The organism is Sorangium sp. So ce296 (assembly GCF_051529605.1).
GTDB classification, from domain to species: Bacteria; Myxococcota_A; Polyangia; order Polyangiales; family Polyangiaceae; genus Sorangium; species Sorangium cellulosum_D.
Genome location: NZ_CP150325.1, coordinates 3,747,501 through 3,805,171 on the forward strand (window position 1 = coordinate 3,747,501; position 57,671 = coordinate 3,805,171).

Here is a 57,671-nt window from a genome sequence, read left to right on the forward strand (position 1 = left end):
TTCGCCTGGAGCCCGCGATCGGGCTCGGGATCCACGCGCGCTGGGAGATCGTCGAGCACCTGCGCTTCTCCGCCTTCGTCGTGCTCGCCCGGCACGAGCTCGCCATGCAGCAAGGCGCGCTCGGGCAGCCCGGCGCGATCACCGCAGAGCCGCGCGAGGACGGCGCGCCCGCCGCGCGCGCCCTCGCGCTCGGCGCGCGCCTCGCGCCGACGCTGCCGCTCGGCGAGCGCGCCCGCTCGTGGATCTCGGTCGGCGTCGGCTACGACCGGTTCGACTTCGGCCGCATGCGGGTCTCCGATCCCGAGGGCGAGTTCACGATCCGCGAGCGCGGCGGCTCGTACGTCGCCATCCCGCTGGGGCTCGGGGTGTCGTTCGACCTCATCCGCAATTGGCTCACGATCGAGCTGGAGAGCTCGGGGGCCTTCCTCCTCGGTCGGGGCGGCGACGCCACGCGCGAGGCCCAGGCCATCGACGGCCTGGGGCGGCGGCGCGCCATCGGCGGGCTGCCGCAGGCGCGAGGCTCGTTCATCCATACCCTCGGCCTCTCCCTGGTGCTGTGATCGCCGCGGTGAGCGAGCGCGCGAGGCGCCTCCTGCTCACCGCCGCGCTCGCCCTCGCGGCGTGCGGCGCTCCGGCCCCGGGGCGCCCGCCGGCGCCGCCGCGCTCGCTCGCGTCCGCGCCGGCGGCGCGCTCGCCTGCGCCGGCGCCGCGCTCGCAGCACGACGGCGTCCGGACGACGCGCGCCGCGAGCGCGGGCGGCCAGGACGACCCGGCGGCCACGGCGGGCGACGACGCCGCGCTGCCCCGGGGGCAGGCGTTCCCGACCGCGTGCGCGATCGACGCGGAGTGCGGCTACGATCCCGCGGGCGAGCGCTGCGGCGCCGATCCGCGGCTGAACCGGCAGCCGCCCGTCACGGACCAGGGGATCGTCTGCTACTGCGACGCCGGCGCGTGCGCGCTGCTCCGCGTGCTGCCCGTGCCGTGCGAGGGGGACCACGACTGCGCCGTGGCCCACGAGCCGCGCCCGCACCCGGTCCGCGCGACGCGGGAGCGGCCCCACGAGGAGGGGCGCCCCTGCCGCGATCTCACGATGTCGACGACGTGCGAGCGGACCAACATCTGCACGCTGCGCCGCCACGCGTGCCCGAGGCGGTGAGCCGCGCGGCGGGCTCAGCTGAGGGCCAGCATGCGATCGATCGGGATGCGCGCGCGCTCGCGCAGCTCGGGCGCCATCTCGAGGCGCGGCGCGAGGTCGCGCAGCGCGAGGTAGACCTTCTCGAGCGTGTTGAGCCGCATGAAGGGGCACTCGTTGCAGGCGCAGTTGCCCTCGGGCGGCCCCTCGATGAACTCCTTCTGCGGCGACGCCTTGCGCATCTGGTGCACGATGCCGCTCTCGGTCGCGACGATGTACTTCGCGGCGTCGTCCGCGATCGTGTACTTGAGCAGCGCGGTCGTCGATCCGATGTAGTCGGCCATCCGCAGGATCGGCTCCTCGCACTCCGGGTGCGCGATGAGCTTCGCGTCCGGGTGGCGCTCGCGCAGCGCGACGATCTTGCGCAGGCTGAACGTCTCGTGCACGAGGCAGCTGCCCTGCCACAGGCGCATCGGGCGGCCCGTCCGCTCGATGAGCCAGCGCCCGAGGTTCTTGTCGGGCGCGAAGAGGATCTCCTGCCCCTCGGGGATCGCGCGGACGATCTTCTCGGCGTTCGACGACGTGCAGATGTAGTCGCTCTCCGCCTTCACCTCGGCGGAGCAGTTGATGTACGAGATCGCGACCGCGCCGGGGTACCGAGCGCGCCAGGCGCGGAAGCGGTCGACGGGGCAGCCGTCGGCGAGCGAGCAGCCGGCCTGCAGGTCGGGCACCACGACGATGCGCTCGGGGTTCAGGATCTTCGCCGTCTCGGCCATGAAGTGCACGCCGGCGAACAGGATGACGTCCGCGGTGGTCTTCTTCGCCTGCTGGGCCAGCTGGAGCGAGTCGCCGAGGAAGTCTGCGAGGTCCTGGATCTCGCCGTCCTGGTAGTAGTGGGCCAGGAGGACGGCGTTCCTGTCCCGCTTCAGGCGGCTGATCTCGTCGTGGAGATCCAGGCGCGGGTCGATGGCGGCAGGCTGGGGCGCGGCGCTCGTCATGAGGTCCTAAGGTAGGCACCGCGCGCCCCCCTGACCAGGGCCCCCGGCCCGGACGGCGCGCGCGGGCGCCGGGAGCCCGCCGCGGTCAGCGTTGACAACGGCCGGCGCGGGCTCACGATCGGGACGCCGCGGGTGAGCCTGGGGGAGGCGCTCTCGTCGTGGGCGGCCCGCCATGTCCTTCCTGATCCCCCTCGCCCTGCTCGCCGTCGTCGTTCCGCTCGCCGTGGCCCTCCTCCGCGCGAACGAGCTATTTTACGTGCGCGTCGAGGGGCGCAACGTCCGGCTGCTCCGGGGCCGGCTGCCCCAGCGCCTGCTCGACGACATCACGGACGTCCTCCGCGCGGCGCCGGTCGGACGGGGCGCGGTGCGGGTCGTGGTCGAGGACCGGAAGGCCCGGGTCCACGTGGAGGGGGACATCTCCCCGGAGCAGGCTCAGCAGCTGAGGAACACCGTGTCCCTGTGGCCGGTTCCGAAGATCCGCGCCGCCCCGAGGCGCCGCGTCGGCGCATGACCGCTCCGCGCCGACCAACGCTACCCTAACGAGTCAGTCCGCATGGCCGACGACAAGCCCAGAGACAAACCGCCGACCTCCAAGCTCGGGCGCCTCGCGCGCCTCGCCGGCCTCGCGCCCCGCACCCTCCCGTTCGCCATCGAGGGCGCGAAGCGCGCCCTCGGCGCGCCGCGGACCGACGAGGAAGAGGCCGAGGCGCGGCGGAAGATGACCCAGGAGGTGAAGAAGACCGCCGAGGCGATGCTGAAGACGCTCGGCGAGATGAAGGGCCTGCCGCTCAAGTTCGGGCAGATGGCGAGCTACATCGACGGGCTCGCGCCGCCGGGGTACGAGGAGAAGTTCCAGGCCACGCTGAAGAAGCTGCTCGACAAGGCGCCGCCCCTGTCGCCCGAGGCCGCGGAGCAGATGGTCATCCAGGAGCTCGGCACGCCGCCCCACGAGGTGTTCGCGGCCTGGGAGCGCGAGCCGTTCGCCGCGGCGAGCATCGGGCAGGTGCACCGGGCGACGACGAAGGCGGGCGAGCGGGTCGCCGTCAAGGTGCAGTACCCGGGCATGGACAGGGCCATCGAGAACGACCTGAAGAGCGTCTCGATGCTCGAGGCGATGATGGCGCCCATCGCCAAGAAGCTGAACGCCCGGCAGACCGTCGACGAGCTCCGCAAGGTCTTCCTGTCCGAGCTCGACTACGCGCGCGAGGCCGAGATGGCGGACCTGTTCCGCCGCATGAACGCCGGGGACGAGGACGTCTACATTCCCCGGATTCACCACAGCCTCACCACGCGGCGGATCATCACGCTCGAGTTCGTCGACGGCATGAGCTACGCCGAGTTCTGCGAGCGCGGCAGCCAGGAGGCGAAGAACCGCGCGGGCCTCTCGATCTGGCGCTTCACCTTCCGCTCGATGCTGCGGTACGGCTGGCTCTACGCCGATCCGCACCCCGGCAACTACCGCTTCTACGAGGACGGCCGGGTCGCGATCCTCGATTTCGGCTGCGTCAAGCAGCTCCCGCCCGACCTCGTGGCGGGCATGAAGCGCTACATGCGCGCCGCCATGGACGCGGACTGGAAGGAGTTCGATCGCGCCTGCGTGGAGGTGCTCGGCTACGATCCGAACGACGAGAGCTGGGATCTCTACCGGAGCTATACGATGGAGCTCATGGTCCCGCTGTGCACGCACGGGACCTGGAAGTGCTCCCCGGAGAAGGCGCGCGAGACCGTGGCCTACCTGACCCGCGGGATCCGGGGGCTCACCTTCAAGGAGGGAGAGAAGATGCCCACCATCCCCCACGTGCCGAAGATGCCGCAGGACTTCACGTTCGTGAATCGGCTGCAGTGGGGGCTCGCGTCCGTGCTGGCGGGGCTCCGGACCGAGGCGGCGTTCCGGCCGACCATCGATCCCTGGGTGCGCGACGGCATGCACCCGATCCCCGATTGAGCCCGGGCCGGTGGCAGGCTCGTCGGCGCCGGGAAGGCACGGGAAGCGAGACGATGTCGCCCCCGCCGCGGCTCTCACCTTGACCTCGATCCCGCGCGCTGTGACATTCGATCGGGGCATGGACGACGAGCGGGCGGCCTGCGAGAGGCGCGTAGGGACGACCCTGCGGGGCAAATGGACGATCGATCGCCTCCTCGGGATCGGCGGGATGGCCGCCGTCTACGCCGCGACCCACAAGATCGGGCGCCGCGAGGCGATCAAGATCCTCCACCCCGAGGTGGCGCGCTCGAAGGACCTGCGCGCCCGGTTCGAGCGGGAGGCGCAGGCGGTCAATCGCTTCCGGCACCCCGGCGTGGTCGAGATCCGCGACATCGACATGACCGAGGACGGCGCGCCGTTCCTCGTGATGGAGCTCCTCGACGGCGAGTCGCTCGCCGACAGGCTCCAGCGGCTCGGCCACATCGAGACGGGCGAGATGCTGCGCCTCATGGACGAGCTGCTCGACGTGCTCGGGGCGGCGCACGATCAGGGGATCATCCACCGCGACATCAAGCTCGACAACCTCTTCGTCGAGCGGACCGGGCGCCTCAAGGTGCTCGATTTCGGCATCGCCCGCATGCGCGACGGCGTGAAGACGGCGATGCGGACCCGGACGGGCGCGACGCTCGGGACCGTGTCGTACATGGCCCCGGAGCAGGTGCGCGGCATCTCGGTCGACCACCGGGCGGACCTCTTCGCCGCGGGCGCGACGATGTTCCGGCTGATCGCGAAGCGGCGCATCCACGAGGCGCGCACGGAGTCCGAGCTGCTCGTGAAGATGGCGACCATGGCGGCGCCGCCGCTCGCGAGCGTCGCGCCGGAGGCGCCGCCGGGGCTGTGCGCCCTCGTGGACAGGGCGCTCGCGTTCGATCGCGACCGGCGCTACCCGGACGCCCGCACGATGCAGGCGGACATGCGGGCGCTCCTGCGCGGAGAGCCGCCGCCGTTCGCGTCGGCGCGGCTCGCGGCGGGGGACACGCCGTCGGCGGGCGCGCCGCAGCCCTCGCCGATGCTCGCGGCGCCCGCCTCGGTGGAGGCGCCGGCCGAGCCGCCGCCGCGGCCGGCGGCCCCCTCGGGGGCGAGGTGGAACGAGATGGGCTCGGCGCCCGCGATCGGGCCGGATCCCGGCCCCGGCGGAGCGACCTCGTGGGAGGCCGCCACGGTGGCGGCGCCCGGGGCCCAGGGCGCGAGCGTCATGGATGCCGCCCAGGCGCGCGGAGGCCATCCGAGCCTCGCGCAGATCGGCCCCGGCGCTCCGAACGGGCCGCCGTCGGCCCTGCACAACACCGGAGCAGGCCACGCCGGGATGCACGGCGCGCCCGCCTCGCTCCACGGCGGCAGCGCGCCCCACAGCGCGCCCGCCGCGCTCCACAACACCGGCGCGTCCTACGGCGCGCCCGCCGCGCTCCACAACACCGGCGCGTCCTACGGCGCGCCCGCCGCGCTCCACAACACCGGCGCTTCTTACGGCGCCCCCGCCGCGCTCCACAACACCGGCGCTTCTTACGGCGCCCCCGCCGCGCTCCACAACACCGGCGCTTCTTACGGCGCCCCCGCCGCGCTCCACAACACCGGCGCTTCTTACGGCGCCCCCGCCGCGCTGCACGCCGCCAGCATGCCCCACAGCGCGCCGGCCTCGCTCCACAACACCGGCGCGTCCTACGGCGCCCCCGCCGCGTCGCACGCCGCCAGCATGCCCCACAGCGCGCCGGCCTCGCTCCACAACACCGGCGCGTCCTACGGCGCCCCCGCGTCGCAGCACGCCCCGAGCGCCCCCTACGGCGAGCAGCCGGCCGCCGGCTGGGCGCCGCGCCGCGCTCCGCCGAAGCAGCCGCCGAAGCTCGTGATCCTGCTCGCGATCGGCGGCGTGGCGCTCGTGATCGCGAGCGTGGTCGCGGTGTGGATGGCGCTCCGCGACGAGCCCAAGAGCGACGCGGTCCAGCAGCACGACCTGCTCCCCGCGCAGAGCGCGAGCGAGAGGCCCACCCAGCTCTCCCCGTCCGAGATCGCCGACGAGCCGCCGCGCGCCCTGGAGGCGCCGGAGACGATGCGCCCGGACCCGCCCGGCGCCTCATCGAGCGCGCCGCCGCCCGTCAGCACGATCATCATCGACTTGAAGAAGAAGCGCCAGACGAGAAAGCCACATCAGGACTGAAGTCAACATCGCCGAACATGGAGCTCCATCCCCTGATGGTCACGAGGACAACCCTGCGCGCTCGATCGATGCTCGTCGGGTCTGCGCTCGTTCTCATGCTCCCTGGCGCGTGCTCGGACCCGGTGCCCTTCAACCCGAGGCCCGACGCCGGGGGCGGCGGCGGCGGCGGCAGCGGAGGTGGCACCGGAGGCGCGCCGCTCTGCAGCGCCGGCGAGGAGCAGGCTTGCTATCCCGGCCCCGCGGACACCGAGGGCGTCGGCGTGTGCGCGGCCGGCGTGCGGAGGTGCCTGCCGGACGGCCAGGGCTTCGGCGACTGCGAGGGCGCCGTGGTCCCGAAGCTCGAGGACTGCAGCACCACCCTGGACGACGACTGCGACGGCGAGACGAACGAGGCCGACGCGGGGTGCGTGTGCACCCCGGGCCAGATCGAGACCTGCTACAGCGGCTCCGACGACACGAAGGGCGTCGGGCTCTGCGCGCCGGGGCTCCGGATGTGCGACATCACGGGGACGTCGTGGCGGCCGTGCGTCGGCGAGGTCACCCCGGCGACCGAGACGTGCGCGGACGACACCGACGAGGACTGCGACGGCTTCGCCTGCAGCGCGCCGCTCTGGTCGGCCCTCTACGGCGACCCGAACATCCAGAGCGCGACGGGCGTCGGCGTCGACGCGGACGGGAACATCTATATCGGCGGCACCTTCTCGGGGACCCTCAAGTTCGGCGACGAGACGCTGGTGAGCATCGGCACCGCCGACGTGTACGTCGCGAGCTTCGACGCGACCGGAGCCCACCGCTGGAGCGCGAGGTTCGGCGGCAGCGGCGCCGAGACGCTCAACGGGCTCGCGGTGACGCCCGACGGCAAGCTCGTCATCGGCGGGACGTTCTACGGGTCGTTCACGTTCGGCAGCGCGACGTTGAGCAGCGTCAACGCGCTCGACAGCTTCGTGGCCACGCTGGACAGAGACGGCACCCCCGGCTGGGCACGCCAGATCGGGGACAGCGCGGATCAGACGCTGCGCTCCATCGCGGTGGACGCGGCCGGCAACATCGTGATCGCCGGCTACTTCAGCGGAGCGCTGCTCTGCTCGGCGCCGCCCCTCCCGGTCTGCGCCAGCAGCGAGGGCGGCACCGACATCTTCGTGCGGAAGTACGATCCGCTCGGCGCCGTCCTGTGGACCAGGATCTACGGGGACACCTCGAACCAGTTCGCCACCAGCGTGGCCGTCGACGCCGCGGGCAGCGTGTTCCTCACCGGCCGGTACAACGGCACGCTGACCGTCGGGAGCCGGCAGGTGCGGAACACCGGGCTCGGGCCGAACCTGTTCGTCCTCAAGCTCGACAGCAACGGGAACGGCGTCTGGCTCTCGGACTACGGCGACACGGCCTCGCAGGCGGGCACCGGGATCACCGTCACCCCGTCCGGCGCGGTGGTCGTGACGGGGACGTACCTGGGCAAGCTCGACTTCGGCCCTGAGCTGAGCCTCCAGGCCAACGACGCACAGACGGCGTTCGTGGTGTCGCTCGCCCCCGACGGCACGCCCGCGTGGGCGCGGTCGTTCGCCGGCGACGGCTCGCAGGAGAGCATGGCGATCGCCGCGGATGCAGCCGGCAACGTGGTGGTGACCGGCGCGGCGCAGGGCGTGATCGCCCTCGGCGACGAGCCGCTCCGGAGCGGCGGCGGCTTCGACGCCTTCGTCGCGAAGCTCGACCCGCAGGGCAAGACCCTCTGGGGGAAGGTGCTCGGCGCCGCCGGCAACCAGAAGTCGAACGCGACGGCCATCTCGCCCGTGAACGGCGCCATCGTGCTCTGCGGTACGGCCGAGGGGCGGATCGACTTCGGGCTCGGCGAGCACACGGCGAACGGCACCGACGCGTTCGTCGTGAGCCTGTCGCCGTAGCCGCCAGGCGCCGCAGGAGCGGCTGCGCCAGGTGCTCACGAGCGGCGGCCGCGCGCGCGCCGTGAGCCGCCGCCGCGGCCGCGGGCGCGCGCCGCGGCCCGGGTCACGCGGCGCCGCGGGCGCCCGCGGGGACGAGATCGACGCGGCCGAGCTCCTCGTTCGTCGACGCGATGGCGGCGCGGATCGGCTCGCCGACGCCGTAGCGGCGGCTCGCGCCGACGAGCGCCTGGGCGGCGGCGTCGATCCGGTACGGGCCCTCCGGCAGCGCCTCCAGCGCGATCGTGCCCGTCGCGCCGGACTCGACCATCTGGACGACGAGGCCGAACGGCTTGATGGACACGATGTTGCCCTCGATCTCCTCGCCGATCCGGGAGGCGAACAGGCGCGCCACGAGCATGCGGTGCCGCTCCGTCTCGGCCTTGCCGGCGCTGCGCGCCCGCGCGTTCAGGTGGTGGGCGAGCGACGCCAGCGCCTCGGCGTCCACGCGCTGATCGCGCCGGCCCTGGAGGTAGCCCTTGATGACGCGGTGCACGGCGAGGTCGGCATAGCGGCGGATCGGGGACGTGAAGTGCAGGTACAGCGGGGCGCCGAGGCCGAAATGCAGGCCCCCGGCGGCCGTGTAGCGGGCCGGGCCGAGCGCCTTGCCGAGCACGGTGCGGATGGCGGGCGCGAGCTCCGAGCCGCGGTACTGCGCCTCGAACGCCGCGAGGCCGAGGGGGCTCAGGCGCGGGCCGAACCCGGCCTCGACGCCGAAGTTGTGCGCGAAGCGCTCGAGCGCCTGGACGCGCTCCTCGGTGGGCTCGTCGTGGACGCGAAAGACGCACGGGAGCCCGCGCGCCACGAGCCAGCTGGCCACGGCCTCGTTCGCCGCCACCATCAGCCGCTCGACGAGGCGGTGCGCGCCGGTGTCCGAGCGCGGCGAGACGCCGGTCGGCTCGCGCGTCTCGGCGTCCAGCGTCACGTAGGCCTCGTCGCGGTCGAGCTCGACGCCGCCGCGCGCGGCGCGGACCGTCGACAGCCGCGCGGCCGCGGTGCGGAGCCAGCGCACGACCGGCCACGCCGCCTCGGGGATGCCGGCGGACCGGCCCGTCGTGAGGAACTCCTCGACGGCGTCGTACGAGAGGCGGGCGTGCGAGCGGATCACGCTCTCGTGGAGATCGACCGCGGTGACGCCGCCCTCGGGATCGACGCGCAGCTCGGCCGTGACCGCGAGCCGATCGACCCCCGGGAGCAGGCTCGCCGCCTCGCTGGAGATCGACTCGGGGAGCATCGGGATGACGCGGCCGGCGAGGTAGACGCTCGTGCCGCGGGCGCGGGCCTCGAGATCGTGCGGCGAGCCCTCCTGGACGAACGCGTCCACGTCGGCGATCGACACGAACACGCGGAGCGCGCCGTCGGGCCCGGCCGGCATCACGGCGAGGGCGTCGTCGATGTCGGTGGTGACGGGCGCGTCGATGGTGACCGTGGTGAGCTCGCGCAGGTCGCGGCGGCCCCGCGCGAGCTCGCGCTCGATCGACACCGCCGCCGCCGCCGCGCGCGACGCCTCGACGACCTCGCCCGGGAACACGGCGCGCACGCCGTTGCGGGCGAGGCAGCGCTCGATGCCGAGATCGGCGCCCGGCGCGACGACCCGCGCCGGGACGACGACCGCGCCCTCGATGACGGCGACCACCGCGGTGCCCTCGGCGAGGTCGTCGGCGGCGCCCGGCTTGAACGGCCAGTCCGTGTTGGAGACGAGGCGATCGACCCGGAGGTGCGGCCGCTTCGCGTGCGACACGACCGTCCCGAAGAGCTCGGCGCGATCGCGATGGACGAGGGCGAGCTGCGACGCGCTGTAGCGGCCCGGCTCCGCCTCGACGACCACCGCGTCCACGACGTCGCCGTCGAGGAACGGGTTCAGATCGGGCGGCGTGATGAAGGCGGTCGCCGGGACCAGAGGCGGCCTGCCCGGCGCCCCTCCTTTCTCCGGAGAGGCCTCGATGTTCAGGAACCCGAAGCCGCGCGGGTTGACCGAGATGCGTCCACGAACCAGTGCGTGCATGGGCGCGGAAGGTACGCCAGGTCGCGGCGTTTTTGAGCGCAGTCTGCCCGGCGAGCCGCCGCATCGATGCCGAGGCGCGACCGCGCGGCGAGAAACAGGGGTGATGCGCCCCCAGGGCACCACGTGCGCTTACATCGGAACACCGATTCTGACTCGAGGCGCGCCGCGCGGCGCCTTGGAGACGCAATGTGCGCCAGCGCAATGGCGGCCGCGAGACCGCGCTGCTGAGACGTGGGCGTGTCGCTACGGCAAAGTACGCTCACCCACGTTCCGCTCCTCGGGATCGGCTTATACTCGGCGCATCGTGGAAGAATCAGGGGACATCATCGAGCTAGCGCGTCTGATGCCTCGGGACCGCTTCGTCCGCAGGGTGACGAACCTGCTCCTCGTGGTGTCCGAGGCTGGTGCGGACAACCAGCAATTTGCCTTCCGGACGGTCGCCGCCTCGCCCGCGGCGCACCGCAAGCCGCCGCCTCCGCCCGGTCCGACCAGCGAGGTGCTCGAGGTCGTCAAGGCGAAGGGCAATCCGTATCCCGATCAGATCTCGGTGGGCCGCACGCGCAACTGCGATGTGGTGCTGCGCCACCCGTCGGTCTCGAAGCTGCACGCGCACTTCCGGCAGAGCGCGCAGGGGCAGCTCGTGCTCATCGACAACGGCTCACAGAACGGGACCCGCGTGAACGGCAAGCTGCTCTCCGAGAACGAGCCGGCGGAGGTCGCGGTCGGCGATGTAATCCAGTTCGGCCGGCTCACGGCCTCGCTGCTCGACGCGGCGCGCCTCTTCGACGTCGTGCGGGAGCAGGCGCGCCACGAGAGGGACCAGGCGAGCCGATGAGCGCCGCGGCCGCCGGCGCTCAGAACCGGTATCCCACGGCGACGTTCGGAAGGAACATCGTGAACGTGCCGTGGGCCAGCTCCTCGAACACGACCTTCTTGCCCGGCGCGCAGTCGACCGTCGGGTCCGCCTCGTTGCAGTCGGCGCCGACGACGTAGGTGCTGCCCGTCTCGAGCGGCGGGCCGTCGACGAGGAAGAAGGCGACGCCGAGGCCGGCGCTGGCGGTGATTCGCCCGAGCTTCAGCCGCAGCCTGAGCTCCGGCATCGCGAACGGGGCGGCGGCGCGGACGCCGTTGCCCGCGTTCTGCACGGCCACGGCGACGGTCCTCCGCGCGTCGGACGCCGCGCCGGTCACCGCGTCGCGCATCTCGGCCAGCACCACGCCGAGCCCGAGCGCGCCGCCGACGTCGAACCAGGACGACAGCGCATAATGGTAGCTGCCGCCGACCATCACGGTCACGCCGGCAAGGTCGATGTCGTCCTGGAACGTGTACCGGATGGGGAGCCGCGCCGTGCCCCCGCCCGGCGCGAGGTACGTCGTGTCGAGGGAGCGCTCGAGCGCCGTGTGGAGGCTCAGGTACCCGGCCGTGAGCTCGATGGCGGCGCCGATCGGGAATTCGTAGCTGCCGCGCAGGCCGGCGAGGAAGCCGGAGGGGCGCGAGACGTTGGAGCAGCGGAAGCTGCCGCAGCTCCGCTCGGCGTCGCTCTCGAGCGACGAGGCGAAGGCGTAGCCGGAGGCCGCCTCCAGCCGGAAGACACCGATCCTCCGCCCCCAGCGCGGGTGGGCCTCGTCGACGGCGAGCGGCAGGACGATATCGCCCGTCGTCGTCCGATCGACGGTCGTGCGGAGCGTGCGCGCGAAATAGCCCGGCTCGTGCGCCTCGAAGGTGTGGCGCCCGAGCGGCAGCGCCCCCCGCCACTGCCCCTTGCCGACCGGGACGCCGTTGATGGCCAGATCCGCGCTGAGCGGCTGGGCGACGACGCGGACCTCCTCGCCGAGCGGGCCCGCCTCGACCGTGGCGACCGCGAGCTGCCCCGCGACGACGTTCGCCTCGCGCGGCGCGGAGCCGAGGTTGCCCTTGCGCACCGAATAGAAATGCGGACCGGGCGCGAGCGCGCCCTCCCACGGCAGCTGCCCGATGAGCGTGCCGTCGATGAAGAGATCCGCGCCGACGAGCCGCTCGTCCTCGATCTTCAGCCGCCCCGTGTTGGCGAGCGGCTCGAGCTTCGCGTCCACCGCGGCGGTCTCGGCGACCCGGACGGTCACGATCGCCTCGAACGTGCGCCAGCCGTCCTTGACGACGCGGAGCGTGTGCCCCCCGGGGAGCAGCCGGATCGGGCCGGAGACGGGGATGCGGCCGCGCGGCCTGCCGTCGATGAGCACCAGGCCATCGACGTTCGACGAGACGAGGACGCTGCCGATCCGCGCCCTCAGCGCGGCGATCGTGGACGCGACGCTCCTGCGCTCCGGCTCGCCGAGCTCGGCGCGAAAATCGGTGAGCAGCGCCTCGTAGAGCTCGAGCGCCTCGTCGTAACGACCGAGCTGATCGAGGCAGAACGCGGCGTTGAGGGTGTTGGGCACCGACGCGACGAGCCGGCGCGATCGCAGGTAGAGCTCGAGCGCGCGCTGGCAGTCGCCGATCTTGCGCAGCTCGTTGCCCTCCTGAAAGAGCGCCTTGGCCCGGGCGAGCGCCTCGTCGGCCGACGCGGTGGGCGCGGGCGCCGCGGAGGGCGTCGGCGGCGCTGCGGACGGCGAGGGCGCGGGCGCCGCGGCAGGCGGCGCCGGCTCGGGCTGCGCGAGGGCCGGCGGCGCAAGCGCCGCGAGCGCCGCGAGCGCCGCGGCGGACACCGCGACGGAGCGCCGCGCGGCGCGAGGGGCGCGCGGCGTCCGGATCACCACCGATCGACCGGCATCACCGCGGTCGGGGCCGGCGGGGCCGCGGGCGCCCCCGTGGAGGACGTGGACCCATCGGCCGGCGCGGAGGAGCCGCGCGGCGCGCGGCGCGGCCGGTCGCGGCGCGGGGCCGGCGCGGACGCCGCGGCCGAGGCAGAGGCCGTCGCGGGCGGCTCGAGCTCGATGCGATCGGGCAGGAGCCGGCCGTCGCTCAGCATGAACACCGTCTCCTTCGTGGTCGCGCCGCCGCGGCTCACCTCGACCTCGAACGTGTCGCCGGCCTGGCCGGTCAGGTCGAGCCGGCCATCGCTCACCGGGCGCTCCGCGCCGTTGACCCGCACCGTCGCCTCCTTCGGGAGCGTCACGACCGCGGTGAAGGACGCGGGCGTCGGCGCGGGCGCGGGCGTCGGCGGGGGCGCTGCGGGCGGCGCGGGCTCGCTCTGCGCGGCGGGCGGCGCGCGCACCTCGCCGCCGGTCGAGGCGCGCAGGGCGAGGCCGCCGCCGACCGCGGCGAGGGCCACCGCCGTGACCGCCGCCCCGACGAAGCGCCGCCGCGCGGCGCCCGCGGGCGCCTGCGACGCCGTGAACGAGCTGCCGCCGATCGAGCGATCCTCCCCCTCGGCGGAGCGGGCGAGCCTCGACTCGCTGCGCAGCGCGGACATCGGGGTGGCGCCGGCGCGCCGCTCCGCATCGATGCCGCGCAGCTGATCCAGCGTGACGACCTCGGTCCCCTCCGCGTGCGGCTCGAGCGCGGCGATCAGCTGCTCCATGCTCTGCCATCGCTCCCCGGGATCGCGCTTCAGGCCGCGGTGCACGACGGAGGCGAGCGCCGGATCGAGCCACGGCGCGGCCGCGGCGAGCGGCGGCGCGCGCTCGGTGCAGATCGACAGCAGCAGCTCGGCGAGCGAGGCGTTCGGATCCCAGGGGCAGCTCCCGCAGAGCGCCTGGTAGAGTGAGACGGAGAGGCTCCAGACGTCGGAGCGGCGATCGACGTCCCTCGCCATCTTCGCCTGCTCGGGCGACATGTAGATCGGCGACCCGAGCACGCCGCCGGCGCGCGTGAGCTCGTGCGAGACGCCGTCGCCGGTGCGCTTCGCGATGCCGAAATCGCAGACCTTGACCACGAGCCGGCGGTCGCTCGAGGACGGCGGGCGGATCGAGCCGGACGGGCGGCGCGTCGACGGCGGCGGGCGGATCGAGCCGGAGAGGCGCTGGCCGGAGGGCGGCGGCCTGACCGAGCTCGATCCGCGGCGGGTCGACGGCGGCGGCGCCGCCGCGAGGGCGCCGCGCTGGGTGGACGGCGGCGGCGCGATCGAGCTCGACGCCCGGCTCATCGCAGCCTCGAACGGCGCGTGCAGGAAGAGGTTCGCCGGCTTGATGTCGCGGTGCACGATCCCCTCGGCGTGCGCCGCCGCGAGCCCGCGCGCCGCCTGGATGAAGACGCGCACGACCGGCGCCGGCTCGAGCGGCCCGCGCATCCGGAGGAGCCTGGCGAGATCGACGCCGTGCAAGAGCTCCATGATGATGAACGGGGTGGCGAGCGTGAGATCCGTCCCGAGCTCGAACGTCTTGACCACGTGCGGGCTCTGGATCGCGGTCACCGCGCGCGCCTCGCGGATGAAGCGGCGCACGGCGTGGTCGTCCTGCCCGACGGCGCTCTTGAAGATGACCTTGGCCGCGACCCGCCGCCCCTCCGGCGACTCCGCCTCGTAGACGGCGCCCATGCCGCCGCGCCCGATCAGGCGGCGCACCGCGTACCGGCCGCCGAGCTCGCGGCCGACGAGCGGATCGGTCTCGGCGCCGGCGCGCTCGGCGATCGCCTCGCGCAGCTCGGGATCGAGCGGCCTCAGCATGTCGATCGTGATCCGCTCCTCGCCGCCGGAGGCGGCGCGCAGCGCCTCGGCGAACGCCTCGATCGACGGGTAGCGCCGGTCCACGTCGCTGTGCAGCGCGAGCGAGAGCGCGGTCGCGAGGCGCGCCTCGATCCACGGGGCGCGGTCCTGGATCGACGGCAGCTGCGCGAGGGGCGACGGCGCGTCCGCCGCGGTGTCCGCCGGGCCGAAGTCGGCGGTGTCCGCCGTGACGTCGAGCTCGGCCCACGGCGAGACGCCGCAGAGCATCTCGTAGAGCGTCGCCGCCAGGCCGAACACGTCGCCCCGGACGTCCGCGGCGCGATCCCGCGGCCCCGACTCGTCGCGCTGGGGACCGGTGCTCCTCGCCTTGCCCGGATCGGAGGCGGCCGTGTCGTAGCCCTTCGAGAGCCCGAAGCCGAAGACGCGGACCAGGATCTCGCCGGTCGGGAGGTGCTCCAGGAAGAGGCGCGGCGGGCGGACGTCGCGGTAAACGAGGCCCGCGGCGTGGACCGCCGAGAGCCCCGCGGCGGCCTGGAGCGCGATCCGCACGGCGACCTCGGGCGCGAGCGGGCCCGTCTCGGCGAGGAGGGCGGCGACGTCGGTGCCGTCGAGCAGCGGCATCACGAGGTAGGCGAGATCTCGCTCGAGGTCGTGGCCGGCGTCGACGATCGGGACGACGTGGGCGTTGTCGAGCTTCGACGTGACGCTCGCCTCGCGGCTGAGCCGCGACAGCGTGTCCTCGGTGACGACGTCGGGCCGCAGGACCTTCAGCGCGACGCGGCGGCCGGAGGGGCTCCGGGCCTCGAATACGACGCCGAACCCCTGCGCGGAGAGGACGCGGGCGACCCGATATCCCCCGGTGAGCGCGCCCCCCACGAGCGCCGTCGGATCCGCCAGAGTTGCTGTCCGGCCCATCACCTCAAGCATACGACGTCCCATCGCGCCCCACAAAGCGTGAGTATCGGGCGACCTCGGAGGCGCGCTGCGCGGGGGCGCCGCACCGACGCGGAGCGCCGGCCACACACCTACAACGACGCCACGCGGCCGCGTGGTCACGCCGCGCCGCGAGCGGCCACGCCGCGCCGCGAGCGGCCACGCCGCGCCGCGCCGCAGCGTCGCCGCCGAATGTAGGCGCGGCAACCGCAGATAACGCGGTAACCGGACTCCCGGAGACGCAGTAAGTCTATTGAATCATGGAAGATTGTCCTTGCCGGTCGCCGACTCACAACATTAGATTTCCCAGCATCCGATTCACCGCCGCTCGGCCAGGATCTGGGCAGGACTGGTTGATCTCACGGACGCGCACCGACGCGCGCCTCCCCCGCCGGGGGAGCTGGAGGCACCATGACCCTGCGATCTCTCGTGCCGGCGCTCGCCGCCCTGGCGACCTGTCTCGTCGTGACGCTCCTCCTCGCGCGCCCGGCGCTCGCCAAGGGCTCTCACGTCGATGAGCAACTCGAGGCGACGCTCGCCCGACACGGCTTCACCGGAGAGATCGAGTCCACGCTGGAGTCGCGCCTCGGGCGGAGGCTCGACCGGAAGCTGGCGAAGCTCGGGCGTGAGCTGTTCTTCGACAGCATCCTCGGCCTGAACGACGACAACTCGTGCTCAGGGTGCCACTCGCCCACCGCGGGCTTCGCCGACACACAGTCGATCGCCATCGGGATCGAGAACAACGGCGTCGTCGGCCCGCGCCGCGCGGGGCCGCGCAACCAGCGCCGCGCGCCCACCGTCATCAACACGGCCTTTTACCCCACCCTGATGTGGAACTCGCGGTTCTTCGCCGTGTCCGGCGACCCCTTCGACAACAGCGAGGGCTTCTCGTTCACCTCGCCGGAGGGGATGTCGCTCTCGTCCCTGCCCCACCTGCTCACCGCGCAGGCGTTCATCCCGCCGACCGAGATCCCCGAGATGACCGGGTACGAGGCGCCGGCGTCGCACGACGTCGTGCGCGAGGAGGTCGCCGCGCGCGTGAACGACGTCGAGGCGTACCGCCGCCGGTTCGGCAAGCGGTTCGACGCGGTGAAGCGCGGGAAGCCCATCACCTACGAGATGATCGCCGCCGCCATCGCCGAGTTCGAGATGTCGCTCACGTTCGCCGACGCGCCCATCGACCGGTTCGCCCGCGGCCGGCGGAGCGCGATGACGCTGGAGCAGAAGCGCGGCGCGCTGCTCTTCTTCGGCGAGGCGCGGTGCGTCCGCTGCCACGCGGTGTCGGGGCCGTCGAACGAGATGTTCAGCGACTTCCAGCAGCACGCCATCGGCGTCCCGCAGATCGCGCCGACCGACGACCCGGCGCTCTCGAACGTCGTCTTCGACGGCCCGAACGGCGATGAGGACTTCGGGCTGGAGCAGGTCACGGGCGACCCGGCCGACCGGTACAAGTTCAGGACCCCGCCGCTGCGCAACGTCGCCCTCCAGCCCACGTTCTTCCACAACGGCTCGTTCACGTCGCTGGAGGGCGCCATCCGCCACCACCTCGACGTCTACACGTCGGCCACGGAGTACACGAACGCTCACCTCGATCGGGACCTGCGGGGCGAGATGGGCCCGCTCGCGCCGGTGCTCGCCGCCGTCGACCCCCTGCTGGAGGGGCCGATCGAGCTCTCGGAGCAGGAGATCCGCTGGCTCTCTGCCTTCGTCGGCGAGGCGCTGCTCGACCCGCGCGCGACGCCGAAGCAGCTCAGGAAGCTCATTCCGGACGAGGTCCCGAGCGGGCGCCCGGTCCACCGCTTCCAGTAGCCGCGGCTGGGCGGCGGCGCTCCGCCGGGCGCGGCGCTCTCGCGCAGCGCCGCCGCCCCCACGATGCTCGCTCCACCATCGCGATCTCTGCTCTGCCCTCTTGGCTTCGAAGGCTGTATCTGCCAACCTCCCTGGCCACCGAACATGTTCTCTGCATGCGATGCATGAGCCCGTTAGCCGCCAGATTTAGCCGCCAGATGATGACGCGCTGAGCGGACCACGCTACATGGACCACCGCCCGCGCGGGGAGGAGATCTTGAAGGTCAACGAGTTCGATCTTAGCAAAGTCCTGGAATTTCATCCTGCCATGGGCAAAATCCTCCTGGGCAGCGACCGGATGTTGATCTTCCGGCAGGACGCCTTTGCACACCTCCGCAAGCTGCTCTACTCGCAGCTCGGCGAGGCGATGGCGCGCGCGCTGCTCACGCAGTTCGGCTATCGGTGCGGCGCAGGAGATCATGAGTCGATGTCGACCCGGTATTCCTGGGATACGGAGCTCGACCAGCTCGCGGCCGGGCCCGTGATGCACACATGGGAAGGCATCGTCCATGTCGAGCCGACGAAGATCGATTTTGACAGGAAGGCCGGCCGGTTTCACATGACGGTGCTCTGGCGTCACTCGTACGAGGCGGAGGTGCACGTCAGGGAGTTCGGGCTGTCGACGGTCCCGGTGTGCCACTCGCTCGCCGGCTACGCGAGCGGCTGGTCCTCTGCCTTTTTTGGCGCGCCGCTGATCGCGATCGAGCACGCATGCGCAGGGATGGGGGCGCCTGAGTGTCGTGTCGAGATTCAATCGCCTGAGGCCTGGGGCCCCGAGGCGACCCCGTGGAAAGAGTCGCTCGCGGCGACGAGCTACTCCATCGCGCGCGAGCTCGAGGAGAAGCTCAAGACGATCGAGCGCCAGAAGGCGGCCATCTCCGCGCTGTCCGCGCCGATCATCAAGGTATGGGAGGGCGTGCTCGCGCTGCCGCTCGTCGGTGTGATGGATTCGACGCGGGCGGCCCGGGTCACGGAGGCTCTCCTCGAGGCCGTGGTCCAGAGCGGATCGCGCTACATCCTCCTCGATCTCACCGGGATCGATGCCGTCGATACCGCGACGGCGAACCACTTCGTGAAGATCATCCGAGCGGTCTCGCTGCTCGGAGCGCGGCTCATCATCACCGGCATCGCGCCCGCGGTGGCGCAAACCGTGGTGGGTCTGGGCGTGAACCTCGACCAGGTGCAGACGCTGGCGACATTGAAGGACGGGCTCAAGACATGCATACAGCAGATGGGCTGACGCGCGGCCGGACGGCCCCGCGCCGCGCCGACGGGCAGCGGCTCTTCGGCCTGCACCGAGGGGGGGCCCGCCGGCCTTGATAGCGTCTGCTGGCGGGCGGAGCTAGCTGCGCTGGAGGCAGCTGTTCAGCGACTCCAGCTGGATGCTGCACTCCTCCTCGTACTTCGCCGGATCGCAGTTGTCCTCGGCGTGGTTTCGGCACTCGAGGTAGGACTCCCACGCGTCCTCGCAGCCAGCCTCCTCGGCCTGCTCCGTCTCCGCGCCGCAGGCGTCCAGGCAGCTGTCCTCGGTCATGGGAGCGCCCGGGCACTCCACCGCTCGCTCGCAGAGCTCAGGACAGCCCTCCTCGCCGTGGCCGCTGCTGCAGGCGGCGAGGGCGAGCGCGGCGAGGGCGAGCGCGGCGAGCGCCATGCGTGTCATCACCTTCATCGGGCCATCGTACCACGAGCGCGGCGCCGCGCGCGCCGGCGCGGGCCCCGGAGAGAGGAGCCCCGCCGCCGGAGCTGCGCGGGGCGCCAGGGCGCCCTCGCCGGAGAGGGGGCGGCTCAGGGCAGGAGCCGGGAGATGAAGCTCCACTTCGTCGAGCGGCCGGACTTCATCGCGAGGACCGTGGTCACGCCGATGACCCCCGCCGTGAGGGCGATGTTGAGCGGCCCCATGACGTTGAGCAGCTGCTGCAGCCCCGCCGCCTTCGCGGGCGTGCGCGGCGACGGCGTGTCGCCGTCCCGGATCGGCACGGCGCGGCCGGGCGCCTGCTCGCTCATCTCACGTCCGCTCACCATGTTGACGAGGCTCGTCGCGAGCGTCGCGCCGAGCAGGAAGTCCTTGAGGCGCACCAGACTGCGGGTCTCCTCGTCGATCGATCGCCCCGAGATCATCGTCCGCCCGATGAACCAGGTGGCCGCGGCAGTTCCCAGCGAGATCGCGTTGACGAGGTTGTATCGTTGCCATGCGTCGGCGAGCACCTTGCCGCGCTCGGCCTCGGAATGGATATCCTTGACCGCCTGGTGCAGCGCCAGCCGGCCGAAGAGAGGGCCGCCGAACCCCGCGGCGAGACCGAGCTCATGCAGTACCCATGCAGACGTCGAGAGTGTTGCCATATCGTTCCACCTCGTCGCGACGCGCCAAGCAAGATTGTGCCCAGCGCCGGACCGCGCTCCGTGATCCAGGCCGACGCAGGCGCGCCGGCCCGGCAGCGCGCCCGCCCGCGTGAGAGGACAAGGCGCGCGCACCCGGCGAGCGCGCCGGGTCGGCCATGCTCGTCGCGGCGAGCGGCCGGCCCGGCGCGCGCCGCCCGCGCTGAGACATTCGCTCACGACCGGGCGGCGGCGGACGTGGGAAGCCTCCTTCACGGATCCCTCTCCGGACGAACGCGCACGAAGCCCTCTCCGGACGAACGCGACCACCGCCCCGCGCGGCGCCTTTGCGGCCGAGTGCGCCAGCCTGGGCCATTTTTGTGACCGCTGGCCCACTCACGAGGCAATTGGCCTCACGTTGCGGTGCCGGCCGCGACGCGAGACCAGCGGGTTGCGAGCCCCGCCCCGTTGCGCGCGGCGTCGGCCCGCATCGTGCTTCCGCGCCCGGCCAGGCACGCGCGCCAAGGTCGCGGCCGCGGACGCGGGAGAGGAGCACCATGGACAAGCTGAACGGCGGACCGAGGACCTTCGAGCCGACCAAGCCATCACGGGTGCCCGGGAGCGCGGCGGACGGCGGACCGCCGCCGCGCGGCGCGGCCCAGGGCGAGGGGCGCGGGCCGGCGGCGTTCGTGTCGGCGTCGGCGACGGGGGACGCGCGCGGCGCGCAGCCGGCGGCGCTCGGCGACAGGACGGCGCTCGAGATGCACTCGGCCTTCTTCGACAGGAACCACGACGGCATCATCACCCTCCGCGAGACCTATGAAGGGCTCCGCGCGATCGGGATCGGGCGGGTGCTCTCCGCGTGGTTCGCGCTCGTCATCAACGGGGCGCTCGGGCTCCCGACGTCCCGATCGTTCGTCCCCACGCTCTCGATCACGCTCGAGAACATCCACCGAGCGAAGCACGCGAGCGACACGGGCGTCTACGACAAGGACGGCAGGTTCGATCCGCAGAAGTTCGACGAGCTGTTCGCGCGCTGGGACAAGGACCGCGACGGCGCCCTGAACGCGCGCGAGCTCGTGGCGCGCACGCTGGGAGATCGCGACCTGCTCGACGTGTTCGGGTTCCTCGCGTCGGCGGGCGAGTGGGCGGTGCTCTATGCGCTCGCCGGCAAAGGGGGGAAGCTGACGCGCGAGCAGCTGCGCCGGATGTACGACGGGACGCTCTTCTACGAGCTCGAGCGAGAGAAGCAGGCCGCCAGAACGAGCGTGAGCGCGCCGGCGTGATCCACGGAATCGGCGGCGCCGGAGCTCCGGCCAGGACACTTGACGACGTGGACGAACACGCCAGAACGTGCGCGCCGTGATGCCGTTCGCAGCCGCCGTCAAAAAGCGCCTCTCGGGCGAGCTCCCGAGTTACCTCGCCATCTTCGCGTTTGCCACGGGCGCCGCCTGGCTCTGCGTCCTCGATATCGTCCTCAAGCAGCCAGTCGCGGTCGATTTCAAATCGTTCTATGCGGCCGCCGTCGCGGCCCGCCGGGGCCTCGACGTGTACGACGTCGAGGTCCTCGAGGCGATCGCGACGGAGCTGCGGCTCCCGCACGCTCCGACGTTCCCCTATCTGTATCCGCCGTTCTTCGCGCACACCTTCTCGTGGCTCGCGCGCCTGCGCCCGAGCATCGCCCAGCAGACCTGGTCGAGCGTCGCCGTGGTCAGCTACGGCCTCGCCGCGACGTTCACCGTGTTCGCCGTCCGCCGCGCGTCGCCGGACCCGCTCGGCGCGGCCCGCCGGACCGCGGTCCCCACCGTCCTCATCGCGCTCATCGCCTTTCTCGCGTGGGCGCTCAACCTGCGCAACAGCCTGGCCATGGGGCAGGTGAACCCGCTGGTCCTCGCGTTCATCTGCGCCGCGCTCGCGCTCTCGATGGCGCGCAAGGACATCCCCGCGGGGCTCGCCCTCTCCGTCGCCGCGGGGATCAAGGTCACGCCGATCCTGCTCGCGATCCCCTGGGTCATCGAGCGGCGCTTCCGCGCGCTCGCCGGCCTCGCCGCCGGGTTCGCCGCCCTCGTCCTGGTCAGCCTGCCGTTCGGCGCCGGGCCGGCGTGGCTCGAGTTCCTGCGGCGGCTGCCGCGCATGTCGCACGGGGCCAAGATCCCGGGCCTCTTCGACCCGGGGACGGTGCCGAATTTCTCGCTCGCCGGCTTCTACGCGCGGCTCTTCGACGGGGACGCGGCCGCCGTCAAGGTCGCGTCGGCGATCACCGTCCTGCTCCTCCTCGGCGCCGCGCTCGCGCTGGCAGGCCGCTCCCCCTCGCCAGCGCGCTCGCTGCGGCTGCTCCTGCCGCTGCTCGTCACGATGGTCGTGGCGAGCCCGTTCACCTACGTGCACCACGTGCTCTACCTCTTCCCGGCCGCGCTCTACGCGCTCGACCGCGCGGCAGCGCAGGAGCGCCGGCTCGAGATGGGCGCGCTCGTGGTCCTGCTGTCGCTCGCCACCATCGACTTTCCGTACGTCTATGACCGCTTCAAGGGGCGGCTGCCGGAGCTCGCGCTCTCGGTGAACCTGTATGTGCTGCTCGCGATCTACGGGTTCGGCATGTTCCTGCTCTGGCGGGAGCGGCGCGACGCCCCCACCGCGCGCGAGTCGCCCGTGCCGGAGAGCGACCGCGAGATGGCGAGCGGCCTGGCCACCGCCCGCCGGTAGAGCGGATTTCGCTCGGATCTGACGCAGACGTCTCTCGTCTCTCGTCTCTCGTCTTCCGTGCGCGTCCTTCGTGCGCGTGCGCGTGCACGATTCCCCGGAATCAGCGCGCACGCGCACGCGCACGAAGAGGCGCACGAAAGACGGAAGACGGGAGAGGAGAACGAGAGACGGGGACGAGAGGCGGAGGACGGTGTCTCAGTCCCAGCCGAGAACCGCTATAGAGCACCAAGCTCACGTCGACAGGTACGTCGCGGCGGCGCTCAGGATGACGTTCCCGCTGGCGCCGCTGAACTCGCGCTCTGCCGACGGAGAGCGCGCGCCGACGAGCGCCGCGGCGGCGGGGCGGAGCACGTCGGTGAGGGCCTGTTGCCGGAGCCGGTGGAGCTCGTCGACGGGCAGGAAGCCGTGGGAGGGCGGGAGCTCGCCGCCGGCGCCGCCGGGCGCCTCGGCGGCCACCTGGTCGAGCGCGCGCGCAAAGGCCGCGGCGACGCGCGCCCGCAGGCCCGCGCCGCCCTCGGCGATGGCCCAGCGGACGAACGCCCAGGCGAGCTCGGCGTGGCGCGCCTCGTCGCGCGCGATCGAGAGGAGCGCCATGCGCACCGCCGGCGGCTGCGCGGCCTGGGCGGCGACCTCCGCCTCGATGGCCGAGAGGGTCTCACCGATGCAGCCCTCCACGACGGCGGCGAGGGTGAGGCCCTCGAGCGAGCCGAGGTCGTCGAGCGCGCCGCCCAGCGGCAGCGGGCCGACGCCCACCGGCTCGCCCGCGTAGGCCGAGGCGATCGCCAGCGCGAGGCGCGCGTGCCGCACCTCGTCGACCGCGGCGCGGTGCGCCGCCTCGAGCAGCTGGGGAGGCGCGCCGATCGCCATCAGCCCGAGCGCGAAGCGGCCGAAGGAGGCCACCGAGGCGTGCTCGTTCTGGCCCCGCTCGGCCCAGCGCCGGGCGAGCTCGCGGCGCTCGGCGGGCGCGAGCTCGCCCAGGTCGGTGTCGGCGAGCGCGCGCTCGAAGCGCCGCACGTCGGTCTGCGACCAGGCGCTCGGGGCGTGCGCGAGCGGCGCGACGCGGGGCTCGCCCCGGACGAGGAGGGGGCGCCCCTCGCAGCTGATGACCCCGACGAAATAACAGCAGCTCTCGGGCGCCGACGCGTCGCGGTTCGCGTACGGGCCCTCGAGCGCGTCGGTGAGGTCCTCGCGGTAGCACATGCAGGATCCCGAGCCGGGCGCGATTCCCCCGAGGTCCAGCGGAATCTCGGTGGCCGTGGCCGGGGGGCAGACGCCGTCGACCGGCGCGGCGCAGTGCACCTCGTAACAGCACCGGCCGTGATAGCCGTCGTCGTGTTCCGGACCGAAGCAGGTCGGATCCGGATACGGCTCGAGCGGCGAAGGGCCGGGCTCGCCGCCGCCCCCGGACGACGACGATGCGCTTTGAGACGAGGTCGACCCCCCGCCGGACTGCGACGATGTGCCTTCAGGCGAGGTCGAGCCCCCGCCGGACTGCGACGACGTGCTTTCAGGCGAGGCCGAGCCCCCGCCAGACTCGACGTGCGGGCCGCAGGCGGATGCCAGAGCGAGGCTCGCGCCCCACTGGGACGCGACGAGAATACGGCGCAGCAATGTTCGCATGTCCGGTGATAGGCAAGGCATGTACCGTGCACAACCAGCGGGTTTTCCGCCTCCGGGGCGCCCCGCCGTGCCAGGGTGTGCCATCATGGCTCTCGCCGCCGCCCGGTGAGGTCTCATGCGGTTCGTACTCGATAGCTCTGTCGCCATCGCCTCGATGAAGCCCGCCGAGCCCGGGCACGCGGACGCGCTCGCGTTTCTCGAGCGCGCCCGCGCGGCCGTGGCCGCGGGCGCGGCGCGCGTGCTCGCGCCGCCCGAGCTGTGGCTGGAGGTGTACGTGGCCGAGCAGCGGCTCGCGACGTCGCGCCGGGGCGCGCCCGCGGCCGCGAGCGCGCTGGGAGGCCTCGCCGTCGAGCTTGTCGCGCCCGAGGACGAGGGCGTCATCGCCGAGTTCCTCGCCCTGCTGACGAAGCGCATGCGCGGCCGCAGGCCCTTCGCCAACGCGACCGACCTCGTGTATCTGTGGGCCGCCCACCGCACCGACGCCACCGTCGTGACCCTCGATGAGGGCCTGCTCAAGTACCACGGCGTGGTTTGCGACGTCACACGGCCGCAACACGCGCGGCTCGCCTGACGCGCCAACGCACCGCGCCGAGCGGCAAGCCGCTCCTCGACACCCGCCGTCCCGGCCGCGCGAACGGCGCGCGAGCGCGCGACAGACAACAGAGAGACGCCGCCGCGCCGGGTGGTTGCAGCACAATGTTTCGCTCTGCGCATACCTCCTTGTCGCATCCATCGCGTGCGGCTATCCCTGAGCGTCGCAGCGGTGCGCGCGGAGCTCGCGAGCCCGAGCTGCGCGCGAGACGCATGCGAAGTACATCGCTTTCTTCACCGGCCCTCTCGGTGAGCTTGGCCCTCTTGACCACGCTGGTCGCGTCGGAGGCCCATGCGCGCCGCGGCGGGACGGCGGTGGAGGGGTGCAACGGCTGCCACACCGGCGGCGCCGCGCCCACGATCACCATCGACCATAGCCCCGAGAGCCCGGCGGCCGGCGAGGCTGTGACTCTGCAGGTCACGATCCAGGCCGCCAACATCAACGCCGGTGGCATCTATCTCCGCACCGGGACAGGCCGCCTCGCGCCCATCGACGGACAGGGCACTCACCTCATCGACGATCGCCAGCTCGTCCACTCCGCGCCCAAGCGGGCGAGCGGCGGGGTCGTCCGCTTCGACGCGCAGTGGATCGCGCCGGGGGCCCCGGGCGGGGTCGTGGTCGAGGTGTGGGCCGTCGCGGCCAACGGCGACAACGGCTCTCGCGGAGACGGCGCGTCGGCCGCCAACACCGCGTTTGCCTACGGGTGCGAGGGGACGACGTATTACCTCGATCGCGACGGAGACGGATACGGCGACTCCGGCGTGCCCAGGGTCGATTGCGCCCAGCCCGCCGACCACGCTCCGCGCGCCGGGGACTGCGACGATTACAGCGTCGACATCCACCCCGATCAGGACGAGGCCTGCAATGGGCGCGACGACGACTGCGACGGTGAGATCGACGAAGATCTCGCGGTGACCACGCAGTACGAGGACTCCGACGGCGACGGGTACGGGTCGCTCTTCGGCGCGACGGTCGAGGCGAAGTGCCCCCCCGACGGCTTCGCGCCGAGCTCGAACGATTGCAACGACAGGTCCCCTGACGTCCACCCGGACGCGGCCGAGACGTGCAATCTGGTGGACGACGACTGCGACGGCCGGGTGGACGAGGGCGTGCGCGAGGTGTGCGGCGTCGGGATGTGCGCCCGCGAGGCGATCGCGTGCACCCCCGGCTCGTGCACGCCCGGCGAGCCGAGCCCCGAGACGTGCAACGCGCTCGACGACGACTGCGACGGCGAGACCGACGAGGATCCCGGCCTCTGCGCGCCCGGCGAGGGCTGCCCGAACGGCACGTGCAGCAGCGGGACCGGCGGCGGCACCCCCGGGAACACGAGCGCCGGCAGCGGCGGCGCCGGGACCACGGGCGCCTCCGGGGCCACGGGCGGCGGGGCGCCCGGCGAGAAGGGCGACAGCGGCGGCGGCTGCGCCGTCGACCCGCGGGGCGGGTCGCCGTGGCGGCTCCTCCCGCTCCTCTCGCCGCTCGCCCTCCTCGCGTTGCGGCGCCGGCGGAGGGCTTTGACCGACGTCAAAGCGTACCGTAGCTCTCGGGGAAGTCGCGCTGAATGACGGCATCCCGGTCGAACAGGGCGTGGAGCATGGCGCAGCGGTAGGGGTCGCTCGCGGCGTCACACGACTGCACCTCCGACCGCAGCTCGTCGACGCTGACCACCGCCCTGTCGGGCGGGCGGAGCGCCACCGACTCGAAGGCTCGGGCGAAGGGGACGTCGGGCGCGCGCGTCTCGTCGGCGTGGCAAAAAGCGCAGGTCGAGTACTGCTCGTTGAAGACGATATGCTCGAACGGCGCTTCCGGCGTGAGCTCGCTCGCCACCGGGAACTCGATTTCCCCCTTCAACGATCGCGCGTCGCCTCGGCGCTCGCCGAACTCGAGCAGGCCCCGCCCCGGCCCCTCCGGCACGACGGTGAACACGAGAGGATCCAGGAACACGAAGATCCGCGGGCTGCGACGATCGAACGACGGCTGGGCGCTGGTAGGGCTGAGGGAGGCGGTCATCTGCAGCGGACCAGCGAGGTGCGCCAGGAAGCACGGAAGGTCGAGCGGCTTCTCCAGCGCATTCACCATTCGCACGACCTCCGCGATGCTGCGCGGGTTCTGCGCGAAAGGAGCGGGCGCGCAACCGACTGCGCTGCTGCCGTCGACCATCGTCGCGCCACCCGCGGCGGCGGGGGAGCTGTCCGAGCTACAGGCGACCAGCCCAGCGCCGAGGCCGATCACGAGCGAGGCACGGGCGCTTGCCCAAAGGGCTTGGAGCGCTCGAGGCCTCAGCGCTTCGGATGCTCGTCGGTGGTGTCGGGGGCGGCGGCTGAACCCCTGATCGCACGAAGTGCGCGGTGCCCAGCTCCGAGGCTGTGGTTTCGCTCGCATTGGGGGACCAGGCCGAAGCAAAGGGAGAACCCTCACATCGATGTGAGCGCTCACAATGGTTATGTCAACACAAATCGACCGGTTCGCGGGGCGCGTCGAGCCCGAGGGAGGCGCGAACGGCGGCGGCGTCGGCCTCCGACGCGGCTCGCCGTGGCGGCGCCTCCGGCTCCTTTCGCCGCCGCCGCTCGCGCTCCTCGCGTTGCGGCGCCTGCCGAGGGCTGTCACGGTGCGGTAGATTTCCGCTCCCGGGCCTGAGGTGACACGCATGCTCTATCGCCGATTCGGTCGCACCGAGATCCAGATGCCCGTCCTCTCGTGTGGAGGGATGCGGTACCAGCACTCCTGGAGCGACAAGGACCGCATCTCGCCGGAGAGCCAGCGCAACGTCGAGGCGTGCATCGCGCGGGCCCTCGAGCTCGGCATCAACCACATCGAGACCGCCCGAGGCTATGGGACGAGCGAGGAGCAGCTCGGGCACATCCTGCCGAAGCTGCCGCGCGACCGGATCATCGTCCAGACGAAGGTCGCCCCCGAGGCAGAGCCGAAGAGGTTCCTCGAGACGTTCGAGCGCTCGATGAAGCTCCTCCACCTCGATCACGTCGACCTGTTCGCGCTCCACGGCGTGAACGACGAGACGCGCGTCGCGTGGTCGCTGCGCAAAGGGGGCTGCCTCGACGCCGCGCTCGAGCTGAAGCGGCAGGGGCGCGTGCGCGCGGTGGGCTTCTCGACGCACGCGCCGCTGCGCGTGATCATGGCGATGTTGCAGGACGGCCGCCTCGATTACATGAACCTGCACTGGTACTACGTGAACCAGACCGCCTGGCCGGCCATCCAGGCCGCGGCCGAGCGCGACATGGGGGTCTTCATCATCAGCCCCACCGACAAGGGGGGCAAGCTGCACGAGCCGAGCGACAAGCTCGTGCGGCTCTGCGAGCCCCTCTCGCCGATCGTGTTCAACGATCTCTTCTGCCTCGCCCGCCCCGAGGTCCACACGATCAGCGTCGGCGCGGCGCGCCCGTCCGACTTCGACGAGCACGTGAAGGTCCTGCCGTTCCTGGAACGCGAGGGCGCAGCGGAGGACGCGCTCGCGCCGATCCTCCGCCGGCTCGACGAGGAGCTCGCGCGGGTGCTCGGCCGCGCGTGGGTCGACACATGGCACGTCGGGCTGCCCGAGTGGGAGGCCGTCCCGGGGCACGTGAACGTCCGCGAGATCCTGCGGCTGTACAACTACGTCAGGGCGTTCGACATGACCGCCTACGGCAAGGCGCGGTACAACCTGCTCGGGAGCGGCGACCACTGGTTCCCCGGCAACCGCGCCGAGCGCGTTCGGGGGCTCGACCTCGCGCAGGCCCTCGCCGGCGCAGCGCAGCGGCACCGCATCCCCGAGGTGCTGGCGGAGGCGCACGCGCTGCTCGCGGGACAAGAGGTCAAGCGCCTCGGCAAACACTGAGTCTCCGCCAGCGGGCGGCTGAGCGCGGCCGCCGCCGCGCCGGTCACGAGGCCGTCTTCGGGCGCTTCGGCCAGAAGACGTGGAACGTCGCGCCGGCATACGGCTCCGACTCGAGCGCCACGCGGCCGCCGCGCGTCTCGACGATCTTCTTCACCACCGACAGGCCGATCCCGGTGCCCTCGACCTTGTCGCGCGCCTCCAGCGTCTGGAAGATGCCCCAGATGCGCTCCTGGAACTGCGGCGGGATCCCGGGGCCGTTGTCCTTCACCGTGAAATCGTAGAACTCTCCCGCGTCGGCGCAGGCGATCTCGACGACGGCGTCCGCGCGGCGCGCGTGCTTCAGGGCGTTGCCGATGAGGTGCATGAACACCTGCTGCACCGGCACGCGCTCGGCGAGGATCGTCGGCATGCCGTCGCCGACGGCGATGCGCGCCTCGGCCGACGGCGCGAGGAGCTCGACGCACTCGGCGACGACCGCGCCCACGTCCACGGGCGAGAGCCTGTCGCGGATGCGCCCCGCGCGCGAGTAGCTGAGGATGCCCTCGATGAGCGCCTCGAGGCGGTGCACGCGGCCGCGGAGCATGCGCATCTGCTGGCGCGCCTCGTCGTTCATCTTGTCGGCGAGCCCCTCCTCGATCCACTCCGACAGGCTCGCGATGCCCCGGAGGGGCGCCTTGAGGTCGTGGGACGCGACGTAGGCGAACTGGTCGAGATCCTGGTTCGTGATCGCGAGCGCGTGGGCGAGCTGCTCGGCGCGCCGCCGCGCCCGCACCTGGTCGGTCACCTCGAAGGCGAGCACGGCGATGCCCTCGACCCTGGCCATGGCGTCGTAGATGGGCTGGTAGATGAAGTTGAAGAAGCGCTCCTCGGGCTCGCCGCCGCGCGCGAGCAAGACGGCGAACTCGTTGCCGAAGAACGGCTCGCCCGTCTGGTACACGCGGTCGAGCACGGGGACGACCACCGGCGCGGTCTCGGGCAGCGCGTCGCGGAGGCGCTTGCCGAGGATGTCGCGATCGCCGACGAGCTCCAGGTACCGCGGGTTCGCGAGCTCGTAGACGTGCTCGGGCCCGCGCAGGACGCAGATGCCGGCCGGGGCCTGCATGAACAGCGTCTCGAGGCGCGACCTGTGCCGCTCGGCCTCGGCGAGCGCCGCCTGCTCGCGCGCGAGGAGCTCGGCCCGCTCCTCCGCGCGGAGCCGCTCTTCCTGGTAGGCCCGCGCGCCGGAGATCGTCGTGGCGATGTTGCCGGCCGCGAGCTCGAAGAAGTCGCTGTAGGCGGCGTCGAGCGCGCGGCGCGGGCTGACGCCGACCACGAGGAAGCCCTGGAGCGCGGCGTGCCCGGACCGCGAGAGCGGCAGCACGACCGCCTCGCGGCACGGCTCGGGCCAGGCGCCGCCGGGCAGCGCGCCGAACCGCTCGGCGGGAGTGTCGACGCGCAGGCACGCGCGGCTCCGCGCGGCGTCCGCGAGCGGCCAGATCCCGCCCCCGTCGGCGAGCGGGATGCGCTCGGGGCTCGCCGGGCCGCCGGGGGCGAGCCCCTCGGCGGCCGCGAGGCGGGCCGCCGCCCCGCCCGGCTCGATCATGTACGCGAGCGCGAACGGCACGTCGGCGGAGCTCTCGACGAGCGCGCTCACCGAGCGGGCGATGGTCTCCTCCGCGGAGACCATCGCCGCCGCGGCGGACTGGACGCCGAGGGCGCGCAGCGCCCGGAGGCGGCGCTCGCTGAGCACGCGCCCCGTCGTCTCGGCGCACGCGCAGAAGATGCCTCCGACCGTGCCGTCCTCGACGAGGACAGGAGCATACGAGAACGTGAAGTACGTCTCTTCCTGGTAGCCGTTGCGCGAGAGGATCAGCTGGAAGTCCTCGGACCATGTCGCCTGCCCGGTGGCGCGCACCCCGTCGAGCATCGGGCCGATGACGTCCCATATCTCGCTCCAGCACTCGCGCCCCGGGCGACCCAGGAACTGCGGGTGCTTCGTCGCGCCGAGGATGGGGCGGTATGCATCGTTGTAAAAGCGAGCGTACTCGGGCCCCCACCAGATCTCGATGGGGTGCCGCGACGCGAGGCAGATGCTGACCGCGGTGCGCAGGCTCTGCGGCCACCGGTCGATGGCGCCGACCGGGGTGCGCGACCAGTCGAGATCGCGCATGAGCTGCGCCATCTCGCCGTCGCCCGCGAGGAACGGCGCCTCGCCGGGCGGGGCGGCGGGCCCGGGCTTTTGGCTCTCCTGCATGGCTCTCCGTATACCTGGACACGCCGTCGTGTCACAGTTCCTCACCTACCGCGACGAGCGCGGGAGCGTCTGGACAGCCCGCCCGCCCGCGCTCACGCCGCCGAGCCGCTGCTGGGCGGGCGCCTCCGCGGCAGGCCGCGCCGGGGCGCGCGCGGTGTCCCGGGGGCGGCGGCGCGCTCATCCGGTCCGGGCGAGCCGCTTGTCGGCGGGCGCCTCGGCCTCGCCCGGCGTGGCGGTGTCGACGGGCCTGAGGTCGCTCGTCGCCGGACCGTGGATGACGCGGCCGGTGCACTCGAAGCGCGACCCGTGGCAGGGGCAGTCCCACGTCCGCTCGGCCGGGTTCCAGGCGACGATGCACCCGAGGTGGGTGCACACGGCCGACCGCTCGTGGACATGGCCTTGCGGATCGCGGTAGACGGCGAGCTTCGTGAGCCCCCTTCTCATGATGGCGCCCATCCCGGGGGGCAGCTTCTCCACGTCGTCGAGGTCTCCCCCCGTCAGCCAGTCGGCGTACTGCGCCGCCGTGTTCAGGTTCTCCTTGAGGTACTCCGACGCGGATTGCAGGGTGAGGTTGAGGCGGCCCGGGTCGTAGAGCTCGGCCCACGCGTTCTCGCGGCCGTGGACGAGATCGTTCAACAGGAGGCCTGCGATGGTCCCGTGGGTCATGCCGTTACCGCAGTCGCCGGTCACGAGCAGGATGCGGGACTCCTTCTTGAGGCGGCCGATGAACGCGAGCCCGTCGGCGGTCTCCATGACCTCCCCGGACCAGCGATGGACGACCTGGCCCGCCTGGGGGAAGCGCTCCCTCGCCCACGCCTCGAGCCGGGCGTGGCGCTGATCCGCGTCGTCGGCCTGACCGGTCTTGTGGTCCTCGCCGCCGACGATGAGGAGCTCGTCCGGGCCGTCCGCGCCGTCGAGGTTGCTGAGCCTGACGTAGTGAAACGGATCCTCGGTGTCCCAGTAGAGGCCAGGGGGGATGGAGCCCCGCGGCACGCGCAGGGCGATGACGTACGTCCTGTAGCCGGCCTGCTTCATGTGCACCGAGATCCACGGCAGGAACGGGGAGTTCGTGGCGAGCACGACCTCGTTGGCGACGATGTTCACGCCGCGGTCCGTCTTGACGACCACGTGGTCGGGCTCGGCTTGCTCGTCGACGTCGACCACGTGCGCCCTCGTGTAGATCCTGCCCCCGTGGCGCTCGACGGCGCGGGCGAGGCCCGCGAGGTAGCGGAGGATGTGGAACTGGGCTTGATCGGGGAACTTCGCGGCGATGCCGGTGTTGAAGCTCTCGAGGGGCGCCCGGTCGACCCCGTGCACGCGCTCGAGGCCGGCCTGGTGAGCCGCCTTGATCTCGTCCTCGATGGTGCTCGACGGCTGCCCCGGCGCCGCGAACAGATACCCTGGCACCCGGCGGAAGTCGCAGTCGATGCCCTCGTCCTGCACGATCCGCTCGATCGCGTCGATCGCGGTGGTGTGGCTCTCGGCGGCCAGCCGGAGGCGCTCCGGCGCGTGGAGCTTCGCGAGCTCGGTCCAGCGGCGGTCGAGCGCGTTGACGATGTGGGCTGTCGTGAAGCCGCTCTCGCCCCCGCCGATCACGCCGTCATCCAGGACGATGACGCCGCGGCCCTCCTTGGCCAGCATGTACGCGGTCGTGAGCCCGGCGATCCCCGCGCCCACCACGCACACCGTCGTTCTGTGCTCGGCGGCGAGAGGGGCGATGGGCGGGAGCACTGCGTGGGTCCAGGCCGTGTCTTTGTCGTATGCGCGATCGGTCATGGAGCGCCTCCGGTCGGGGCGAGCCGACCGTGCCGGGCGGCTCCCTCTCCCCCGCGCCTTGCAAGCGGTTTGCCATCGATTTGAGCCGAGAGCGGCGCGTCCTGCGCGCGATCGGGCTCGGCTGCGTGGCAATTTGCGACAGCGCGCGTGGCGAATGGCACGGCACGCGCGGAGTCGATGGCTCGAGCGCGCGGCCAGCGCGGGCGCTCGCCGGCCTCGTCCGTTTGCGTGCTTGCGGCTCGAGGCGGCGTGCGCCGGGCGGCCGGGCTTCGCTGGCTTGCGACGCAAACATGCTAGAGAAGCCCGGGTCGGCGAGAGGCCACGCCCGAGAGGACCAAGCGGAGCAGCGAGCAGAAGGGCGCGCGCGGATCGCGGGAAGTGCAGAGTGACGCTCCGCTGGCAACAGCGGCGGGGCGCGGGGGCACGGTCCCCCGTCGAGACAGGAGGCCGCCATGAGATTGCAAGGCAAGATCGCGCTCGTCACAGGCAGCAGCCGGGGCATCGGCCGCAGCATCGCCGTTCGCTTCGCCCGCGAGGGCGCCGACGTGGCGCTCACCTACCACAAGAGCAAGGAGGGCGCCGAGGAAGCCCTGGCCGAGGTCGAGGCCGCCGGAAGGCGAGGTCATCTGTTCTCCGTCGACGTCGCCTCCGTCCAGAGCGTGCAGGAGCTGATCCGCGATGTCGTCGCGCGCTTCGGCCGGCTGGACGTGCTTGTCAACAACGCGGGCATGGAGAAGCGGGCGCCGTTCTGGGAGGTGACCGAGGAGGACTACGATCGGGTCGTGAACACCAACCTCAAGGCGGTGTTCTTCGGGAGCCAGGCGATGGTCCGCCACCTGCGCGAGGCGGGGCGCCCCGGCAAGATCATCAACATCAGCTCGGTGCACGAGGATCTGCCGTTCCCCAATTTCGCGGCCTACTGCGCCAGCAAGGGCGGCGTCCGCATGCTGACGCGCACGCTCGCGGTCGAGCTGCGCGGCACCGGGATCACCGTGAACGCCATCGCGCCGGGCGCGATCGAGACGGAGATCAACGCCGATCTGCTCAAGGATCGCGACAAGCTGGGCGCGCTGCTCGGGCAGATCCCGCTCGGCCGCCTGGGGAAGCCGGAGGACGTCGCCGGGCTCGCCGTGTTCCTCGCCTCGGCGGACGCCGATTACGTGACCGGCTCGACGTACTTCGTCGATGGCGGGCTGACCTGGAACTACGAGGAGCAGTAGGCGACGCACACGGCCTGAGTCGATCCCTCTCCGGGAGCCCGGCCTCCGGGAGCCCGGCACGCTGCACCAGCCTGAACGCTGGCAGCCTGAACCCTGAGAAAAGTTTCCGACAGAAGCCAATGCTTCGCCGCAGAACCCGGTGTCGGCGAGCGGCCGCTGCGGCGCGGGCAGGTCCCCTTCCCGTGCGCGAGCCGCCGCGGCGCCTCTCGTTTTTGCGGCACGCGGACAGCTCGCTGTGGCACCATGCGCCCATGACGGAGCTCAAGACCTATGCTGGTGGCTGTCACTGCGGGAAGGTTCGCTACGAGGTCAAGGTGGACCTGAGCGCTCCCGTGGGCGTGTGCAACTGCTCGCGCTGTTCGAAGCTGGGTGTGATGCTGGCCTTCACGCCGGCAGACCAGTTCACGCTCAAGCAAGGAGGAGACGTCCTCACCGATTACCAGTTCAACAAGAAGGTCATTCACCACACGTTTTGCTCGGTCTGCGGCATCGAGTCGTTCGCTCGGGGAATCGGGCCTGACGGCAAAGAGATGTGCGCCATCAACGTCCGGTGTCTGGACGACGTCGACATCGAGTCGCTCAAGACGATGAAATTCGACGGCAAGAGCGCGTGATCGCGGCCGCGCCGGCCGGGCTCCGTGGCGGGCGCGGCCGGGCTCCGCGGGCCCGGGCAGTGGAGCCGCGGGCGACCCTCGCTGGACCGGGGCGCGCGCCCGAGCACCTCTCGCGGGCGCCGGGCCGATCCGCGGGCGCAGGCCCGGGCAACGCGGGTAGACTGCGCCCCTGATGTCGATCGAGCAAGCAAGCGCGCTTCTGGCCTCGGCCCGGTCAGCCCTCTTCATCACCGGCGCGGGCGTGTCCGCGGCCTCCGGCATCCCGACCTACCGCGGGATCGGCGGGCTCTACAGCGAGAAGGGGACCGACGAGGGGCTCGCCATCGAGGACGCGCTCTCGGGCTGGATGTTCCAGCGGCGCCCCGAGGTCACGTGGAAGTACATCCACCAGATCGAGCGCGCGTGCCGGGGCGCGCGGTTCAACGCCGCGCACGCGGCGATCGCCCGGATCGAGCGCCGCATCCCGCGCTGCTGGGTGCTCACCCAGAACGTCGACGGGTTCCACCGGCTCGCCGGCTCCACCAACGTCATCGACATCCACGGCGATATCCGCCGCATCCTCTGCACGCGCTGCACGTACGAGGCGCACGTCGACGACTACGCGCACCTCGCCCCCTGCCCCAGCTGCCCGGAGTGCGCCGCGGTGCTCCGGCCCGATGTCGTCCTCTTCGGGGAGATGCTCCCCCTGGAGAAGGTCGAGATCCTCCGGCGCGAGCTCGCGCAGGGCTTCGATGTGGTCGTCTCGATCGGCACGTCGAGCCTCTTCCCCTACATCACCGGGCCCGTCCTCGAGGCCGCGCGCTCGGGGGTGCCGACCGTCGAGATCAACCCGGAAGAGACCACGATCTCCACCGCCGTCTCGGTGCGGCTGCCGATGCGCGCGGTCGAGGCGCTGGAGGGGATCCTGTCCCGGATCGAGCCCAGCAGCTGACCGCCCCGCGCCCGGCGCGCAGATCCGAGGCGATCCCGGCGGCGCGCCGCGCTCGCTCGGCCTCGCCCCGGCGCCCCGCCGGCGCCCGTGGATTCGAGAGCAAGACCCGGAGTGCGGCCATCCGGGCGGGGGTTAAGCTCGCCTCGTGACCCGCAAGATGCGCCGGAAGGAGACAGACGACATGCCGGGAAAGGCCCATACCCTCGCCGCCGTGGTGGAGAGCGACCCTCGCTGGACCGCCGTGATCGCCCGCGACGCGAGCGCGGACGGCAGGTTCTTCTATTCGGTCAAGACGACGGGCGTGTACTGCCGTCCGTCGTGCGGCGCGCGCCCCGCGAGGCCCGAGAACGTCGGCTTTCATCCGACCGCGGCCGCCGCGGAGCGGGCGGGCTTCCGGCCGTGCCTGCGCTGCAAGCCGGACCAACCCCCGTTGGCCGAGCGCCAGGCGGCCCAGGTGGCCGCGCTGTGCCGGCTCATCGAGCAGAGCGACGAGGCGCCGAGCCTCGAGGCGCTGGCGCGCCACGCGGGGCTGAGCGTCTTCCACACGCACCGCATCTTCAAGGCCGTGACCGGGGTGACGCCGAAGGCGTACGCGGCGGCGCACCGCGCCCGGCGGGTGAAGGCCGAGCTCGGCAGGAACGGCACCGTGACCGAGGCGATCTACGCGGCCGGGTACGGCTCGGGCGGGCGCTTTTACGAGCAGTCGAACCAGGTGCTGGGCATGACGCCCACGAGGTACCGCGCCGGAGGAGCGCAGATGGAGATCCGATTTGCGATCGGGGAGTGCTCGCTCGGCGCGATCCTGGTCGCCGCCACCGCGCGCGGCGTGTGCGCGATTTTGCTCGGCGACGATCCGGAGGAGCTCTTGCACGATCTCGAGCGCCGGTTTCCGCGAGCCCACCTGATCGGCGGCGATGCTGGGTTCGAGCAGCTCGTCGCGAAGGTGGTGGGCCTCGTGGAGAGCCCACGCGCCCCGGTCGAGCTGCCGCTCGACGTGCGCGGGACGGCGTTCCAGCAGCGCGTCTGGCAGGCGCTGCGGGACATCCCGGCGGGCGCGACCGCGAGCTACGCGGAGATCGCCGGCGCCATCGGCGCTCCGAGCTCGGTCCGGGCCGTGGCGCGGGCGTGCGCGGCCAACGCGCTGGCCGTGGCGATCCCGTGCCATCGGGTGGTGCGGAACGACGGCGGGCTGTCGGGCTACCGCTGGGGCGTCGAGCGCAAGCGCGCGCTGCTCGACCGGGAGGCGGGCGCGTGAACGCGCCGCGCTGGGCCGTCGCCCTCGCGCGCGGCGTGGACGACGGCGACGGCGACCACGACGAGCGGGTGGCGTCGGTGGACTGGGCGCGCGTGTCGCAGGACCTCGACGCGCACGGCTGCGCGGTGATCGAGGGCCTGCTCACCGTGGCCGAGTGCGGCGACCTGGCCGCGCTGTACGCGCGCGACGAGCTCTTTCGCAGCCGGGTGGTGATGGCGCGGCACGGGTTCGGGCGCGGGGAGTACAAGTACTTCGCGCGCCCGCTTCCCGCGCTCGTCGACTCCCTGCGGACCCGCCTCTATCCGCGCCTCGCGCCCGTCGCGAACCGCTGGAGCGCGGCGATGGGCCTCGACGTGCGGTATCCGGAGGAGCTCGCGGGCTTCGTCGAGCGCTGCCATGCCGCGGGCCAGGTCCAGCCGACGCCGCTCCTCTTGCAGTATGGCGAGGGCGACTACAACTGCCTGCATCAAGATCTCTACGGCGAGCTCGTCTTTCCGCTCCAGGTCGCGATCCTCCTCTCCGAGCCCGAGCGCGATTTCACGGGCGGCGAGCTCGTGATGACGGAGCAGCGCCCGCGGATGCAATCTCGACCGATGGTGGTGCCGCTGCGCCAGGGCGACGCGGCGGTCTTCGCCGTCCGCCATCGACCCGTGCAGGGCACGCGCGGCGTGTACCGGGTCAACATGCGGCACGGCGTCAGCCGTGTGCGCTCGGGGCATCGCCACACGGTGGGTATCATCTTTCACGACGCGGCGTGATGGCGCGCCGGGAGAGCGCGGGCGACGACCTCGCGCCGTCACCTCAACGTCGTGGCCCGCCGGTCACCTCGTTGCTGTAGCCTGCGGCGGCTGATGTCCGGCCGGCTCTCGCTGAGCCGGCGGGACGGGCGGGAGGCATCGAGGAGATATGGGCAAAACCTGGTTGGCGGTGGGGGCTTGCGCGTGCGCCTTGCTCGTCGCGTGCGGCGGCGACGACACGGACGGGAGCGGCGGCGCAGGCGGGAGCGGCGGCGCAGGCGGGAGCGGCGGCGCGGGCGGCGAGGCGAGCCTGCTCGCGCTGTACCACGCGGCCGTCGCCGACGCCGAGATCGCCGAGGAGAGCGAGCGCGTGGACACGTTGACGGCGATCGACGACGAGACCGCCGATCTCGTCCGCGACGCCGAGGATCGCGTGCTGATGCTCACCTGGACGTCCTACGCGGGCTATGACGAGCTCGTGGGCGAGGAGACGGAGCTCGGCGTCGAGGTGTGGAGCACGGCGGCGCCCGAGCTCCAGGCGTTCTGCCGCGCGAGCGGCCTCGAAGGAGCGGCGCTCTCGCTGCGGCTCGAGCAGCTGCTCGGCCTGCCGCCGGACAGCGGCAAGGACCGCGTCGTGGCGCTCTGGGTGCCGGCGGAGTCGATGTTCCGCCCGACGCCGGACCTGGAGATCGACGACACGACCGCCGATCTCGACTTCCCGGACGGCACGCCGCAAGAACACGAGGACTGGTTCAACGCCCTGAAGGCGACGTCCTATGGCGAGGATGGATATCCGTGGACGCGCCTCGGCTACACGTACGACTGGAGCCCAGAGGGCCAGGAGGTCGGCCTGAGCGAGTTCGTGATCCGAAAGGGCACGACCGTCGTCGTGGAGTCGGTCACCCCGCAGGACGAGTACTGCCGTCCAGCGCAGTGACGCTCGCCGCCCCGGGCGCGAGCGCGCCCGGGGCCTCCCGAGGAGGGCCGCTCAGTCGAGCTCGGAGGGCGCGAGCGGCACCTTGCGATAGACGCGATCGACGTCGACGACGACGCCGACCGACTCGAGCTCGAGCTGCATGCCGGGGCCCAGGATGGCGAGCAGCCACCGGCCGTCCGGCTGCCGCTGGAAGTGCTCGACGCGCACCTCCTTCTGGGAGACGAGCACATACTCCACGATGGAGGGGACGCTCCGGTATTGCGCGAACTTGTCGCCGCGATCGCAGGCCTCCGACGAATCGGAGAGCACCTCGACGATCACGCTCGGGTTGATCAGCGTGTCGAGCTCCGCGTCCTCGAACGCGGGATCGCCGCAGACCACGGAGGCGTCGGGATACACGTAACGCCCCGTGGACGTGATCTTGACGCGCAGGTCGGAGGTGTGGACCTCGCAGGCGCGATCGAGCAGCGCGTTGCCGAGCTCGCGCTGGATGTTCCCGGCCAGCAGGCTGTGCGCGCGGGTGCAGCCCGACATCGCGAAGATCTCGCCGTTCGCGTACTCGTGCTTCTGATCGGAGGCCCGCTCGAACGCGAGGTACTCCGCGGGCGAGAGCCCGGTGCGCCTGGCAGGATGTCCCATCGCGGACGGCGTACGGCATCCGCCCGCCGGAGGCGAGACGCCCGCCCCCCTTCCCCCGGAAGGTCCGAAGCGGCCCACCGCCGCCCTCCTCCCCCGGCGGCTCCCCTTCCCCCAGTTCCCCAGGCGGTCGAGCTCGCGCCGTCGCCCGCCTCCCCCCTCACCCCTGCTCCGTCGCCGGCGCCCCCGGCGGCGCGGCCGCCTCGGCCTTCTTCGGCTTCTTCCGCCGGCTCTCCAGCCACGCCCTGCGCTTCTCGACCCACTTGGCGAGGTCCTTCGCCAGCCAGCCGCCCTTCTGCCGCCCGACGATCTCCCGCAGCAGCAGCGCGGCCTGGCCGTGGCCGATGCGCATCGCGAACAGATCGTCCATCACGATCTTCGCCCACCGCGTCCGGCGCACCGAGTCCATGTGATCCACGAACTGCTCTATCCGGAGCAGCACCTTCGTCCCCACCCCCGTCTTGCCCGTCACCACGAGCGCCGCCGTCTTCTCCTTGTCGAGCGCCTCGAGCCTGCGGATCGCCCCGTCGATCAGGTTCGCGTGCTCCGCCCACCCGGCGCCGCCCTGCTCCTTGGCCGCGCGCACAGCCGCGAGCGCCTCGCGCAGATCGATGAGGCCGAAATCCGAGTACGACAGGAAGAACGTCAGCACCTCGCGCCGCGCCGAGGGGTTGCTCTGCATCCGCTCGATCGCGGTCCGCACCCGGTCCATCGACAGCCACCGGTAAACGAAGTCGAGCCCGGTGCCCTTGATGTTCTGCGACCCCATCAGCCGCGCGTCGAACCCCGGCGGGACCTCGCGCGTGATGAAGTCGATCACCTTGTCCCCCTTGGCGTCGGCGTTCCACAGGACCGCGATGCGCTCCAGGAACAGCTCGCGGAACGCCGCCCGGAACGCCTGGTTGGCCTCGGCGTCGGCGCCCCGCGACAGCGCCGCCTCGACCTCCGCGCGCGCCTTGTCGCGCCGGGCCAGCCGCCGCGACAGCCGCGCCGCGTGGTGGACGATGTCCGGGCGGATGTCGTCCTCGCCCGCGGGCGGCGCGTGCGCCTCCAGCGCCTTCTTCACCGCCGCCTCGATCGCCTCGGGCTCCCCCTTCTTGCCCAGGACCTCGGGGCCGCCCACGATCGCCGCCGCCGCCGCCTCGTCGATCGTCGGCAGCGCGCGCAGCATCCGGGTGAGATCGTCCTCGAACGCGCCCGCGCGCGCCGGGACGCCGACCTTCTTCATCTGCTCGTCGAAGCGCTCGAGCGCGCGCTCCTTGCCCCCGTCGCCCGTGATCACCATGTCGCGCAGCCGCGCGTCGAGCCCCTCCGTGATGAACTGCATCATCCCGCCGAGGTTCGAGTTGATCAGCACCACGTGATCGACCCCGATGTCCTCGACGATGATCTGCGCGAACACGCGCGACCGCGCGACCCGATCCGCGCGGTTGTTCACCACCATCACCGTCGCCTTGCCGGGCGTCGCGTCGATGTCGTGCTTGTCGAACGCGAGCCGCGTCCAGTTCGACATGAACCCGGCGCGCTCGTTCGCGCTCATCCCGTTCGAGAACGTCAGCTTCCGCCCCCGGTACTGCACCGTCGGGTACGTCTTCAGCACGCCGAGGTCGAGGATCACGTGATCCGCGATCTCGACCAGCGCGAACTCGCGATCGACCCCGAAGTGATCCGCCAGCGCCAGCACCAGCGCCACGTTGCGCGGGTGCTCCTGGTACGGGAGCCGATCGAGGAGGTCCACCGGCAGGAGATCCGCGTCGATGGGCGGGATCGCGACGAGGTTCGTCCCCTTGCGCTGCGCCTGGTCCTTGAGCAGCGGGAGCATCTGCTCCTCGGTCGTGAACGACAGCCCGTCCGTGGGCATGAAGCGCGCGATCACCCGCGCGACGTCCTCGCCCCCGGGGCCCTGGATGTCCTCGTGATCCGGGTACGCGTTCGTCAGCGTGGTGATCTCGTCGCGCATCCACTCCGAGCAGAGCGTGTCCACGAAGAGCGGCTGGAGCGCCATGCACTCCCACAGGAACACCTGCGCGCGGAGGTTCCTCCCGGCCGCGAGGATGTTCCGCTGCTCCCAGATGGTCGCCTTGTCGTAGGGGCGGTAGATGAAGATCTCCTGCGCGGGCAGGTCGCGCATCGCGTGGATGAACATCGCCTCGCAGCCGGTCGTCTTCACGACGACGTCGTACCGGAGCGCGTGGAACAGCGCGGCCTTCAGCCGCTCCGAGCCGCTCTTGCCGCGCGTGCCCCAGCCGCCGATGGTGAGCGGGATGCCCCGGCGCGCGCGCTCGATCTGCGTCATGATCCACGCGGCGCGCAGCACCATGTACGCGAGGACGAGGAACACGATCCACGCGAGCTGCGTCGGGACGTTGCCCGCGGGCGACACCAGGTACGAGAGGAAGCTGTCGATCCAGACGGGCACCGACGGGCCGACGAGCCAGTCGCGGCCGAGCTGGAGCGCCGAGGGCAGCGCGACGGCGAGGTACTTGCCCGGCAGGTGCGGCTCGAGCGCGAACGGGCGGCCGTCGACCTCGCCCCCGGTGTCGCCGAGCGCGACCGTGAAGCCGAGCTCGCCGGTCATCAGCGTGAACTTCTTCTGCTCGGCCGGCTCCTGCGCCACGAGCGCGCGCATGCGGGCCTGCGCGTAGCGGTCGTAGCGCCACGTCAGCAGGGCGCGCGCGCGCAGCCGGTGCGCGAGCTTGGCCGGCGCGCGCACCGTGACCGTCCCGCGCGCCGTGATGAGGCGGATCTCGCGCTGGGTCAGGCTGGCCGCGGCGAGCAGATCGTCGATGCGGGGGACGAACGGCCCCCAGCCGCCGACGGGCGGGTAGACGTGGCGCTCGCCCGGCACGCGCGTGGGCGTGACCTCCGCCATGCCGACCGGCGGCGCGACGAGCTCGCCCGCGAACAGGCGGCCGCTCGTGTGGATCCACCCCTTGCGCTTGTCCGGCATCGGGGTGCGCATCTCGTGGATGAGCCGCCAGAGGCGGAAGCCGCGCGGCTCGCCGCGCGTGAGCACGTACCGGCCCCGGCCGCGGCGCCGGAGCGTGTAGGTCATGTCGCCGCGCGAGGCGACCAGGAGCGCGCGCTCGATGTCCCGGGGCTCGGCGTCGGCCGGGATCTCGACCGGCGCGCTCTCGCCCTCGAGGAGCTCCGAGGCCGCGGCGACGAGCGCCTGCCGGATGTGCTCGGCGACCGGGCGGCTCTCGACCTCGAGCAGCCGCAGCGCCGCGGCCGCCTCGTCGGACAGATCCGGCGAGATCGCCGGGCGGCTCGCGAACTCGGCGAGCAGGTCGACGAACGTCGCCGGCGGCAGCGGGGCGTAGGGCCCGGCGCAGAGCGTGCGCACCGCCTCGAGGGCCGCGCGGGACGCGAGCGGCGGGCCGGGCTTGACGAGGGCGAAGCGGACGACGCGCTCGGCGTGCGGGACGGCGTCCGCGTGGTCGGTCGCGAAGCGCGAGAGCTCCCGCATGGCGTAGCCGCGGACGCGCGGCGACCCGTCGCCCTCGGCGACCTCGGCGAGCGCCGTGAGGGCCTCGGCGCTGCCGAGGGCGAGGAGCTGGCGCACGAGCTCCTGGCGGACGTGCTCGCTCGGGTCGTCGCGGGCGAGGAGCGCAATGGCGAGCGGGTCCGCGCTCGCGGCGGCCGCGCGCGCGGGCGGCGCGCTCGCGGCGGTCTCCGCGCTGAGCCGGGGCGCCGAGTCGGGCGCGGGCGCGTCGGGCATCTCGGCGCCGCCCGGGCCCTCGACGGCGCCCCCGGACGAGGCTGCCTCCGGCGCGGCGCTCGGCCTGCTGCCGTTGCCAGCCTGCGCGCCGTTCCAGCGGCGCGGGTCCTGGGCGGCGCCGGTGGGCCGCGCCGCGCTCGCCGCGCGCGCCTCGCCGAGCGGGATCACGGGGGCGGACGGGCGCGCGGCCGCGCCGAGGAGGCGCAGGGCGTTGCGGCGGAGGATGGGGCCGTCCTTGTCCGCCGGGTCGCGCGCGCGGATGCGCTCGGCGAGCAGCGAGAACGCCTCGTCGGGGAAGAGGAGGACGCCGATCTCGAGCGCGGCGATCTGCACCCAGCGGGACGCGCCCACGCCGCGCGACCACGCCAGCACCGAGCGGGCCGCGTCGAGCCCGAGGTGGCCGAGCCGCTCGCGCGCCGGGATGCGGTGCAGGAGGGCGACGGCCGCGAGCATGGCGGCCCGGCGGACGGGCGCGGGGCGGCTCGGCTCGGCGTGCGCGATGGCGAGCCGGAGGACGCCGCCGTCGCGGACGACGTGCAGCGCGTCGGGCGGGTCGAGGTCCTGCGCGAGGTGCGTGAGCGCGTGGTAGGCGACCTCGATCTCGTCGAGGCGGTCGGCGATGGCCGTGGCGAAGCGCTCCTGGGCCGCCTCGAGGTCGAGGTTGCGGGCGAGCGCCGAGAGGTCGCCGGCCTGCTCGACGCGCGCGGCGGCCCAGCCGAGGGGGGAGGCGGCGCCGGTCTTCTTGCGCTCGCGCGCCCAGACGCGGAGCTGCCGGGCGAGGAGCTCGCGCCGCTCGGCCGGGGTGGCGGCCGACTGGTAGGCGACCACGAGCGCGGACTCGGCGCTGCGCAGCCGGTCGACCTCGGCGGCCGCGCCGTCGGCGCACCGGGCCAGCGCGGCGAGCAGCGCGGGCCGCGGGGGATCCTCGTCGCCCAGGTCGGCCGTGACGCGGGCGACGACCGTGGCGATGGCCCGCGGGCGGCAGCGCACCTCGATCTGGGGGAGGCTGTCCTCGACGATCTCCGCGATCGATCGCGGCGCCGCGGTCCAGGGATCGGTCGCCTCGCGCAGGCTCACGGCGCCACCGGGCGGGATCGATCGCGCAGCGAGCGGCCTTGCGGCGGGAAGCGAGGGGCACCGTACGGCGAGACCATCGGCGGGCGAGCAGGGTACACCGTCGCGCGGAGCTGTCGCGAGCCGCTCTTCACCCGGCCTTGGCCCTGCCGGCCTGGACGCGCCGGGCCGCCTCGGACGCGCGCCGCGCCTTCAGGGCGAGGCCTCCGCGAACGTATCGCAGTCCTCGACGCGGCCGCCCCGCATGCCGCGCTTGAACCAGGCGACCCGCTGCGCGGACGAGCCGTGCGTCCACGTCTCCGGGTTGACCCTGCCGGTCGCGCTCTTCTGCAGCCGGTCGTCGCCGATCGCGGACGCGGCCTGGAGCGCCTCGTCGGCGTCGCCCTCCTCGAGCAGATCGCGCTTCGCCGTCGAGTGGGCCCACACGCCGGCGAAGCAGTCCGCCTGGAGCTCCATGCGCACGGAGAGCGCGTTCCGCTCGCTCGGGCGCGCCGCTTGCTGCTGGCGCATCTTTCGCTCGATGCCGAGCACGTTCTGCACGTGGTGGCCGATCTCGTGGGCGAGCACGTACGCCTGGGCGAAGTCGCCCGGCGCGCCGAACCGCGCCTTGAGCTCGCGGTAGAAGCCGAGGTCGATGTACGCCGTGCGATCGGTCGGGCAGTAGAACGGCCCCATGGCCGCCTCGCCGACGCCGCAGCCCGACCTCACGGAGTCGGTGAACAACGTCAGCTGGGGCGCCGGATAGGTCTGCCCCATCCGGCTGAACACCTGCTTCCACACGGCCTCGGTGTCATCGAGGACGAAGGAGACGAAGTCGACGAGCCGCTCCTCCTCGGGCGAGCTCGCGCGCTCGCTCTGCGCGCCGGGGAGCGAGACGCCCTGGCCGAGCCCCGAGGAGAGGAGATCTTTCCCGAAGACGAGGGAGAGCACGAGCAGGATCACCGTCCCGCCGACGCCGAGCTTCGCTCCGCCGGAGACGCCGCGGAGATCTCGGAGGTTCGCACTGCGTTTCCCAGGTGTCCAGCGCATGGCAAACGCAGATATAGCGTGGAGCGCGCCTCGGGCGCCACCTTAGCTTTTCGTCAGGACGTTTTGCATTGCTCGCCTGCTGTCGGTGCCGGCGTGGGGGGGGCGCGCGAGCGGGTCGCCGCCTGCGCCGGCCCGCGGCGGCCCTGAGCAGCGAGGCGCGGTGTGGACAACGAGCCTGACGCTCACCCCTCCAATGGCCGGAGACACCGAGTCAGCTCACCCGTCCTCCTGACGAGCTCACCGATATCTCTCCTCGATTCTCTCGCGCGCTCGCGAGCGCCCCCGATCCCCTGCCAACGTCCGCATGGCCCTGGCAACCTCAGCGGCGGCGCGCCGCCGCCCGACGCGCGCTTGCCGTTCGCGGAGGCCGGTGGAACGATGCACGCCATCATGACGCGCACGACGCACCTCGCCTCCACCCTCGCCATCGCGCTCGCCGCGCTGGCCCTCGCCGCCGGCTGCGACGAGCCCTCCGGCGCGTCCGGCAAGGCCGCCGAGAAGCCCTCCGAGACGACGGGCGCCTCCGCCCAGCCCGCCGCGCTCAAGCCCGGCGACGCCGCGCCCGACGTGACCTTCAAGCTGCACGACGGCCGAGAGGTGAAGCTCTCCAGCCTGCAAGGCAAGCAGGTGCTCGTCTACTTCTATCCCAAGGACGACACGCCGGGCTGCACCATCCAGGCCAAGGGCCTGCGCGACGGCTGGGCCGATCTCCAGGGCGCCGGGCTCGAGGTCTACGGTGTCTCGACCCAGGACGCGCAGAGCCACCAGGCCTTCATCCAGAAATACGAGCTCCCGTTCCCGCTCGTCGTCGACGAAGGCGGCGCGGTCTCCAGCGCGTTCCACGTGCCGATGCGCAACGACCTCGCCGCGCGCCAGTCCTTCCTCATCGGAAAGGACGGCAAGATCAAGCAGGTCTGGCTCGATGTGGATCCGAAGGAGCACGCAGCGGCGATCCTCGCCGCTGCGAAGAGCTGAGCGCCGCGGCGCCGGATCCATCGCGCGCCCTGGCCCCGCAGCGCCGGCCTCGGCCGGTCGGCCGGCGCGACGAGACGTCCGCGCGGCCGGCGGCGATCGCCGCGGGCGCTGGCGGTGCTACGCGCTCGCCGCCGGCCGAGCTGCCCCTCGGGCGCGCTGGGGCTTCCAGAGCCCCAGCGCGCGCGCGCACGGCAACACGACCTGAGCGAGCGCGGCGCTCCGCAGCTCGTGGAGGTCCGAGCCGGCGAGGCAGCCGTGCGCCGCGAGCGCCGCGGCGCGGCCGCGGCCCGGCTCGGACCTCGTCGGAGGCGGACCCCCGAGCGACGCCGCGGCGGCCTCGAACACCTCGGCGACGCCGCGGCGGACCGGCTCGCCGCCGGCCCCGATCGCCCACGCGACCGTGAGCCACGCGAGCTCGGCGTGCCGCGCCTCGTCGTCCGCGATCGCCTGGAGCGCCGCGCGGACGGCGGCGTCCTCGGCGCGGGCGCGCTGCTCCGCCGCGATCAGCGCGGCCACGGTCTCGCCGACGCAGCCTTCCTCCGCGGCGGCGCGCGCCAGCGCCTCGAGGTCCGCGGCGACCGGGATCCCGGGCGCCATGGGAAAGGCGGCCGGACCGACCGGCGCGCCCCGGTAGGCGGACGCGAGCGAGAAGCCGAGGCGGGCGTGGCCGACCTCGTCGAGCGCCGCGATGTGCGCGGCCTCGACGAGCGACGACGGCGCGACCGTGCCCGCGCGTCCGGCCTGGCGCCGCGGCGCGCCTACAGCGGGCTCACGTTCGTCGTGAACGACGCGTTCCGCAGGAGGCGCCGCTCGGCGAGCGGCGTCGTGAAGCCGCTCTCCTTGTTGAACGTCGAGCCGGGCCCGCCGCAGCTCGGATCGGCCCCGGCCCACCGCTCCGGGCAATGCGCCATGACGTAGTCGCGGTCCGGATTGCCGACGACGCCCCGCCACCGCGTGCGCCGGATGCAGGCGGCGCCGTCCACGGTCCACTCGGCCTCGAGGCTCATGCCAGAGCCCGCCGTCTCGCGCTGGATGCCGAGCGCATCCCAGACGTCGATCGCCGTCCCGGCCCGCGTGTGCGGCGCGCCGTCGCCGCAGTAGTCCGCGCGCACCATGCGGACGCACGCCTTGTGGAAGTACGAGAGATCCCTGCTCTCGCAGCGCTTGCCGTCGCACTCCGCCGTGGTCGCCCAGTCCCTGTAGCCCCACTCGGCGCACTTCGCGATCGCCGCGCCCTGGCAGGCGAACGTGAACTGGCTCCCGTCGTCCGAGAAGGCGCCGGTCACCGGATCCCAGGTCCCCTTCACCGCGATCGCCTCGACGCCCTCGCCGCAGACGTTCGCCCAGCCCGCGCCGCCGGCGTTGTACTTCACCGTGTAATAGGCGATCCCGTCGCGCTCGACGACGTTCGTGATGCGGACGATCACGATCGATCGATCGTCCAGGACCGCCTCGGCCTCCGCGCCGATGAAGTCGACCCCGCGGACGGGCTTGCCGTCGCTCGCGCGCGTCCCGACCAGCGTCGCGCCGTCGAGCGAGACCCCGTTGAAGCGGACCCCGTTGAAGCGGACCCCGTTGAAGCGGACCCCGTTGAGCTGGGTGCCGTTCAGGTAGGTGCCGTTGAAGGTGAGATCGTTGAGCGCCTGCAGCTCGAGCGCGCCCTCCGCCGGCGCCTCGTCGCCCTCGCCGCCCTCGACCTCCGCGACGCAACCGACACCCACGGAGATGAGCCCGACCATCGCCCCTGCCAGGAACCCTCGCTGAAACATGATCGCCTCCGAACGCTGACGCTCAAGCCATGACGCCCTGCGCGCCGACGATCTTCCTCCCGGCTGTCGGGCTCCGCTCCCGCGAGGGGCGCGGTATCTCTCGGCGCTGCCCGGGCGCCGCAGATCCTCGTCACCCTTTACGGAGGTGGAGGAAAGGAAGCACAGATGCGGAGCCCAATCACCGGATCGAGGAAGGTGCCGTCAACGACGGTCCGGTTGTCACTCCGGACCGATGTTTGATCGTAGAGGTAAGCCCCGCCGCGCAAAAGCACTTTGTCGACCTCTATCGACGAAATAGCCCACTCGAGGACGTTCCCCGCCATGTCGTCGACCCCGAAGGGACTACGTGAGGCAGGGTGCGAGCCCACCTCATCTGGACCCATCGTGGAGCTCTCCTTGCCATAGGTCTCATCGAAGTTGGCGTCGCCGGGAGAGAGCGTGTCCCCGTGCGGGAAGATCCGGCTGTCGGCGCCCCTCGCCGCGCGCTCCCACTCGTGATCGGTGCACAGCCGGGCTCCGCGGACACGGCCCGTCCTGTGGAGCCACGCGGCATACTCGGTCGCCTGCGCGAACGAGATGCCCGTGACCGGGAAACGAAGCCAGTCCTGCTGCGCCCGGACCTCCCGCGTGGGATAGACGAGCGGCTCGCCGGCGCGCGCCGTGTAGGCCTGCACCGTGGGCTGGATCGTTAGCTGCCATACGCCGCTGGGCAGACGGCGCAGCCCGAGGGCGCCCGTCATGGCGCCGTTGCCCGCCTGGATGATGGACGGCTGCTCGCGGGACTCTCTCGGGAGCGTCTGGACGTAGTCGAGCCACTCCTGAAACGTCGTCTCGTGCCGCGCGATGAGGTAGGCGCCCGTGCTGATCTCGTGAAGGGGAACGGTCGAGAGGAACGCCCACCGGTACATGTCGTCCAGGGCGGCGCCGAAGAGGAATCGTCCGGGCGGAATGTAGATGAACCCGGGAGGGACGTCCCCCGCGGGCGGCAGCGGGATGGAGAGGCGCCGCGGCTCGCCGCGGCGGACCAGGAACGGATACCGCACGATGGTGCGGTTCCGCGCCTCGCACGTGAGCAGGTAAGAGCCCTGCGCGAGCGCGATGCCCGAGAGCGGCGTCGACCCGCGGACACGCAGGTCGACAAGCTGCCGGCGCCCCTCCGCGTCGGTCTCGTACCGCTCCAGCGTGATGTCGGCGCCGGGGGGGTCGGTCTCGATGGCCACCTCGACGGGCGCGCTCCACCGCTGCCGGCGCACGCCGTCGGGATCGTACGTGGTCATGCGCTGGAGCAGCTCGTCGCGCAGCGAGGGGTGGCCCCGGCCGTCCGCGGCGAGCGCGCGCTCGTAGAGCACGTCGCCGAGCAGCTCGCGCGCGTCGCGGCGGGTGCCGTCGAGCGTGAGCACCGCCTCCAGCTTCTGGCTCGCCTGCAGGTGGAGCCGCTCCGCCTCGGCGGCGCGCCTGCGCGCGCGCTCCCAGAGCGCCTCCCCCTCGTCGCGGCGCCGGCCGTCGAACGCCGCCAGCGCCTCGGCGCGGAGCGCCTCGGCCGCGGCGCCCTCGCGCGACGCGGCGGCCGAGATGTCCGCGGCCTCCTGGATCTTCCGGTCCGCCCGCGCGGCGAGCTGGCGCGCCGCCCTGAGCTCCAGCGCGCCGTAGAGCAGCGCCGCGACGAGCGGGACCCCCACGGCGAGCGCCCACCGGGCCACGCGCTGCGTCAGGACGGCGCGCCGCGACGCCCGGAGGAACGCCGCCTCGCGCGGCGGCAGATCGCCCGGATCGAGGCCCTTCGCCTCCATCAGCTGGCGCGCGCTGAAGAGCGCGTCGCGGCGCCGGCCGAGCCGCTCCCACTCGGCGGCGGAGGCGTCGAGGCGCAGGCGCATCGCCCGCTGCTCGCGCTGCTCCTCGAGCCAGTGGCGCAGCGTCCCCCACCCGTGGATCAATGCCTCGTGGGCGATCTCGTAGACCGTCCCCTGCTCGCCCTCGCGGGCGAACAGGAGGCGGCCCTGCACGAGCGCCTCGAGCGCCGCGCGCGCCGCCTCGTCGCCGCCCGGCCCCGCGAGCTCGGCCTCCGCGCGCCGCGCCCGCGTGCCCTGCGGCGTGATGAGCTCGCCGAGCAGCCGCCGCGCCGCCGCGTGGACCGCGGGCGGCATGCGGCCGAGCACGCGATCGGCGTGGCGGGCGAGCGCGCCCTCGACCCCGCCGATCTGCGCGAGATCCGCGCTGCTGAGGGGCGCGTCGGGCGCGGCGCGGGCGTCCCAGAGCTCGGCGAGCGCGAACTGGAGGAGCGGCAGCCCGCCCTCGGCGCGGGCCGTGGACTCGACGAGGGCGTCGACCACCGCGTCCGACTCGAACGCGACCCCCTTGGCCCGCGCCGGCCCGGTGATCGCTTCCCGGAGCTTGTCCGCGGACATCGGGCGGAGCAGGTAGAGCGCGCGCTCGATCTCGTCGCCGAGGCCGGAGATGCCGGCGACGCGCGCGAGGAAGTCGCCGCGCACCGTGGCGAGCAGGCGCAGGGACGGCGAGCGCGCCGCGAAGGCGCTGAGGACCTCGCCGACGAGCGCGGCCTCGGCGGGGCCGCTGAGGGTCGCGAGCTCCTCCAGCTGGTCGATGAACAGCACGAGCCCGCCGCGCTCGCCGAGGCGCGCGCGGAGGTCGCGGACGAGGGAGCCCGGCGCCGCGCGCACGGCCTCGGCGATGCGCTCGGCGGGCGCGCCGAGGACCGGCTCGAGCGCGGCGGCCAGCGCGGCGAGCGGGCGCCGGCCGGGCACCATCATCGCCGCCTGGAAGTCGCGCCCGCCGCCGAGGGCGCCCTCGAGCACGAGCGAGAGCACGCCGGCCCGGCAGAGCGACGACTTGCCCGAGCCCGAGTCGCCGGCCACGACGAGCATGGGCTCGGAGCGCAGCCGGTCGAGGATCGTCCCCGTCTCGGAGCTGCGCCCGTAAAACACCGCGCGGTGCTCGACGTCGAAGACGAGCAGCCCGCGGTACGGGTTGCCCTCCGGCGCGATCGAGGCGTGCCGGCTCCGCGCGAGCAGCTGCTCGAGCGCGTCGCGCAGCTCGTCGCCCGAGGCGAAGCGGGCAGCGGGGTCGATCTCGAGGCACCGCTCGATGACCGCCGCGAGCCGCGCGTCGACGCCCGGCGCGAGCGCGGCGAGGGGCCGGGGCCGCTCGCACTGGACGACGCGCGGCAGATCGAGCATCGGCACGTCGTCGTGCGGCGGGACGCCGGCGCAGAGCTCGAAGAGCAGCGCGCCGAGCGAGTACACGTCGGAGCGGCGCGTCGCCAGCTCGCCGCACCACAGCTCGGGCGGCAGGTAGTGGGGCGTGCCGCCGTCGACGCCCTTCGTCGCGTCGAGCAGCAGCGCCGCCATCTCGGCCGCCTCGCGGATCCCGCCGTCGAGCGGCTCGTCGCCGAGCGCCGCGTCGTCGCCCGCCCCGGGCGGCGGCGCGACGCCGCGGATCGCGGGCGCCTGCACCGCCGCCGGGTCGAGGAGCTTGGCGAGGCCGAAGTCGAGGAGCTTCGCCTCGCCGTCGAAGGTGAGCACCGCGTTGGCCGGCTTGATGTCGAGGTGCAGCACCCCCCGGCGGTGGGCGGCCGCGAGGCCCCGCGCGAGCCCGGCGCCGAGCTCGAGCACGCGCTGCCAGGGCATCGGCACGGTCGCGCGGTCGAGGCTCTGGCCGCGGACGAACTCCGACACGATGTACAGCTGTCCCCGGAGCTCGCCCACGCGGTAGATGGCGACCACGTTCGGGTGCTGGATGCGCGCGGCGGCGCGCGCCTCGGCGAGCAGCCGCGCGCGCACCTCGGCGTCCGCCGTCTCCGCGCGGATGAGCTTCACCGCGACCATGCGGTCGAGCAGCGTGTCGTGCGCGAGGTAGACGTCCCCCATGCCGCCGCTGCCGAGCTTCTGGACGAGCCGGTACTCCTCGAAGCGGCTCGGCGGGCTGAAGCTCGAGGGGCCCGCGCTCGACGGCATCAAGCTCGACGGCGGCGGCTCTTCGGACGCCCGCGGCTGCGTCTCCGCCCCGCCGGGGGGCAGGGCGGCCTGCGAGAGGGTCGAAGCGGTTTTCTCTTTCACGAGGGCGCGCCTGGCTCAGCGGTGGCCTGACGAATATACCCGGTGCGGCCAGATGGACTCCGTATCGACACCGCCGGGGACGCCCGAAGCGACGGCGCAGGGCGCCACGTCCAGCGCTCGGGGTGTGACGCGCTGTCGCCGCAGCGCGTGATCGGACTCGATGGCTCGACGCTCCGCGGCGGAGATCAGAGCTCGGTCATGTAGAAGGTACCGAGGCACATCTCATCGTTCGTGCCTTCACCCCACACGACATCGCCCGGGACCCGCGGCTTGCCGTCGATGATCGGCTGGTTCTCGGGCGTGTTGTCCCAGTGACACTCGAGCGACAGCGTGTCGCCCGGGTGGAGCACCTTGGGCTGGGCGAGCGTGTAGCTGCCCTGCCAGTGGAAATCCCAGCGCGGGATGTCGAGCACGCACTCCGAGCTGCCGTCCGCCCGCTCGATCTCGAGGCGCGCGCGCTTGCCGAGCGTGTGCATGTGGAGCCCCGCGATGTGCAGCTCGATCGGCGCGCCGCCCGCGAGCGCCCGGGTGGGCTGCGCCCCCCAGCGGTGGACGACGTCGGCCTCGAAGGCGGGGATGGTCATGGCGTCGCCGGTGAGCCAGGCCGGGTTCGTCCACGGCTGCGTGGAGCCCTCCCGATCGACCGAGCTCTCCAGCATCACGTCGATCGCGGAGCGATCCGGCAGCTTCCCCGCGGTCAGCGTGTTGTAGTGGACCTGCACGACCAGCTTGGAGCCCGGCTCGATCCGGGTGCCCGTCCCCGCCGGGAAGGTGAGGCTCCCGCCGCCGGGCACCCAGCCGCCGAGCCAGCGCGGCCTGATCCCCGGCCCCCCGAAGCAGGGATAGCCCGGGCCCGGGTCGGCCGCGTCGAGGGCCTCGACGTTGGCGACCATCTCCGGCGCGGCGATGAAGGCGATCACGTGGTGGACGATGCGCTCCTCGCCGGGCCTGACGCCGAAGCCGGTGACGTAGCGCGCGCTCTCCTCCGGCCAGTCGATCACGAAGCAGCGGTAGTCGTCGGGCCCCGCCTGCGGGGTGTACTCGACCGGCATCTCGAGCGTCCGGTCCACGCGCTCGAGCTCGGGGCTCGACGGCCGATCGAGCGGCGGGCCCTCCTCCGCGGGGTCGCCCACGGCCGCGCCGCCGTCGACCCACGCGGCGATGGTCTGGATCTGCTGCTCGGACAGGGACCGATCGCCCACGTAGTCGGCGCAGGCGCCGTCGGCCGGCCAGGGGGGCATGGTGCGCTCGACGACGGCCCGCTTGATGAGCGGGGCCCAGGGCACCGCCGCGTCGGGCCCCTCGAGCGAGAACGGCGCGACGCCGCCGGCGCTGTGGCACCCCGCGCAGCGCGCGTCGAAGATCGGCTTGACGTCGCGGTAGTACGAGGCCGCCGCCGCGACGCCGCCGCCCGCCGCCGCCCCGGCCCCGTCGTCGCCGCCGCACCCCGCGATGGCGGCGGCCAGCGCCGCGCCCAACCATGCCGACAAACCCGTGTAGCCCGCGCACCTCACCATGGAAACACCTGCCCTCGCGTCAGCGACGCTCGTGGATCCCGCCGTTCCCCAGCTCGCGCCGGAGGAAGAACGCGATGACGTCGGCGAGCTCGTCGCGCGCGGCCACGAGGAGCACGGTGGCGCCCCCCGCGACGATGGACGAGCCGCGCGGCGCCTCGACGCGGCCGTCGGGGCGGTAGACGCCGGCGAAGACGCACGACGAGGGGAAGCCGGCGCTGCCGGCGATGACGCTCACCGAGCGGCCCGCGACCGCCGCGTCGGCCGGGATGTCGAGCTCGAACGCCACCGACTCGCCGGCGCCGAGCACCATCGCGTGGCGGACGCCCGGGTGCTCGATGGCGGTGGCCATCGCGCCGATGAAGACGTCGATCTCGGAGAGGATCCGCTGGACGCCCGCGCGGACGTAGACGCCCCGGTAGTCGGAGTCGCGCATGCGCACCATCACGCGCTTGGCGCCCGCCGCCTGCGCGAGGAGCGCGACGGCGAGGTTGTCGGCGTCGCGGCGGAGCATGGCCACGACCACGTCGGCGCGCCCCACCTCGGCCTCCTTGAGGAGCCCGGCGTCGGTCGCGTCGCCGACGAGCGAGACGAGGCCGTGGCGCTCGAAGGCGCTGTTGGCGATCGACTCGTCGCGATCGACGATGGTCACCTCGTGGCCCGTCTTCGCGAGGTGGACCGCGACGCTCAGGCCCGCGCGCCCGGCGCCCGCGATGAGAACGCGCATCTCAGTGGCCTCCTTCGTGCTCGTGCAGCTTCATCATCTCGCGATCGATCTCGCCCACCTGGGCGTTCGCCGTCTCGTCGGCGATGAGCCCGCGCCTCGCCGCGTCGAGCAGCGCCGCCTTCTCCGCCGTGAGCAGCGCGAGATCCGTGAGGTGGTCGCGCTCCGCCTCGCCCTGGGGCGACTGGAGCGCCGCCTCGGCCGCGATCACCCGGCGCTGGAACGCGGCCCGGCGCTCCGCGTGCTCCTTGCGGGAGAGGAGGCCCGCGGCGAGCAGGTCGTCGAGCTCCGCCTGGCCGCGCCGCGCGGCGATGAGCGTCGCCTTCGCGCCGTCGAGCGCGGCGTCGGCGCTCGGGGCCGCGACCCGCAGGAGCTTGAGCAGCCGCGCGAACGGCAGCGCCTGCGCGACCAGGGTCACGAAGGTCACGCCGAAGACGATCGTGATCAGCCGCTCGCGGAACGGCATGTCCTTCGGGAGGCTGAGGACGGCCGCCATCGAGAGCGCGCCCTTGATGTTGCCGACCAGCATCACGTGCTGCCAGCGCAGCGGCACGACCTCCCGCGTCAGGGCCCGGAGCGCGCCGAAGCAGCCGTAGACGGCGACCGCCCGGCCCGCGTGCAGGGCGATGAGCGCGAGGCCGATGGAGGCCGCCTCGCGCACGAGCATGTCCGCCTGGATCTGCATGCCGACGAGCAGGAAGAGCAGCACGTTGAGGAGGAAGCCGGTCGTCTCCCAGAACCCCTCCAGCGCGAGCACGCGCGAGGGCTCGAGGTGGCGGCGCGCGGCCTTGCCGACGACCACGCCGGCGACCACGACGGCGATGACCGGCGAGGCGTGGAGCCGCTCGGTGAGCAGGGCCGTGGCGAACACGAGCACGAGCGAGGCGAGGATCGCGGTCAGGTGGTCCGGCGTGCGGCGGAGCAGGACCGCGCCGAGGGCGCCGAACGCGCCGCCGAGGACGGCGCCGCCGAGCATCGCCATCGAGAGCGCGCGGAAGGTCTCGACCGGGTCGAACGTGCCGCTCGCGAGGACGCGCGAGGCGATCAGCACGAGCACGAGCGCCGTGCCGTCGTTGAAGAGGCTCTCTCCCTCCATGATCGCGGCCAGCCGGTGCGGGACGCGGACGCTCCGGAAGGCGAGCAGCACGCTCACGGTGTCGGTGATGGCGAGCAGCGCGCCGAGGAGGAGCGCCGCCGCGAACGGGAGATCGAGCACCAGCGTCGCCACCGCGGCGGTGCCGAGCAGCGAGATGAGCACCCCCGGCACGGCGAGCGCGAGGATGGGCCGGCTCGCGGCGCGCAGGATGTCCGCGTCGGCGGCCAGGGCGCCCTCGAAGACGAGCACCGGGAGGAAGGCGATGAGGATGACCTCCGGGTCCATCGGCGTGTTCGGCAGCACGTCGAGGACGACGAGGACGAGCCCGATCAAGACGAGCGCGACGTTGTAAGGGACCCCGACGCGCTTGGCGCCGATGGCGACGACGGAGCCGACGGCCAGGACGAGGAGCAGGCTCTCGAGCCGCTCCCTCATGCGTCACCCCGCGGCGGCGGCACGAGGGCGACGGCCGTCGGCCCACGCGGCGGGCACGCCCCGATATGCGTGAGTTCTCTGCGAGCGATCACCGTAAATCCTGCGCTACATGATCGCTCCGGAATTCGCAAGATTGGAGAGCCGTCGCCCGCGCGGTCCGGCGGGCTGCGCGCGTCTGCGTGCGGGCGAGACGCGAGCGTGCCTGTGGCCGGGGAGCGGGAAAATGTCCGAGAGGTCATGACACGACGTCCGCGGCGCTCTCGCGTCCTTCGCGAGCGGCAGTCCCCGGCGGGCGGCGGAGGAGCGTTGACCGGCGCTCAAAAGGGCCAGACGAGCGGGACGACGATCAGGGTGGTGGCCAGCACGAGGAGCTGCAGTGGCAGGCCGACGCGGGTGAAGTCTTTGAATTGATAGCCGCCCGGCCCCATGACGAGGATGTTCACCGGGGAGGCGATCGGCGTCGCGAACGCGGCCGAGGACGCGAACGCCACCCCGAGGAGCAGCGGCTCCGGCGCGAGGCCCAGCGCCCCGGCCAGCCGGACCGCCGAGCACGAGATCGCGCCGCTCGTCGCGCAGGTTCTTCAGGTGCTTGAGCCGCCCCTTCACGAGCCGCGTGTCGCCGGCGCGGAGCTTGAGATCCCTGAGCTCGGGCGTGGCGTGGAACACCGGGAGCCAGCCGTCGCCCCGCCGGATCGACAGCACGCTGGCGCGGTAGCGGTCGCGGAACCTGGCCTCTCTCAGGGTCTTCCCCGTCAGGCCGGAGCGCCGCGGCAGCACCACCTCGGCGAGGGACTCCTCGGGCGGCAGCGAGAACACGGGGCGCGCCGAGAGCGCCTCGAGCCCGAAGCGGTCGGCGAGCGCCGCGATCGCCGCGTCGCCGCCGAGCATGCGCAGCTCGTCGCCGGCGGCGGCTCGAGGCGCTGGCCCAGCCAGTCGGCGACCCCCGTGTCGGTGAGCGCGGCCCCGACGACGAAGAGGCCGGCGATCATGAGCACGGCCGGGTTCGAGAACCCGGCGAGCGCCTCGGGGACGGTGGCGACGCCGGAGATCGTGAGGGCGAGCAAGGACGTCATCGCCACCACGTCGAGCCGCATGCGATCGCTCACGAAGAGGGCGATCGCGAGCCCGAGAATGACGAGAGCGACGATGGCCTCCGGGGTCATGCGGCGCGCAGCCTAGCGGGGCTCCCAGGGGACCGCATCACGGGCGGACCAGCGCGCCGCGCGCCTCTCGGCGGGGCGCGCGGCGCGCGGCGCGCTGGGGTCCGGCGTCGCTCGCGCTTTGAAACGCCGGCGGCTGCCGCTATGACAGCCGTCATGCGCGAGCGTCGTCCCAGCCAGACCGCCTCCACCGTCGCGCTCATCCGGGCGCTCGCGGATCAGGGCCTGACCGATGTGCCGGGCTTCGAGGACCCGGTCGTGCACCGGCTCCTGTCGCCCGGGTGGAGCGCCGCGCTGACGCTGCTCGCGCGGCGGATCCGGCGCATGGACGCCGCGAAGCGCGCGCGCGTCCTGGCCAGGCTCTCCGCGGTCCCGCTGCGCGTGAGGGCCATCGACGTCGAGCTCGAGCGCGCCGTGGAGCGCGGGTGTCGTCAGGTCGTGAGCCTGGGGGCGGGCCTCGACACGCGCGCGTTCCGGATGAAGGCGCTCTCGGCGGCTCACTTCTTCGAGATCGATCACCCGGCGACGCAGGCGTTCAAGCGGGGCAAGGCGGCGGCGCTGACGCCGGTCGTGGAGCGGCTGACGTACGTCGCGGTCGACTTCGAGCGCGACGCGCTCTCCACGCGCCTGCGCTCGTCCGGCCATCGGGCCGACGAGCCCACCGCGTGGGTATGGGAAGGGGTCGTGATGTACCTGTCGGACGAGGCGCTCCGGGCGACGCTGCGGGCGCTCGCCGAAGCGTCGGCGCCGGGCAGCGTCCTCCTCGTGAATTACCTGGAGCCCGGCGGCCGGCGCCCCCTCGCCTTCCTGCGACACCTGGTCACGCGCCTCTGGAGCGAGCCGCTCGTCGGCTTGCGCCGGCGCGAGGTCATGCGCGCCGAGGTCGAGCGGGCCGGGTTCCGCGCCTCGAGCGACACCGGCGCTGCGGACTGGGCCCGCCAGCTCGGCGCCCCCTTCGACCCGGAGAACCCCGCCGCCAACCTGCGGCTCCTCGTCGCCGAGCGCCCCGGCGCGGGCTGAGCGTCGGCGCGAGCCCTCGTCAGCTCCACGTCTCCGATCGCCGCGGATTGCGGGTCTCGATCGCCTCGGCGTGCCCCCGCAGCCCGCGCGCGGCGGGCAGGTTGCCGTGCG

The 57,671-nt window shown here is 73.0% G+C and carries 44 protein-coding genes and 1 pseudogene (2 of these 45 cut by a window edge); 22 read left to right on the top strand and 23 right to left on the bottom strand.

The window, feature by feature from the left end; translation table 11 throughout:
- Both WME98_RS14110 and WME98_RS14115 read left to right on the top strand, forming a co-directional pair.
- Positions 1 to 560 carry the 3' portion of a hypothetical protein gene (locus tag WME98_RS14110; protein WP_437951772.1) on the top strand. 271 nt of this gene lie to the left of the window's left edge, so only the last 560 of its 831 coding nucleotides appear in the window; its start codon lies off the left edge, out of view; its stop codon occupies positions 558 to 560.
- An 8-nt stretch (positions 561 to 568) separates the two neighbouring features.
- Positions 569 to 1,156 carry a hypothetical protein gene (locus WME98_RS14115; RefSeq protein ID WP_437951773.1) on the top strand — a complete coding sequence of 196 codons (588 nt, stop codon included), beginning with the start codon at positions 569 to 571 and terminating at the stop codon, positions 1,154 to 1,156.
- 14 nt (positions 1,157 to 1,170) lie between these two features.
- Here WME98_RS14115 and nadA read toward each other — a convergent pair whose 3' ends face one another.
- The gene (gene nadA / locus WME98_RS14120) at positions 1,171 to 2,130 is read right to left on the bottom strand and encodes a quinolinate synthase NadA (RefSeq protein ID WP_437951774.1); all 960 of its coding nucleotides are present in this window, start codon (positions 2,128 to 2,130) and stop codon (positions 1,171 to 1,173) included.
- Positions 2,131 to 2,302: 172 nt separating this feature from the next.
- On the opposite strand from nadA, the gene WME98_RS14125 reads away from it, so the two are divergent.
- From WME98_RS14125 to WME98_RS14140, 4 genes are all read left to right on the top strand, one after another.
- Positions 2,303 to 2,641, top strand: coding sequence for a DUF3634 family protein (locus tag WME98_RS14125; protein WP_020740483.1), 339 nt, complete (start codon positions 2,303 to 2,305; stop codon positions 2,639 to 2,641).
- Positions 2,642 to 2,683: 42 nt separating this feature from the next.
- On the top strand, positions 2,684 to 4,075 hold the full coding sequence (locus WME98_RS14130; RefSeq protein ID WP_437951775.1) for an ABC1 kinase family protein: 1,392 nt from the start codon (positions 2,684 to 2,686) through the stop codon (positions 4,073 to 4,075).
- Positions 4,076 to 4,193: 118 nt separating this feature from the next.
- Positions 4,194 to 6,269, top strand: coding sequence for a protein kinase domain-containing protein (locus WME98_RS14135; protein WP_437951776.1), 2,076 nt, complete (start codon positions 4,194 to 4,196; stop codon positions 6,267 to 6,269).
- Positions 6,270 to 6,304: 35 nt separating this feature from the next.
- Positions 6,305 to 8,167 carry a hypothetical protein gene (locus WME98_RS14140; RefSeq protein ID WP_437951777.1) on the top strand — a complete coding sequence of 621 codons (1,863 nt, stop codon included), beginning with the start codon at positions 6,305 to 6,307 and terminating at the stop codon, positions 8,165 to 8,167.
- Between the two features lie 103 nt (positions 8,168 to 8,270).
- Here WME98_RS14140 and WME98_RS14145 read toward each other — a convergent pair whose 3' ends face one another.
- Positions 8,271 to 10,208, bottom strand: coding sequence for a ribonuclease R family protein (locus WME98_RS14145; RefSeq protein WP_437951778.1), 1,938 nt, complete (start codon positions 10,206 to 10,208; stop codon positions 8,271 to 8,273).
- 343 nt (positions 10,209 to 10,551) lie between these two features.
- Here WME98_RS14145 and WME98_RS14150 point away from each other — a divergent pair, with 343 nt between their 5' ends.
- On the top strand, positions 10,552 to 11,043 hold the full coding sequence (locus tag WME98_RS14150; protein ID WP_437951779.1) for an FHA domain-containing protein: 492 nt from the start codon (positions 10,552 to 10,554) through the stop codon (positions 11,041 to 11,043).
- A 19-nt stretch (positions 11,044 to 11,062) separates the two neighbouring features.
- Here the strand turns inward: WME98_RS14150 and WME98_RS14155 are convergent, their stop codons facing one another.
- On the bottom strand, positions 11,063 to 12,940 hold the full coding sequence (locus tag WME98_RS14155; RefSeq protein ID WP_437951780.1) for a PEGA domain-containing protein: 1,878 nt from the start codon (positions 12,938 to 12,940) through the stop codon (positions 11,063 to 11,065).
- Entirely contained in the window at positions 12,937 to 15,705 is a 2,769-nt protein-coding gene (locus WME98_RS14160) for a serine/threonine-protein kinase (RefSeq protein WP_437951781.1), read from the bottom strand. Before WME98_RS14160 ends, WME98_RS14155 begins: the two co-directional genes overlap by 4 nt.
- Before the next feature lie 429 nt (positions 15,706 to 16,134).
- Here WME98_RS14160 and WME98_RS14165 point away from each other — a divergent pair, with 429 nt between their 5' ends.
- Positions 16,135 to 17,532, top strand: a complete 1,398-nt coding sequence (locus WME98_RS14165; RefSeq protein ID WP_437951782.1) for a cytochrome-c peroxidase — start codon at positions 16,135 to 16,137, stop codon at positions 17,530 to 17,532.
- Positions 17,533 to 17,758: 226 nt separating this feature from the next.
- Positions 17,759 to 18,811 (top strand): XylR N-terminal domain-containing protein, encoded by a 1,053-nt coding sequence (locus WME98_RS14170; protein WP_437951783.1) that lies wholly within the window; start codon positions 17,759 to 17,761, stop codon positions 18,809 to 18,811.
- A 102-nt stretch (positions 18,812 to 18,913) separates the two neighbouring features.
- Here the strand turns inward: WME98_RS14170 and WME98_RS14175 are convergent, their stop codons facing one another.
- Complete coding sequence (locus WME98_RS14175) at positions 18,914 to 19,240, bottom strand: hypothetical protein (protein ID WP_061623087.1); 327 nt, start codon at positions 19,238 to 19,240, stop codon at positions 18,914 to 18,916.
- A 116-nt stretch (positions 19,241 to 19,356) separates the two neighbouring features.
- The gene (locus WME98_RS14180; RefSeq protein WP_061623088.1) at positions 19,357 to 19,911 is read right to left on the bottom strand and encodes a hypothetical protein; all 555 of its coding nucleotides are present in this window, start codon (positions 19,909 to 19,911) and stop codon (positions 19,357 to 19,359) included.
- A 533-nt stretch (positions 19,912 to 20,444) separates the two neighbouring features.
- Here WME98_RS14180 and WME98_RS14185 point away from each other — a divergent pair.
- Both WME98_RS14185 and WME98_RS14190 read left to right on the top strand, forming a co-directional pair.
- Positions 20,445 to 21,173 carry a caleosin family protein gene (locus tag WME98_RS14185; RefSeq protein WP_437951784.1) on the top strand — a complete coding sequence of 243 codons (729 nt, stop codon included), beginning with the start codon at positions 20,445 to 20,447 and terminating at the stop codon, positions 21,171 to 21,173.
- Between the two features lie 79 nt (positions 21,174 to 21,252).
- Entirely contained in the window at positions 21,253 to 22,590 is a 1,338-nt protein-coding gene (locus WME98_RS14190; RefSeq protein ID WP_437953981.1) for a glycosyltransferase family 87 protein, read from the top strand.
- A 231-nt stretch (positions 22,591 to 22,821) separates the two neighbouring features.
- On the opposite strand, the gene WME98_RS14195 is transcribed toward WME98_RS14190, so the two are convergent.
- Entirely contained in the window at positions 22,822 to 24,210 is a 1,389-nt protein-coding gene (locus WME98_RS14195) for a hypothetical protein (protein ID WP_437951785.1), read from the bottom strand.
- 115 nt (positions 24,211 to 24,325) lie between these two features.
- Between WME98_RS14195 and WME98_RS14200 the strand changes: the two genes are divergently transcribed.
- Positions 24,326 to 24,781: a PIN domain-containing protein gene (locus tag WME98_RS14200; protein ID WP_437951786.1), complete on the top strand. Its 456-nt coding sequence runs from the start codon at positions 24,326 to 24,328 to the stop codon at positions 24,779 to 24,781.
- Between the two features lie 284 nt (positions 24,782 to 25,065).
- Positions 25,066 to 26,364 carry a putative metal-binding motif-containing protein gene (locus tag WME98_RS14205; RefSeq protein ID WP_437951787.1) on the top strand — a complete coding sequence of 433 codons (1,299 nt, stop codon included), beginning with the start codon at positions 25,066 to 25,068 and terminating at the stop codon, positions 26,362 to 26,364.
- Here the strand turns inward: WME98_RS14205 and WME98_RS14210 are convergent.
- Positions 26,324 to 26,884 (bottom strand): hypothetical protein, encoded by a 561-nt coding sequence (locus WME98_RS14210; protein WP_437951788.1) that lies wholly within the window; start codon positions 26,882 to 26,884, stop codon positions 26,324 to 26,326. The two genes, WME98_RS14205 and WME98_RS14210, sit on opposite strands and share 41 nt — an antisense overlap.
- A 562-nt stretch (positions 26,885 to 27,446) precedes the next feature.
- Between WME98_RS14210 and WME98_RS14215 the strand changes: the two genes are divergently transcribed.
- Entirely contained in the window at positions 27,447 to 28,631 is a 1,185-nt protein-coding gene (locus WME98_RS14215) for an aldo/keto reductase (RefSeq protein WP_437951789.1), read from the top strand.
- A 43-nt stretch (positions 28,632 to 28,674) separates the two neighbouring features.
- Here the strand turns inward: WME98_RS14215 and WME98_RS14220 are convergent, their stop codons facing one another.
- Positions 28,675 to 30,864: a sensor histidine kinase gene (locus WME98_RS14220; protein ID WP_437951790.1), complete on the bottom strand. Its 2,190-nt coding sequence runs from the start codon at positions 30,862 to 30,864 to the stop codon at positions 28,675 to 28,677.
- 177 nt (positions 30,865 to 31,041) lie between these two features.
- A complete protein-coding gene (locus tag WME98_RS14225; protein ID WP_437951791.1) occupies positions 31,042 to 32,640 on the bottom strand; it encodes an FAD-dependent oxidoreductase in 1,599 nt (532 codons plus the stop codon).
- A gap of 452 nt (positions 32,641 to 33,092) precedes the next feature.
- On the opposite strand from WME98_RS14225, the gene WME98_RS14230 reads away from it, so the two are divergent.
- The 6 genes from WME98_RS14230 (at position 33,093) to WME98_RS14255 (ending at position 38,334) form a co-directional block, all read left to right on the top strand.
- The gene (locus tag WME98_RS14230) at positions 33,093 to 33,860 is read left to right on the top strand and encodes an SDR family NAD(P)-dependent oxidoreductase (RefSeq protein ID WP_437951792.1); all 768 of its coding nucleotides are present in this window, start codon (positions 33,093 to 33,095) and stop codon (positions 33,858 to 33,860) included.
- A 251-nt stretch (positions 33,861 to 34,111) separates the two neighbouring features.
- Positions 34,112 to 34,474, top strand: a complete 363-nt coding sequence (locus WME98_RS14235) for a GFA family protein (protein ID WP_437951793.1) — start codon at positions 34,112 to 34,114, stop codon at positions 34,472 to 34,474.
- Between the two features lie 172 nt (positions 34,475 to 34,646).
- Entirely contained in the window at positions 34,647 to 35,405 is a 759-nt protein-coding gene (locus WME98_RS14240) for an NAD-dependent deacylase (protein WP_437951794.1), read from the top strand.
- A gap of 181 nt (positions 35,406 to 35,586) precedes the next feature.
- A complete protein-coding gene (gene ada / locus WME98_RS14245; protein ID WP_437951795.1) occupies positions 35,587 to 36,660 on the top strand; it encodes a bifunctional DNA-binding transcriptional regulator/O6-methylguanine-DNA methyltransferase Ada in 1,074 nt (357 codons plus the stop codon).
- 35 nt (positions 36,661 to 36,695) lie between these two features.
- Entirely contained in the window at positions 36,696 to 37,418 is a 723-nt protein-coding gene (locus WME98_RS14250; RefSeq protein WP_437953982.1) for a 2OG-Fe(II) oxygenase, read from the top strand.
- A 148-nt stretch (positions 37,419 to 37,566) separates the two neighbouring features.
- Positions 37,567 to 38,334 carry a hypothetical protein gene (locus WME98_RS14255; RefSeq protein WP_437951796.1) on the top strand — a complete coding sequence of 256 codons (768 nt, stop codon included), beginning with the start codon at positions 37,567 to 37,569 and terminating at the stop codon, positions 38,332 to 38,334.
- Positions 38,335 to 38,385: 51 nt separating this feature from the next.
- On the opposite strand, the gene WME98_RS14260 is transcribed toward WME98_RS14255, so the two are convergent.
- From WME98_RS14260 to ypfJ, 3 genes are all read right to left on the bottom strand, one after another.
- Positions 38,386 to 38,973 (bottom strand): Uma2 family endonuclease, encoded by a 588-nt coding sequence (locus tag WME98_RS14260; RefSeq protein ID WP_437951797.1) that lies wholly within the window; start codon positions 38,971 to 38,973, stop codon positions 38,386 to 38,388.
- Positions 38,974 to 39,130: 157 nt separating this feature from the next.
- On the bottom strand, positions 39,131 to 43,768 hold the full coding sequence (locus WME98_RS14265) for a capsule biosynthesis protein CapB (RefSeq protein ID WP_437951798.1): 4,638 nt from the start codon (positions 43,766 to 43,768) through the stop codon (positions 39,131 to 39,133).
- A gap of 189 nt (positions 43,769 to 43,957) precedes the next feature.
- Positions 43,958 to 44,794: a KPN_02809 family neutral zinc metallopeptidase gene (ypfJ, locus tag WME98_RS14270; RefSeq protein ID WP_437951799.1), complete on the bottom strand. Its 837-nt coding sequence runs from the start codon at positions 44,792 to 44,794 to the stop codon at positions 43,958 to 43,960.
- 390 nt (positions 44,795 to 45,184) lie between these two features.
- Between ypfJ and WME98_RS14275 the strand changes: the two genes are divergently transcribed.
- Positions 45,185 to 45,769, top strand: a complete 585-nt coding sequence (locus WME98_RS14275; protein ID WP_437951800.1) for a peroxiredoxin — start codon at positions 45,185 to 45,187, stop codon at positions 45,767 to 45,769.
- Between the two features lie 117 nt (positions 45,770 to 45,886).
- Here WME98_RS14275 and WME98_RS14280 read toward each other — a convergent pair whose 3' ends face one another.
- From WME98_RS14280 to WME98_RS14320, 9 genes and pseudogenes are all read right to left on the bottom strand, one after another.
- Complete coding sequence (locus WME98_RS14280) at positions 45,887 to 46,366, bottom strand: hypothetical protein (RefSeq protein WP_437951801.1); 480 nt, start codon at positions 46,364 to 46,366, stop codon at positions 45,887 to 45,889.
- A gap of 161 nt (positions 46,367 to 46,527) precedes the next feature.
- Entirely contained in the window at positions 46,528 to 47,538 is a 1,011-nt protein-coding gene (locus tag WME98_RS14285) for an ADYC domain-containing protein (protein WP_437951802.1), read from the bottom strand.
- A gap of 137 nt (positions 47,539 to 47,675) precedes the next feature.
- Entirely contained in the window at positions 47,676 to 51,611 is a 3,936-nt protein-coding gene (locus WME98_RS14290; RefSeq protein WP_437951803.1) for an nSTAND1 domain-containing NTPase, read from the bottom strand.
- 185 nt (positions 51,612 to 51,796) lie between these two features.
- Entirely contained in the window at positions 51,797 to 53,128 is a 1,332-nt protein-coding gene (locus tag WME98_RS14295) for a monooxygenase (RefSeq protein ID WP_437951804.1), read from the bottom strand.
- Between the two features lie 19 nt (positions 53,129 to 53,147).
- The gene (locus WME98_RS14300; protein ID WP_061622938.1) at positions 53,148 to 53,852 is read right to left on the bottom strand and encodes a potassium channel family protein; all 705 of its coding nucleotides are present in this window, start codon (positions 53,850 to 53,852) and stop codon (positions 53,148 to 53,150) included.
- A 1-nt stretch (position 53,853) separates the two neighbouring features.
- Entirely contained in the window at positions 53,854 to 55,380 is a 1,527-nt protein-coding gene (locus tag WME98_RS14305) for a cation:proton antiporter (RefSeq protein ID WP_437951805.1), read from the bottom strand.
- A 317-nt stretch (positions 55,381 to 55,697) separates the two neighbouring features.
- Positions 55,698 to 55,871: a hypothetical protein gene (locus tag WME98_RS14310; RefSeq protein WP_437951806.1), complete on the bottom strand. Its 174-nt coding sequence runs from the start codon at positions 55,869 to 55,871 to the stop codon at positions 55,698 to 55,700.
- A 136-nt stretch (positions 55,872 to 56,007) separates the two neighbouring features.
- A pseudogene (locus tag WME98_RS14315) lies at positions 56,008 to 56,196 on the bottom strand (TrkA C-terminal domain-containing protein); the annotation flags it as partial.
- The gene (locus WME98_RS14320; RefSeq protein WP_437951807.1) at positions 56,133 to 56,543 is read right to left on the bottom strand and encodes an SLC13 family permease; all 411 of its coding nucleotides are present in this window, start codon (positions 56,541 to 56,543) and stop codon (positions 56,133 to 56,135) included. The pseudogene WME98_RS14315 and the gene WME98_RS14320, both read right to left, overlap by 64 nt.
- 153 nt (positions 56,544 to 56,696) lie before the next feature.
- Between WME98_RS14320 and WME98_RS14325 the strand changes: the two genes are divergently transcribed.
- Positions 56,697 to 57,560, top strand: coding sequence for a class I SAM-dependent methyltransferase (locus WME98_RS14325; RefSeq protein ID WP_437951808.1), 864 nt, complete (start codon positions 56,697 to 56,699; stop codon positions 57,558 to 57,560).
- 19 nt (positions 57,561 to 57,579) lie between these two features.
- Here WME98_RS14325 and WME98_RS14330 read toward each other — a convergent pair whose 3' ends face one another.
- Positions 57,580 to 57,671, bottom strand: partial view of a hypothetical protein gene (locus tag WME98_RS14330; protein WP_437951809.1) — the end only. It continues 1,204 nt past the right edge of the window; the window shows 92 of its 1,296 coding nt (coding positions 1,205-1,296); its start codon lies beyond the right edge, outside the window; it ends in the stop codon at positions 57,580 to 57,582.

Coding starts and splice junctions, on each gene's coding strand:
- nadA (WP_437951774.1), bottom strand. CDS start 2,130: ATGACGAGCGCCGCGCCCCAGCCTGCCGCCATCGACCCGCGCCTGGAT.
- WME98_RS14125 (WP_020740483.1), top strand. CDS start 2,303: ATGTCCTTCCTGATCCCCCTCGCCCTGCTCGCCGTCGTCGTTCCGCTC.
- WME98_RS14130 (WP_437951775.1), top strand. CDS start 2,684: ATGGCCGACGACAAGCCCAGAGACAAACCGCCGACCTCCAAGCTCGGG.
- WME98_RS14135 (WP_437951776.1), top strand. CDS start 4,194: ATGGACGACGAGCGGGCGGCCTGCGAGAGGCGCGTAGGGACGACCCTG.
- WME98_RS14140 (WP_437951777.1), top strand. CDS start 6,305: ATGGTCACGAGGACAACCCTGCGCGCTCGATCGATGCTCGTCGGGTCT.
- WME98_RS14145 (WP_437951778.1), bottom strand. CDS start 10,208: ATGCACGCACTGGTTCGTGGACGCATCTCGGTCAACCCGCGCGGCTTC.
- WME98_RS14150 (WP_437951779.1), top strand. CDS start 10,552: ATGCCTCGGGACCGCTTCGTCCGCAGGGTGACGAACCTGCTCCTCGTG.
- WME98_RS14160 (WP_437951781.1), bottom strand. CDS start 15,705: ATGGGCCGGACAGCAACTCTGGCGGATCCGACGGCGCTCGTGGGGGGC.
- WME98_RS14165 (WP_437951782.1), top strand. CDS start 16,135: ATGACCCTGCGATCTCTCGTGCCGGCGCTCGCCGCCCTGGCGACCTGT.
- WME98_RS14170 (WP_437951783.1), top strand. CDS start 17,759: ATGGACCACCGCCCGCGCGGGGAGGAGATCTTGAAGGTCAACGAGTTC.
- WME98_RS14175 (WP_061623087.1), bottom strand. CDS start 19,240: ATGAAGGTGATGACACGCATGGCGCTCGCCGCGCTCGCCCTCGCCGCG.
- WME98_RS14180 (WP_061623088.1), bottom strand. CDS start 19,911: ATGGCAACACTCTCGACGTCTGCATGGGTACTGCATGAGCTCGGTCTC.
- WME98_RS14185 (WP_437951784.1), top strand. CDS start 20,445: ATGGACAAGCTGAACGGCGGACCGAGGACCTTCGAGCCGACCAAGCCA.
- WME98_RS14190 (WP_437953981.1), top strand. CDS start 21,253: ATGCCGTTCGCAGCCGCCGTCAAAAAGCGCCTCTCGGGCGAGCTCCCG.
- WME98_RS14195 (WP_437951785.1), bottom strand. CDS start 24,210: ATGCGAACATTGCTGCGCCGTATTCTCGTCGCGTCCCAGTGGGGCGCG.
- WME98_RS14200 (WP_437951786.1), top strand. CDS start 24,326: ATGCGGTTCGTACTCGATAGCTCTGTCGCCATCGCCTCGATGAAGCCC.
- WME98_RS14215 (WP_437951789.1), top strand. CDS start 27,447: ATGCTCTATCGCCGATTCGGTCGCACCGAGATCCAGATGCCCGTCCTC.
- WME98_RS14220 (WP_437951790.1), bottom strand. CDS start 30,864: ATGCAGGAGAGCCAAAAGCCCGGGCCCGCCGCCCCGCCCGGCGAGGCG.
- WME98_RS14225 (WP_437951791.1), bottom strand. CDS start 32,640: ATGACCGATCGCGCATACGACAAAGACACGGCCTGGACCCACGCAGTG.
- WME98_RS14230 (WP_437951792.1), top strand. CDS start 33,093: ATGAGATTGCAAGGCAAGATCGCGCTCGTCACAGGCAGCAGCCGGGGC.
- WME98_RS14235 (WP_437951793.1), top strand. CDS start 34,112: ATGACGGAGCTCAAGACCTATGCTGGTGGCTGTCACTGCGGGAAGGTT.
- WME98_RS14240 (WP_437951794.1), top strand. CDS start 34,647: ATGTCGATCGAGCAAGCAAGCGCGCTTCTGGCCTCGGCCCGGTCAGCC.
- ada (WP_437951795.1), top strand. CDS start 35,587: ATGCCGGGAAAGGCCCATACCCTCGCCGCCGTGGTGGAGAGCGACCCT.
- WME98_RS14255 (WP_437951796.1), top strand. CDS start 37,567: ATGGGCAAAACCTGGTTGGCGGTGGGGGCTTGCGCGTGCGCCTTGCTC.
- WME98_RS14260 (WP_437951797.1), bottom strand. CDS start 38,973: ATGGGACATCCTGCCAGGCGCACCGGGCTCTCGCCCGCGGAGTACCTC.
- ypfJ (WP_437951799.1), bottom strand. CDS start 44,794: ATGCGCTGGACACCTGGGAAACGCAGTGCGAACCTCCGAGATCTCCGC.
- WME98_RS14275 (WP_437951800.1), top strand. CDS start 45,185: ATGACGCGCACGACGCACCTCGCCTCCACCCTCGCCATCGCGCTCGCC.
- WME98_RS14280 (WP_437951801.1), bottom strand. CDS start 46,366: ATGGCGCCCGGGATCCCGGTCGCCGCGGACCTCGAGGCGCTGGCGCGC.
- WME98_RS14285 (WP_437951802.1), bottom strand. CDS start 47,538: ATGTTTCAGCGAGGGTTCCTGGCAGGGGCGATGGTCGGGCTCATCTCC.
- WME98_RS14295 (WP_437951804.1), bottom strand. CDS start 53,128: ATGGTGAGGTGCGCGGGCTACACGGGTTTGTCGGCATGGTTGGGCGCG.
- WME98_RS14300 (WP_061622938.1), bottom strand. CDS start 53,852: ATGCGCGTTCTCATCGCGGGCGCCGGGCGCGCGGGCCTGAGCGTCGCG.
- WME98_RS14305 (WP_437951805.1), bottom strand. CDS start 55,380: ATGAGGGAGCGGCTCGAGAGCCTGCTCCTCGTCCTGGCCGTCGGCTCC.
- WME98_RS14320 (WP_437951807.1), bottom strand. CDS start 56,543: ATGACCCCGGAGGCCATCGTCGCTCTCGTCATTCTCGGGCTCGCGATC.
- WME98_RS14325 (WP_437951808.1), top strand. CDS start 56,697: ATGCGCGAGCGTCGTCCCAGCCAGACCGCCTCCACCGTCGCGCTCATC.